Origin of the sequence: Pedobacter sp., from assembly GCF_965279535.1 — a bacterium.
GTDB lineage: Bacteria > Bacteroidota > Bacteroidia > Sphingobacteriales > Sphingobacteriaceae > Pedobacter.
On record NZ_OZ257244.1, the window covers coordinates 2825901 to 2883571 of the forward strand.

The following is a 57671-nucleotide window of genomic DNA, read 5'->3' on the forward strand; positions in this document are numbered from 1 at the left end:
TAAATTGATTTTAAATTACAAATTAATAAATCGATAAACAATCAAATCGTTACTTAACTTTTAGTTTACGGTAAAACCACCTAGCTGTATAACAAAAAAATTGCCTCAGCTGGAGACAATTCTTTCACAATAAAAACTAAAAAAAAATCCAAATGCAAATTTTTTGGTGAAAAAATCCATTTTAAACGCTATTTAACACAATTTTAACACCTCTTCGGGTATTTTTACTCGCTTTGGTTCTTCAAATTGCTTAAAATTCTGGATGAAGGCTTCATGAAGTTCGCTTGCTTTTTTACGATATTCTTCGGCACTTGGCCAGGTCATGGAAGGGTCCAAAATTTCTGAAGGTACTCCCGGACATTCGACCGGCATCATCAGGTTAAAAATTTTATGTTCACTATAATTTACACGATTTAGCGCTCCATTCAGGGCTGCTGTTATCATTGCCCGGGTATAGCTTAACTTCATCCTTTTACCTACGCCATAAGGTCCGCCACTCCAGCCTGTATTCACTAACCAGACATTAACCTGGTGCTGCTTCATTTTCTCGCCGAGCAGTTCTGCGTACCTGGAAGGGTGTAAAGGCAAAAATGCTTTACCAAAACAGGCAGAAAATGTAAGTTGTGGTTCGGTAACCCCTGCTTCTGTTCCGGCTACTTTGGCTGTATAGCCACTCATAAAGTGATACATGGCCTGTTCTACATTCAGTTTAGAGATTGGTGGAAGTACGCCAAATGCATCTGCAGTTAAAAAGAATATATTGCGCGGTACAGCTGCAACTGAGGGTAATATGGCATTATCAATATATTCAATCGGATAAGCCACCCGTGTATTTTCGGTTTTATCGATGTTGCAAAAATCTACATCCTTTGTTCCGGCATAAAAGTTAATGTTCTCCAGCAAGGCACCAAATTTAATTGCATTATAAATCTGAGGCTCGTTCTCCTGGGTAAGATCTATACATTTGGCATAACAGCCTCCTTCGAAGTTAAATACCGAATCCTTTCCCCAGCCATGCTCGTCATCTCCAATTAAACCCCTGTCCGGATCGGCTGAGAGCGTTGTTTTTCCAGTTCCCGATAAACCAAAAAAGATTGCAGTATCTCCATCCTTGCCTACATTGGCCGAGCAATGCATAGAAAGTGTATTTTTATATATCGGTAGAATGAAATTAAGTACAGAGAAAATGCCCTTCTTAATTTCTCCTGTGTAGCCACTTCCGCCTATCAGAATCATTTTTCTGGTAAAGTTGATGATAGAAAAGTTGCCTTGACGGGTGCCATCTACTTCAGGATCGGCCAAAAAGCCTGGGGCAGCAATAATTGTCCATTCAGGATCTGAGCCTAATTGTTCATCATCCGGGCGAATAAAGAGGTTGTTGGCAAAAAGATTTTGATAAGCGGTTTCGGTAACGACCCTGATGGATATGGCATAATCTGGATTTGCACAAGCAGATGAATCCCTTACATAAATAGTCTTATCCTTAAGATAGGTTGTAATTTTATTAAAAAGTCCATCAAATTTAACTGGATCAATCTTAATATTAATGTCGCCCCACCAAACGGTATCAGTCGTTATTTCATCGCATACGATAAATTTGTCTTTAGGGGAGCGTCCTGTAAATTTCCCGGTATCTACAGCCAGCGCCCCAGATGAGGCCAGAGTGCCTTCCTTGTTTAACAGTGCTTCATCAATTAGCTGGGTTGCTGTAAGTTGGTATCTTACGGCAGCGTGATTACCCAAATTTAAATAGCTTAAATCTGGCGCTTGCAGTTTCTTTTTGCTCATAACAATAAGTAAGTTAGTACAGCAAAGGTAAGGGGTTGCAAAGCAAAAAAACTAGTGTTTTACATTAATTTTTTACATATTGTAGCAAATACACTATTATGTAAACATTTTATTTACAACGATTTACAAGCGTTTTTACAAGGATAAAATTCGCGATTTTTTACACTAAGTATAACAGCCAAAATTATGAATCTACACGTTTAACCCAGCGCTAAGGTTAATGGTATGCTAGAATTTTCAACATTATGGACTATAGGAAATTAGCAAACACATGCAGTTTGCACCTAAACATCAGACTTTATAACTTAAAAAGACTGATTTTGCTTCAGGCCATTTATTTAAAAGCTTTATCCTCCGGCCTTTTTTACTTTATAGCCTTCTTTTTGTAAGATAGCCAGCACCTTGTCTCTTACGTCACCCTGTATCAGGATTTCACCATCCTTTACTGAGCCACCAACACCACATTTGTTTTTAAGCATTTTGCCCAGTACTTCCAGGTCATCTGTTTTACCTTTATAACCTGTAATTAAGGTTACTGCTTTTCCACCACGATTCTTTTTATCAAGCATTACCCTGAGGTCTTGTTGCTGGTTAGGCACAGTAACGGTGTCATCCACTTCTTGTTCGTACTCAAAATCAGGATTTGTAGAATACATAATGCCACCTAAATCGCTTAAACTATTTTTTTTTGGCTTCATAATATATAAGGTATGGAAAAGAGGATAAATAAAAATTTGTAAATGTTAAGGTACAATTACCTGTAAAGATCCAGGCTGCACAATTGCCTTAATTTCGGCATCCATTTGTAAAGGCTCTCCATCAATGTGTACAGCTCCGGCCTTTTCACGATGAATATGAATTTCCTTGCCTTTGATGATCTCAATCATGTCAGACGTTTCGGCTTGCCCCCTTAACATCACATAACTGAGTATCGGCAATTTTATTATCGGAAAAGGTTTAATAATGCAAACATCCAGCAAGCCGTCTTTAACAGATGCGCCTGGCGCGATATAAACATCATTGCCATATTGTGAAGAATTGGCTACCGTAATGGCAAAAGCTTTTCGGTTATACGCTGTGCCATCTATGTTCAAAGTATATTGCTGAGGTTTATAATTGAAAATCTCTCTGATTCCCAGCTTGAGGTAACCAGATAAACCTCTTTTTTTATCTTTAGAAAAAACAGCACTTAAATGAGCATCAAAGCCCATTCCTGCTAAATTGAAGAAACTTTTATCGTTAAAGGTGGCGGAATCAATGTGATCGATGTTAAATTGGTTGATGACCTGAATGGCCTGGCGCATATTTTTTGGAATGTGCAGAAATCTAGCCAAACCATTGCCCGAACCCAAAGGCAAAATGCCCAAAATGATTTGATGCTTGAGTACCTGAGTAGCGACCTCATTAATGGTTCCATCGCCACCTGCTGCCACAATTATGTCAAAATTCTTGGTAGCAGCTTCATCGGCTAACTCAGCCGCGTGCCCTACGCGCTCGGAAAAAACAAAATTCGGATTGAACTTATTTTTATCCAAATACTTATCAATAAAGTCAGGGATGCGTACTTTTCCTTTCCCACCAGAAATGGGATTAATGATAAACAGGATATTTTTCTTTGTGTGCAAGTCGTGAAGAATGAAAGCACAAAATAATCTATAATTTTTGAAATAAAGAAAATATGCTAATTTTGCGACACTAGAGTGGACTGATTTGCTACTTCTGTTTTGGCAGAAAGGGATTGCAACCACTTAAAAAAAAGTGCTAATACCTCCTTCAATCAATTTAAAAACCTGTTTCCAGGGGTTTGGCATAGTTAAAGTGTTTATTTATCATTAATTATTTAATAAATGTCATATTTATTTACATCAGAATCTGTATCTGAAGGCCACCCAGATAAAATTGCCGATCAAATATCGGATGCATTAATTGATAACTTTTTAGCTTTCGATCCTGAATCGAAGGTTGCCTGTGAAACCCTGGTTACAACAGGTCAGGTTATTTTAGCTGGCGAAGTAAAGTCTACAACATATTTAGATGTGCAACAGATTGCCCGAGATGTGATCAAAAAAATTGGTTACACTAAAAGCGAATATATGTTCGAAGCAAATTCTTGTGGCATTCTTTCTGCTATCCATGAGCAATCTCAGGATATTAACCAGGGGGTAGACAGAAGCAACAAGGAAGAGCAGGGCGCAGGAGACCAGGGTATGATGTTTGGTTATGCAACAAATGAAACTGCAGATTACATGCCTTTAGCTTTAAACTTGTCGCACAAGTTATTGCAGGAGCTTGCTGTTTTACGTCGTGAAAATAATGAAATTACTTATCTACGTCCTGATGCAAAAAGCCAGGTTACTTTAGAGTATGACGACAACAATAAGCCTGTTCGCATTGATGCCATTGTAATTTCTACTCAGCATGATGATTTTGATGAGGAAGAAAAAATGCTCGCCAAAATCAAGCAAGATCTGATTGAAATTTTAATTCCAAGAATTATTAAAAACAATCCACAATATGCACACTTATTTAATGATGCTATTCAGTACCACATTAACCCTACCGGAAAATTCGTAATTGGTGGTCCTCACGGAGATACGGGCTTAACTGGCAGAAAAATTATTGTAGATACTTATGGTGGTAAAGGCGCTCATGGTGGCGGTGCTTTCTCTGGAAAAGATCCGAGTAAAGTAGATAGAAGTGCAGCATATGCTACACGTCACATCGCTAAAAACCTGGTAGCTGCTGGTGTTGCAGATGAGATTTTAGTTCAGGTATCTTATGCAATTGGTGTTGCAAAGCCAATGGGTATTTATATTAATACTTATGGTACCGGAAAAGTTAATAAAACGGATGGCGAGATTGCTAAAATCGTTGAATCTATTTTCGATATGCGTCCTTATTTTATTGAACAACGTTTAAAATTAAGAAATCCGATTTATAGCGAAACTGCTGCCTATGGCCATATGGGTCGTACGCCTGAAACAGTTAGCAAGACTTTCAGAACTCCTAATGGTGAAGAGAAAACTGTTACGGTTGACTTGTTTACCTGGGAAAAGTTAGACTATGTTGATCAGGTAAAATCAGCATTCAATATTTAGTAAACAGAAAGGCCACCTTACCGGTGGCTTTTCTGTTTGGTTATGGGTTAAAAGTTGTGGGTTGTGGGGCTGGGAGCAGAAACATGGCGCTAAAAATTAATTTCCAGAATAACTTATAAACAGAAAGCCACCTTACCGGTGGCTTTTCTGTTGTTATGGGTTAAAAGTTGTGGGTTGTGGGGCTGGGAGCAGAAATATAGCGCTAAACATTAATATCTAAAATAAATTATAAACATAAAAGCCACTTTACCGGTGGCCTTTCTGTTTAGTTATGGGTTAAAAGTTGTGGGTTGTGGGGCTGAGGGCAGAAACATGGCGCTAAAAATTAATTTCCAGAATAACTTATAAACAGAAAAGCCACCTTACCGGTGGCTTTTCTGTTTGGTTATGGGTTAAAAGTTGTGGGTTGTGGGGCTGGGAGCAGAAACATAGCGCTGAACACCAGGTTGCAACCTTTAACGCTTTTAAAAATCTACGTGATAATCTTTCGGGAATGTTTTAGCTGCCCAGGCTTTTTTTGCCGTCCAATCGGCAGCTGGTGCCGACCAAAACTCATCAGTTGCGGGTAAACCTAAAGGCAGGAATGACAGTGTAGCCATGTACAAACTTCCGGTGGATGTGTAATAATCAGCAATTTCCGGATCATGACCACAGAATCCCAGCTGCAACCAATCCATTTTATCGAAGGTTCCGGGAACATCATACATATTCTGTTTTACTTTGGTAAGTGCAGCGCGCACCTGAGCTGGTTTAATGGAAGCTGGTAGTTTTTTCATTAAAGCTATCTGGCTTAAAGCCTGAAATGCGCCGGTTCTATAGGTAATTGACCTTCCAATTGGAGGATAGGTTCCTTCAGGAGAAATCATGCGCTCCTGACCAAGCGCATAACGTTGCATGCGTTTTAAAGCCAGTTCATACCTTTCGGCTTTAACCAAACCTTTATTTAGCATTACTTCAAGTGTATCAACCATCATAGGATGAATAACAAATGAATTGTAGTAATCAAAAGCTAAATTTGGTCCGTCGCCATACCAGCCATCGCCCTTATACCATTCATTAAGCTTGTCTACCCCCTCATTTAAACGGGCTTCATCGGGTGCTATGCCAACAGAAAGCAGAAATGCTTCTGTAATAGAGCCGAACAATAACCAGTTGCTTTTAAAAGGCTTCCTGTTCCGTAATGACTTAAAAGCCGCAATAATAGCTTCTTTAGTTTCAGGTTTGAGCGGTTTCCATAATGCCTCTGGTGCCCTTAAAAAGGTTTGTGCTAAATAGGCTGCATCTACAATGGGTTGATGATCTTTTGCAAAATTGAGCTTGTCCGGGCTGTTGGCTGCGAAACAACTATCAAGCCCCTTAATCGCATCCATGCGGAGCTTTTTTCTCAATGTTCCCTCTTCTGTATCATCATCAGGAAGTGCGAGCCAGGGGGCAATGCCCGCATAGCAGCGGCCAACAGCTTCCAGGTAAGAAACCGCTGGCGTACGCGAATCGAATGTAGGAGAAGTGATCAACGGCATATTTTTTACCAATGTTCCGTTTGCCAGATTGCTCACTACCGGATTTGCAATTTTGTATAACAGCTTATACCAGTATGTTCTATCGTTAGTTTTTTTCAGGGTACCGGTAACCGTTTCATCTGTATCCAGTGCTAAAACTGTTTTTGGGTTTAAAGTACCTAAAAACCCTGTTAATGAAAGGGCACCAATAAATTTTCTTCTTTCCATTTTGTTCTTTATAGATACCAGTTTTTATAACGTAACAAAGCCTCTAAATAATAATAATCTGCATAACTCAGTGGCACATCAACTTCAGATTTTAATGGCAGTGCGCCAGTACTGTGCATTAGCAAAAATCCTCCGTTATCACCTTCCTTAGCTGTATAGGTACTTGAAGAAAGCGACCTCAACATTTGCTCTGCATGTTTTACGTATAGCGCCCTGTCTTTTCCCTGGGTATATTGGCCCAATTCTAAAAATGCAGAGGCAATAACAGCAGCAGCAGATGCATCCTTATAAGTATTAGGGATTCCTGGAGCATTAAAATCCCAATAAGGAACCTGATCATCGGGCATTGCAGGGTTATTTAAGATAAACTTGGCAATGTTTTTGGCAAAATCCAAATATTGTTTGTTTTTAGTAAACCGGTACATCATGGTATAGCCATAAAGTGCCCAACCCTGACCTCTGCTCCATGCCGAACTATCTGCCGCGCCCTGAGAAGTACCCTTTTTAAGTACTTTTCCAGTATTCATATCATAATCTACTACATGATAGGAACTATAATCTTTTCTGAAATGATTCTTCATCGTAGCATCGGCATGTTCTACTGCGATTTTACGATATTTATCATCGCCACCATTGGCAGCAACCCACAATAGCAACTCCAGGTTCATGAGGTTATCGATAATAACGGGGCCTTTCCATTTCTTGCTCGAATTCCAGGATTGAATAACTTTTGCACCGGGACGGTAGCGGGTTATTAATGATGCCGCAGCGGTATCAATTGTTGGTTTATAATTTGAATTTTTAGTAATCCTGTAAGCATTACCAAAACTACAAAACATCATAAATCCAAGATCGTGATTACCCGTATAATGTTTTTCTTTTTCCAGAATCGCCAAACGCTTCTTTGCCTCATTAAAAGTTGCCGAATCTTTGGTATACTCATATATATATAAAAGTGATCCCGGATAAAATCCGCTGCACCACCATTGGGTATCACTGCTTTCCGTTTTTTTTGAAGCAGGGTAATAGGTTTTTGGCATCCGGTTAACAGGGGTGTTTTTTGCTAATAATTGATACTGTTTCTGCGCCAACTTAAACTGTTTATCGATCAGGCTTTCCATGGATTCCTTTTCTCCATTTGCCATTTGCCCACCAGCTATCACGGCAGTTACCAGAAAGCATACAGTAAACAATAATTTCTTCATACTCTTTTTATAGGTTTTTGTTGTTACTAATTTTAAATGATCGAATAAGTGAATTTTGAATGGATGATTGGAACAGCATACAACACTCTATCATTCCCTTATTCGATCATTCCATCCTTGATTAATTCATTCGAAGCCACAAAACTGTGCTTTTGGGATGCGAAAAAAGAGGATAATCCTAAACGAAAAGTTAGAAAATCTGCTTTTTCCGTCACTTATCCATTACATCTTGGCATCCATAAGCCTGGTTGATTTGACTTTAGGCGCAGCCAATTTCATTTTGATTACGAAAGCACGATCAGAACTGAAAGTTTTTGGCAGTATTACATCATAATAGGTGTTCTTATCGAGGTCAAGGCCAATATCTGCAGGTTTAAGCGCTAATTTCTCTCCACCCACCAGTAAGGCGGCACTGTTGGGTACGAGGGTGGCATTTTTAGGTACTGCAATACGAACTATATTATTTAAAGGTCTGTTAAAGACTGTTAGATACAATTGATCTTCTTTTTGTGTAAAATACCCCAGTTTGGATGGTGTTAATGCAGCGTGGCGAACATTGTAAACTGCTTCTGCATTTTGCCTTACCCATTCTCCAATCTCCTTGGCGAGTGTATCCTCTTCAGGATGCATATTCCCATTTCCATCTGGACCGAAATTGAGCACAAAGTTGCCGTTCATGGATCTGGAATGCATCAACATATCCAATAAATCATCTGTGGTTTTGGTGTAAATGCCCGACCAATCTTTCATATACCCCCATCCATTTGGTGGAATTGTCATTACCGCATCCCAGTCATGTCCTTCTAACCACTCGAATTCGGCAGGCAGTTTACGCTCCCAACCTTGTTCATAATCGCCCAACATATTGCCATTTGAATCAAAATGGCGCGAGCCATGTTCATCATTCCGGAAACGAGAACCAATAATTAATCCCGGATGTTTTTCACGCAGTTCTTTTTCCAGGTTATAAGTGAATTCATAGGCGCTTTTCCAGGAAGCATCCCAGGTACCATCAAACCAGAACCCCTTGATTTGAGGGTAGTTTTTTAATTGTTCCAGCAGCTGGTTACGGGTATATTGCAAGAATTTATCGAATTTCTTTTTTTCCTCATCCGTTTGAGGCGCTTTTCCCATGTAATTGGGATTATTCCACTCCAGGATAGAAAAATACAAATACACATCGATGCCTTCTGCCGTGTAGGCATCTACCACTTGCTTAACAATATCTTTTTTATAAGGGGTTTTAGTAATGTTATAATCCGAATATTTTGTTGGCCACAACGCAAACCCATCATGGTGTTTTGTTGTAAAAATTACATACTTTGCACCCATGTCTTTAGCTTGCTTAGCCCAACGTTTGGCATCAAAATCTTTTGGATTAAATTGCTTATAAAGGTTATCATAAGTATTTTTCCAATCTTTGGGTGCAGTTGGGCCAGACCAGGAGCGAATCCACTCTGAAGCTGCTGCCCCTCCACGTGCGCTAACGCCTTCCCATTCATTACCGGCTATAGAATAAATTCCCCAATGTATAAACTGCCCCAGGCCATAGTTTCTGAAGGCCTCCATTGTTGCATCGGTTCGATTGGCAGGAGTTAAAGGCCCATATTTAACCTCTACCGGTTTTGCGGGTTTTCGTTTTGGTCCAGACCACTGTTGGGCATCTGCCTGGCTTGCAGTAACTACCAGGATGGCCGGCAGTACGTATTTAAGGATATTTTTCATAATGTCAGGTTTCCTTTGGATGTTTAAGATAGATTTAAGAGTCTTTCAAAAAGATTACATTAAACTTTTAACATCCAAAAAAATGTTAATCATATTTATTGGTATTAATTTCTAAACGGAAGTAGCTGGCTGTATAAATGGTACTGTTTATTGTGATTCAGGGCTTTGCCAATTACCCAGCAGAACTGGCAAAGCCTGAAATATTTTTTTAAAGTGCAATTACTTTTATTGAGGATGCTTTATCGTTAAAAGTAGAGGTGTAAGAACTTGAAGATGTGAGTTCGATACTGCTTCCTGTAAAGTTATCTCCATCGTACATAATCACCTTTACGCCTAAACCAATATTTACAGAGGATACATCATTGTTGCTGATCCCCAGGCTAACTAAATCAGCAGTTGTATACTGGCCTACAGGTAAAGATACACCATAACCGCCATAACTTGCGTTCTGGAAAAATTTGGCTGAGCCGTTTGCTCCAATTTGTGGCACACCATTTAAGAACGAGAATGAGTAGGTTTTTGAAATTACATTTCCATTTTTCAACAGCAATTTAGCCTTTAACTCATAAGGTTCATTCGTTTTGTAATAAAGCTCGCTCAATGGAATGGTGCCGGAAATGGTGTTGCCTGCACCAGGGGTAAATCTCCAGGTTACTGCATTATAATCTTTATTTGCTCCTGTACCTTCGTTATTCACATTCGGATCCATATAAATAAGGATGTCGCTAACCTCTTTATTACTGGTAAAGTCGCCCGATAGACTCAAGGCCTGTGTAGTACTGTTATAGGTTGCATTAGCATTAATGGTGGTTGTTGCACTTTCGTAAGGCGTTTCAGCAGGCAAGGGGTTTTGAAAGATTTCATTACGATTCAAAATTGCTGCATCACCTTCTGTTAAAAATGTAGGCTGGCCCTTACTGAAAGTTACATTCCCCGAACCCATTAAAGAAGTTCCCAATGTAGGCTGTTCTGATGCATATTTTGCATGATCATGAGGTAAGTTTAAACCATGCCCAAGTTCGTGGAGCATTCCACCTAAGTAATTGGAATTGGGGTTAGGTATTTTATCTACGGCCATATTGGCATTATCGAGGGCGAAACAGTTTCTGCCCCAACCGTAAAACGGTTGATCGCCACCATCAGTCCGTTGTGGCAATAAGATAAGCATATGAGAAGAGTTAGAAAATTCTGAGGCATGTGTGGCCTTGTAAGCATTAATTTCATTTATAATTTTGGCTGCTGATACGCTGGAAGAGTAAGGATAATCTGCCTGTGGTCCTGCGGCAGGGATTTCGATAAACCTCACTAAGCTTGTAGAATCAACTTTGGCTAAACCCATATATTTATCGTAACCGTATCTCAACATTTCGGTATGCAACCAGGTTTGAAAATGGGTAAATAATGCCGTTAATCGTGTTTTATAATCTGGCAATGCCGGATTATCTGTAGGAACAAACATTACAATATTGAGGTTTTTAGTGTTGGTTACGAAAGCGGGCGTACTGCTTGTACCATTAAGTGCTAAGGTGTTTGGTTTGGTACTTGGGGTTTCCGTTTCGGCAACCGTTGCCTTTTTACAGGCATTAAAGAACAGGGTGCCTGTAATCATAAAGAGCAGGCTGAGGCGAAGTTGGTTTCTTCTGTTTTTCATACTTAATTTTTTATAGTTTAAAGTTGGCTGGGTAAATGTTTAAAATTTGATTTTAATAATAATGGGGAGTTCCGGACTTAACCCCTCATTTACAGATTTGGGAACTATAATTTTTAGTGCCTTAAAATCTTGCTTCCACGACAGCTCCTCAGCATTCTCCAACAAAGTCACCTCCTTTACCTGCATCATCTTCTTTGAAAGCAACTTAATAATCAACTCACCTCTATCCAACTCACCTAAATGAATGTGTAATTCATCACTTTTTCCAGAATAAAAAATTATGGGCTCCAGCGTTCTTATATCAACTGATTTTCTGAGTTCGGTTGATGCAGAATTAGGTTTTTCTGTGGCAGACATAGTAATAGAATCTAATTGGTATTTTGGGTTGTGTTACCAGTATTGCAGTTACCAAACGTCGACTGCCCATCCAGACAGTCAACGTGGTAACATTACAAACTAATCAAACTAAATATTTTTACCATCCGGGATTTTGGATCAATGTTGCAGACTTATTGATCTCATCCTGAGGAATTGGTGCAAGGTATGCCCTTGGTTGCCAGTTTACAGGCAAAGCCGATACTTCTTTATAAGTATAAGTCCCATTGAGCTCTTTGGTAATGTAATTTCCTGTCATTGTAGTGGCTTCTGTTATTTCTGCTGTTTTCCATCTTCGCGTATCATACCAGAAATGCCCTTCATGAAAAAACTCTGCAACATAGTCATCCTGAATAATTTTACGCAAATCTGCTTTTGAAATGCCCAGTACTATCCCATAGCGGGATTCTGTTCCGGCATCAATTCCAGCCCGTTTCCTTATTTTGTTTAGCCAGGTTACTGCTTGTTCTGTTTGTCCTATTTCATTTAAGGCCTCTGCATATCCTAAATAAAGTTCGGCTAGCCTTAATACGGGGTATGCCCTGTTTATGGATGCCGAAGTGGCGGTAGAGTCATTTGCCATTTTTCGCGAATAATACCCTGTTTTGGTATAATAGGTTTGTATTCCATCGGCAGTAAGCGAATTCGTTGCCTTATTAAAGAAAATATCTATAGGAACCAGCGTGGTACCAGAGCCACTTCTCCATATTGGTGCCTGATTGTAGATAATTGAATAATTAAAGCGGGGATCTCTGTTAGCATATGGATTAGACGGATCGTAACCGGAACCTGATGCGGTAATTGCCTTTCCGTTTTTCATCCCAAAAAACTTAACGGCATTCTCAGTCGGATTACTATATCCTCCGGCTGCACCAACTCTTCCCCTAGGGAATCTTGCACTTTCTAATGCAGTGCCATTGGCTACAATGTATGGAATGATGTATTCAGAGTTTCTTCTTCCTTTTACAAACATTTTCCAAAACCCATGACCGGGCCTTGTCGCATTGTCTTCTACTAAGGCGTAATCGGGAAGATTAATCACTGCCAGGCAGGCATCAGCAGCTTTTTGCCACAAGGCGGCGTTGTACGCAGAAGAATAGGTAACGTATGGGAGTATTGCAGGATCTGTTGTAAACGAATTTCCATTAAACAAGGGGCTTGCTGCTGTCAGTAATATCCTGGCTTTTAGCGCTAATGCCGCTCCCTTTGTTGCGTGACCATATTCTGATGCATCTTGTGCAATAGCATTAGGTAATTGTGCCGCCGCAGCATCCAGCTCGTTCACAACATAGTCTACACACTCTTTATAGGTGTTTCTTTTTGAGATTAAAATATCGTCTGTATTCAGCGGCTCATCAGGCATAAGCTGAACAGCTCCATATAGTCGTATCAGGGACATATAGAAAAAAGCCCTTAGATATCTTGCTTCTGCATTTAATCGTGCTTTTCTGGCAGCAGAAATAGGAGAAGCTCCTGATTTTTGCATAAATAAACTGGCTAACCTGATTTTCTTATAGAAAGTAGTCCAGTAGTTATTCAGCGAATAATTAGCGGCGCTGTAAGTACCGGCCATAACTCCTTGCTGTGGAGCACTGTAGTAACTGATGGATAAAGTTGTTTGGTCATCAAAGCAGGCATAATCATTACTTCCGGGGCTCGTAATCATGCTGTAGCGATATGGAACGATGTCTTGTCCGGTGTAGGCGTACATATCATTGATGAAACCTGTAGTGAGTGCACTATCGGCAAAAACTTTATCCTCCGTAAGGGTTTCAGTTTTCCGATCTAAGAAACTATCGTTTTTACAGGAAGAGTAGCCAATTGCAAGTATTGCCAATAAGCTAAGTGTATAAAATTTCTTTTGCATTTTAATAAAGATTAAAAGTTATAAGCCAAACTGAATACCGAAGTTGTAAATCCGCTGTTGCGGATATTCATTTATATCACCAATATTGGTTGTGGATGAAGTGCCAGATACAGATTCAGGGTCGATAAATACCGGAAGTGCCGTGTATATTAGGCCCAAATTGTAACCATTAGCATATAGGCGGATGTTGTTTACGTGCAATTTTTTTGCAAATGAATCTGGAAGGCGATAACCTACCTCTACGTTTTTCCAGCGGATATAATCGCCACGTTTGGTCCAGTATGTAGAATAAACGCTGTTTTGACTTCCGCTGCCTGCCAATACAGGGAAAGTAGCATCATTGCCTGTAATGGGTGTCCACCTGCCTAAATTATAAGGAACCGATTGATTTTCGGGACGACTGTAGCTGATAATCCCTCTGTTTATATTGATAAAATACTTAAAGGAGCTTTGAAACAAGGTACTGAAATCAAAGCCCTTGTATGAAAACCCAAGGCTTAACCCAGCAATAAACTCTGGTTGATTGGTACCCAGATAGCCCATATCATATTGATCGATAACATTATCTCCATTAAGATCTACCAACTTCACACCACCTAAATTTAGGGTATTTAACGGGGTAGCCGTAAGTAATTTAGGGCTGTTATATACATCATATAAAGACTGGTACAAACCTGCATCCTGATAACCGAACAGTGCGCCAACAGGCTTACCAGTTAATCCCAGCCAAGGGTACTTAGCCACCCCCTCATCTCTAAAGACAACCTTATTTTCACTGTGGCTAATCTGTGCATTTATGAAGTAAGAAAGCTTATTTGAAAAAGCATTATCGCGGAAAGTTAGGTCAAATTCATACCCTTTATTTTCTACAATACCCAGGTTTACAAATGGTAATGAAGCGCCAAAAGATGCTGCAACCGATGATCTTTGCGTTAAAATATCTTCTCTGCGTTTTTTATAAAAGTCTGCTGTAAAAGACAGTTTTCCCTTGAACATTTTAAGATCTAAACCAATGTTTGCATCTGTTTGGGTTTCCCAGGTAATTTCAGTATTTGAGAGGGTAGGTTCAATAATACCTGCAGAAGCAGTATTTGATGTTTCACCAAAAATATAGCCTTTACCACTGCCGGAAGAATATGTTTTCTCGTAAGTGTAAACAGAGCTGCCAATCCCATCATTACCCACTATACCATATGAGCCCCTGAATTTTAGGTTATCTACAAAATGAATGTTCTTTTTAAAAAAAGGCTCTTCGCTGATGTTGTATCCAAGACTTACAGCAGGAAACAAAGCATACCGTTTATTAGAGTTTTGAAACTTGTCCGAACCATTGTATGCTCCCTTAATATCAAGCAAATAACGTTGTTTAAAATTATAGCTCAAGGATCCTGTAATCCCCCTTACGTTGTAGGGTTCTGTAGCTGTTGTAGCAGTTTCTTCTGTTTTTGTAGTTTGGTTAAGTAGTACAAAAAAATTAAGGTCATGTTGCCCGAAGGTTTTATCATACTTAATAGAAGCTTGCAAATTGGTTACCCTATTCGAACCTGTATATCCTCCGGTTCGGGTTAAATTACCTAAGCGATAGAGGTTATTCACTACCGGCAGGTAGCTGCGTGTATTAGGATCCCAGTAGTACGTAGGGATCTCACTCGAATTTCGCTTTAGAGATCTGTTAAAACTATAGTCGCTGGCATAAGACAATAAGGCATTTGCAGATAAACCATCTGTTATGAAATTCAGCTTTTGGTTTACCTGGGTTACAAATCCAAGGTTGTTGGTATAATCTCTGCTGTATCCGGAGTACCTTAAGTTGGCAATCGGATTAATTTTGGTGGCACTACTGGTAGAACCACCATAACTACCATTTTCATTGAAGGCAGGGTATCCGAAAGCTGACAATTGTCCATTCCATAAATACTGTAAGGTTGGAGCACCTCCATTTCCAGGGCTGTCATTAGGCGAATTGGTTACACCAAATCTTCCTGACAAGTCGAAGCGGATGTGTAAGTCCTTGGTTGGGTCTATATCTACATTCGATCTGAAATTATACCTGTCAAAGTTGTAGTTTCCATTATACCCTTCATCTTGCGTAAAGTTCTTATACATACCTCCCTGATTAAAATAACCTAAAGAGACAAAGTATTTTGTTTTCTGGGTGCCGCCGCTAATATCGAAGTTAGTACGACTTTGAAGGCTGTTTTTTAATGTTAGCTCATCCCACCAATCCACAAAAGGAAAATTATAAGGATCGTCTTTTAAACGATAATGTTCCAGGTTATTCCCCGAAAAATATTTAGGATACTGGACAGCCGGATCTAAATATTGCTGGGTAGTCCATTCATTTAATAAGGCTAAAGTAGTATAGCCATCGTTGGTATCAAAATTCATGGTCGAGCTGTTTAGCCCCACTTCCTGTCTGAAAGTAAGCTGGGGTTTACCCACTTCGCCCCTCCGTGTTCTGATAACAACTACACCATTTGCACCCCTAACACCATATACAGCGGTGGTTGAAGCATCTTTTAGGATGGTTAAACTTTCAATCTCATTCTGGTCGATCATACTGATCTGATCAGCAGTAACTTCGATATCATCAACAATAATAAGTGGCCTTGTGCTGCCCTGGTAGGTGCTAATTCCACGGATATTAAACTCTGCACCATCTTTCCCGGGCTGGCCTCCACGTTGCTGAGAAAAGAAACCCGGTAAACGACCTGCCAAAGAGTTTTGAATACTTGAGGTAGGACTCTGTCTGATTTCTTTTCCGGAAATAGAACTTACTGCGCCTGTACTGGTTATTTTCTTTGCTTTTTCGCCAAATCCTAGGATAACTACTTCTTCCAGTCCCTTTGCATCTTCCTGGAGTAGTATATTGATGGTATTTTTGCCTGAAGTATTAATTTCGCGGGTTAAATAGCCGATGGATTTTACCACGATTATGCCGGTTGTACCTTTAAATTTCAAACTAAACTTACCGTTTTGATCGGTCACCGCTCCATTTGCCGTAGCTTCTTTTTCGTACACTGTTGCTCCCGGGATTGGTCCGCGATTGTCGGAAACTAAGCCAGTTATGGTTTTACCTGTCTGTGCAATAGCAAGCTGACTAAATAGGGCAGATAAAACAACTATATATATTAAAATTCTTTTCATAACGTTCATTAATAATCTACCAGTTTGGATTTTGAACCATTTTATTGTTAGATGAGATCTCTTTGTACGGAATTGGATAGAGATACATTTTATTAGCACTGAAGCTTGCCGGCGCTACATTTACAATACCATAAGTAATTGTGGTGCCTGTAAGTGTACCCTGAATGCCATGAAGTGTCCCGTTTAAAACTGTTTCGGCAATTTTCCATCTTCGGATATCCCAAAAACGTTGTTCCTCGAAAGCCATTTCCACCCTGCGCTCATGCCTTATTCTGATACGCATTTCTGCCTGGTTCAAGCCAACTGGAAGGGCAGGCATATTTACCCTTGTCCTGATATCATTAATCGCTTTATAAACAGATGCATCCGGGCCTACAGCCTCATTCTGCGCTTCAGCATAGTTAAGAAGTACTTCTGCATATCTAAAGATTGGAAAGTTGTGGTTCGCTGCTGTATAAGCACTTTCACTGGTGGTACCAGTCATAAACTTACGCAGATAATAGCCTGTTCTTGTCTCACCAGAATTGGTTCTTCCGTATCCCTGAGGTCTGTCTTTTCCTCCATCATAAGTTTCAACATTTCTGGTGAGCCAGTATAAACCATTAAACGATACAGTTCCTGCCAACCTTGGGTCTCTGTTATAATAGGGTGCAGTTAATGAATAACCAGAACCTGCTTCTGCAATTTGTTTACCAGCGAATGTTTCAAATTCATTTACAAGCTCCTGTGTCGGATTAGTTCTTCCAAGGCCTGCTCTTGTATAACCAACTGGCTCGTTATTGGCTTCCACATCTGTTGTAGTTGCCCTCAAATAGGGAAGAATAATTTCGGTATTGTATCGTGTGGAGAAAACATTCAGAAATTTATTAACCCCGGCCACGTAATTCGTTAATGTAGCACCTGCCGGCGCCAAGCTCGCCATATTTGTAGTTGTGTAATGTGCAGTAGTGGTAAGCGTTGATAAAGAATAAACAAATTTGTTGGCCGCAACACTATCCATAATGCTTTTAGCAGCCTTTGCTGCCAAATCCCACTTGGCTAAGTCGTTTGCTGTATTGTTCAGCGGACTTGCAGCGTATAATAATAATCGTGCTTTTAATGCCATCGCTGCCCCACGGGTAAATCGCCCAAAATAAATGGTTGTATACCCGCTGGTGCTATTGGGTGATAGTAAAACCGGCATAATGGCATCCAGTTCTGATACAATATAATTTACCGTTTCCTGATAAGTGTTGCGTGGAAAAGCGACGTCATCACCCAGTTCGAATACACGATCGCCAATAATCGGAATGCCTCCCCAGCGTTTCAAAAGCTCGAAATAGAACATGGCACGTAACCCTCTTGCTTCTGCTTTCCAACGCTGCTTAAATCCTGGGGTTTTTACAGGAACCTGATCAATGTTCGCTAAAAATATATTCACTTTTCTAATACCTGCGTAATTCGCATCCCAGGTATTATCTGGAAGGTTAACGGGGTTAAATGCCCCATTAGAAAAAAACTGAACCGTGTGTGAGGTTGAGGATGGAAGCGCATCATCCGATCCCGCATCTAACATGTTGCCATCAACGCGGTTAAATCCGGTTGGTAAACTTGAATAAGTATTATTCAAGTAATCTTCGGCATATTTCCCTAATGAGTCTGTTGGATCGAATACCAGACCAATCTCGGCATTCTCTAAAGGCTCATCTTCAATCATTTTCTTACATCCTAAGGTGGATATAACTAAAATCAGTAATCCTAGAATGGAGAATCTTGTTATATTTTTCATCTTTTATTACTTTTTGTGTTATAATTTCAGCGAAATGCCTCCATTTAAAATTCTATAATTCGCAAAACCAGACAAGCCTGTCTCCGGATCCAAATAATCAAGTTTAGTCCAGGTAAGTGGGTTATAAGCATTCAGGAAGACCCTGATTTTATTAATTTTTGCTCTCCTTAAAAATTTTGCTGGCAGGCTATATCCTACCTCTATGTTTTTTAACCTGATATAGTCAGCTCGCTTTACCCAAAAAGAAGAAGTTTGTTCATTATTGGTATTTGAACCCAGGGTTAACCTGGGCAGTGTTGCCTGGGTTGAATTCTGCGGTGTCCACCTGTTTTCTGTGGTATAATCCAACACATAGCCATAACCATTATTAAAGGCAAGCATTTGGGCTGCGCTGTAATAAATTTCGCGGTTTAATCTTCCTTCCAGCAAGGCGCTAAAATCAAAACCTTTGTAATTGAATCCGGCATTGAAGCCAAAAAAGAACAGGGGTTTAGTTCCTGCAATAGCTTTCTGATCTAAGAAATTAATCAGCCCATCTGCATTAAGATCTGCATATTTGATATCTCCTGGCTGGGGCGTATACCCAGGAATATTTGCAGTTTTAGCAATGTCTTCTCCCATCTGGTAAAAGCCTATGGCCTCATAACCATAAGTTGCCGTTGGCTGGCCTGCACGATATAACCAGGGGTAAGGGAAGTTTCCTTCTGCACGGGTAATCACTTTATTTTTTGCTATTGTGAAATTTCCTTTTATAAAATAACCAAAGTCTTGTTTGCGATTGTTAAAGCTGATATTGCCTTCCAAACCACTATAACGCGATTTACCGGCATTAACTGTTGGATAGGTTTGGCCAATAATGCCCGATGCATACCCACCAGAAGGGGTAATCAATTCATCATAATACTTGTTGGTATACCAGTTTACTTCAACACCAAGCTTATTGTTCAAAAATTGGGCTTCAGCACCCACATCAACCTTAACAGCCTTTTCCCAGGTAATGCCCGGGTTTCTTAAGGTACTTTCTGCAGCTCCTGACACGGCACTGGCAGTGGCTCCAAAATTATAACCTGTAGCGCCGAGGGTATATCGCTGCATGTAGCTATAATAATTAGTGGGGTCTGCCCAGGCCGTTTGTCCAACACTTCCTCTCAGCTTTAAGAAGTTAATGGTTTTGCTGGTATACCAGTCTTCATTTGAGATAATCCATCCTAACCCTAACGAAGGCAAAAAGCCCCACCTGTTACTCGGTACATATCGGTTATAACTGCCGTATACCAAACCCAGTTCTGCCAGGTAAGTTCTATTATAATCATACGTTGCAGTTAAACCAGCGTTCTTATAAATTTGATTCAGTTGAGTATAAGAATCGATGAGATTAGTTAAATTATAAGTTCCGAGAATATTGAAATTACTTTTTCCAAAAGAGCGGTCATAGCCTATAAGCCCGTTAAAGAAAGTTTGCTTATTTTGGGTTAATATACCCGGGTCGCCTTTTCCTGCTTCTATTGTTCCATCACTTCCTACCTTCGTATAGGTTGTTCCGCTGGCAGAAACTGTTGGATAAAATATGGCAAAGGTTTTGGTCCTGGCAATAGATTGAAGGTAATAATTATTAATTGAGAGCAATCCTTTTGCCCAAAGCCCTTTAGTAATATCATCAAGCTTAAACTTTAATCCCACATCGGCACTCAAAGTACGCTCATTGTAATTAATGTACCCGGAATTTAAGGCACTGGCCAAAATATTATTCGTGTATTGAATGCTTCCACTGTAGGTTCCGTCGGGATTTCGCGCGGCATAACCTAAAGGAGAGGTTTCGAAAATTCTGTTCATGATCACAGAACTGGTACTTCCAGGCTCATTACTATTTTCTATAGAACCGAAAATATTCAGGCTCAGCTGGATATTTTCACTAAAATCTATCTGAGCATTTGTTCTTAGGTTATACCTTTTGTAAAAGTTGTTGGTTTCGTAAGGATTATCGGCAGTAGTAAGGAAATTACCATCCTGCGCCAGATGTTCTACTGATGTATAGTACCTGTAGCTTTTTCCATTCCCCGCGGCATTCACAGCATACCGCTTTTGTAATGCATTATTTTTATAAATGGTGTTATACCAGTCGTTATTGGGCTGTAAATATTGGTTGTTAGTTCCATTTCTGTAAGCTGCGATTGTTGCCGCAGTGAATACAGGCGTTGCATTGGGAAAGGTGTTTTTCTGCGCCTCATTGTACAATTCGGCATATTGGGCACCGTTAATAAAGTTTGGCCTTTTAAATTGATTTAAAACACCATATTGAACATTAAAGTCCAGTTCGAAAGGCCTGTCATAAGACTTATCTTTTGTAGTAATGTAAACAACCCCATTTGAGGAACGCAGGCCATACATACTGGTAGATACCGCATCTTTTAAAACCGTGATACTTTTAATATCGTCAACATTAAAACTTGTAAATGAACGGATTACTCCATCTACAACAATCAGTGGCGACTGGCCGCGCAAAGTAAAAGAAGAGGCATCAAACATAGGCCCTGTTCTTCCTGATGAGCGGTTAGAATAAAGACCTGTAATTCTGCCTGCTATTACATTTGTTATGTCTGATACCGGAGTAGTATTAACATCTTCATTGTAAATTGTTGCCGAACCTGTAACATTCCGCTGTTTAGATACCGTTCTATACCAAAGGTTTACATGCCGCTGTTGCGGGTTGGTTCCCGGTAACATAGAGTCGAGCACAAGTGAATCTGAAACATTGCCTGGATTTTGCTGTGCCTTTCCCTGAAAAAATACCAGACAGCATAAACACATTAAAAAGCCTGGCTTAGCCCAAAAGAACTTTTGTTGGAAAGTAAATATTTTTATCATAATATGATTAGTTCCTGAAATGATAGATTGGTTAGTTGAGCTGTCCACGTACCAAACCTGCGGGTTGCTGCGCGGATGAAATTTGTAGGTATACTTTTTCTGTCTGGAGCTTCGAAGCAGTAGCCGCATCTATAGTTACTGAGCCTTTCGTTTCCCGTTGTGTATTAAAGGCTGGGCTTTTTAAATCTATAAATAGACTGCCTGCGGCACCATCAGGACCTAGAAACAGTTTGGCCTCTCCTGGTGTATCATTATTCTCAACAACTTTATCGAAATAGATATCAAAATGCAATTCCCGGTTGTCCATCAGGTAAACCATTGCTACTGCATGATCTGTTCTTCCACTAATAGCGGGTAAAACTTTTGATGCTGAAAGTTCAACTTTCCATTGCTTCTTTACAAAAATATCCGACTCGATAAATTTCTTTTTACAGGATGTAATAAAGATTAACAGGTACATAGCACCAAGCATGCACCACTTTTTAAAGTGATTAAACTTCATTTTAGTTATTTAGGTTAGGGTTGATAAATTTTGAGGCGTTGTTAAGCCGCCAATCAACTGGCGAAATGCAGTGTTTCGGTTAGTTTGTTTTCATCCATTGGTTAAGTTTGGTTGGTTGTTTTGTTTAACCGGTTGCTTTCTTCTAAATTCGAATAACGGGCAACAGGCGGGTTAGTTGGTTGAATCAAAACTGAGACATTATCGCCTAAAAAAAGATGAAAATTTAAAAGGAAAAGGTAGAAAATCGAATAATATGCATGCTAAATGATGCCTTTTAATGCATAAAGGAAACAATATTTCTATATTTATGCAGTAAGCTAACAACTAAACATCCCTAACTTAATATGAAATTTGACAAGCGCTGCAGGCTGTTTCTTTGCGTGTTAATATCTCTTGTTATTTCCTCCGCCAAGGCTCAACTTTCGTTTTCTAACCTTACCGTTGAGAATGGTTTATCTCAAAACTCTGTAATAGCCATTGCTCAGGATAGTACCGGCATGATGTGGTTTGGTACCAGGCAAGGACTAAACCGATATGATGGACACCGGTTTAAGATTTACAAAAGCGATTCCAAAAAGAATCAGCATATAGCAGGTAATGAAATTACATCATTGGCTACCGATGCCAGCGGAAAACTTTGGATTGGTACCACTACAGGACTTAGCCTCTACAACCAACAAACAGATCAATTCTCAACCATACAAAACTTAAGCAGCAGCAATGTTGAGGTGCTTTATCAGGATAAACAAAAAGAGATTTGGGTAGGGACTTTAAATGGCTTAAACTTATTGGTAGACAAAACCAATAACCGTTTCAGGCGCTTTCGTTTCAGTGAAAAAAGTAACGATCAGGTTAACAGCATTTCTGCTATTTTTCAAGACAGACATTTAAATGTATGGGTAGGAACAGGTAATGGGTTATTTGTCCTCAACCTTCAAAAAGGAAGCTATCAGTACAGAAAGGTAAACTTGCCAGGCACTATCCCTTCTAATTACATTACTGCCATTACTGAGGATAAAAATGGAAATATCTGGATGGGTACAGCCAATGGATTATCGGTATATAATCCAACAACCTTAAAACTAAAGACCTACCAGCACGACAACCGAAATCAAAACTCACTTATTCACAATGACATCCGCGAACTCATGTGCGATGACAAAGGATTGCTATGGATAGGCACTCAGGATGGCTTAAGTATCTTCAGTTTAGCGCAGGAAAAGTTTTTAAATTATCAGCATGATCCGGAAATAGGCAATACCATCAGCCATAATTCTATTCACAACATTTTTGCAGACCGGAACCGAAACATATGGATTGGGACATACTTTGGTGGCGTTAACATGATTTATCCTGTAGCTACTAAATTTAAGGTTTATCGCAACAGTAAATTTGTACCCAGCATAAGTGGTAATGTACTGAGTGCCATTATAGAGGATGGCCAGCATAATTTATGGATAGGAACCGAAGGTGCCGGACTTAACTATTACAACCGGAAAAGCAACACATTTAAAACCTACAAAACCAATTCTAACGACTCATCAACCATTAGCTCTAATCTGATTAAGATAATGGTAAAAGAGGGGCCAAACAGCGAGCGGCTTATTATTGGTACGCATCGTGGTGGTTTAAATATATTTGATCCTGCAACGGGGAAATTCCAGAGAATTAAAAATGTTAAAGATTCTACTGGGGCTGTAGGTTCTGCAGAGATTTTGGCTCTTCAGGTTGATCGGAAGGGGACAGTTTGGGTTGGATCGCTAAACGGGCTTTCTATTCTTCAGAAAAAAAATGGCCGGTACCCCTTATCTACCACAAAAAGTATTTTAGACCGTTACCTGCGTAAAAAAAATATCCTTAAAATATTTGAAGATAGTCGCGGAGACCTTTGGATTGCAACCAGCTCAGGGCTTTATCGCTATAACCCCAATACAAAACGGCTTACCCAATTCCGTAAAAATGAAGGCAACCGCAATAAGCTACAATCAGATTATATCAATTGTATTACAGAAAACCGCAATAAGGAAATATTAATAGGTACTTATTTTGGCGGACTAAGCATATACAACCCTAAAACCAACCAGTTTAAAACTTATCAGGAAGGTGACGGGCTGATTAACAACAATGTACTGGGTGTTGTAGAAGATGAGAGTCAAAACCTGTGGATCAGCACAGCCAATGGTTTGTCAGAACTCAATCCCGCATCAGGCAGGTTTAGGAACTATACTAAAAGCGACGGCCTAGCAGGGAACGAATTCAATGCCCGTTCCTATTTTATGGATAGTAAAGGAGAGATATTTTTAGGTGGAATTAACGGCTTAACCGCTTTTTATCCGAAAGATATTGAGTTGAATAAATACCATTCTCCGCTTGTGTTTACCGACTTAAAGCTGTTTAACCAAACGGTAGAAGTTAATGGAGCAGATGATTTACTGAGCTCATCTGTAAATAATGCTAAAAAGCTTGTATTTAAACATGATCAAAACCATTTTACCATTGAGTTTGCCTTATTAAACTTTGTAAAGCCAGATAAAAATAAATATGCCTACCTGTTGTCTGGCTACGACCGCGAGTGGAATTACACCGCTACACCCAGCGCCACGTACACCAATATACCTGCCGGGAAATACAAATTTATGGTAAAAGGTATCAATAACGATGGTATCCCGGGGCAAACCATAGCCTCTACCCAAATCCGTATCCGGCCGGCGCTGTGGGCAAGTTGGTGGGCTTATACTTTCTATATCCTCTTATTTTCTGCTATCCTATTCTTATTGATCCGCTATTTATTTGTGAAAGCACTTTTAAGGCGTACAGAGGATGTACAACAAATGAAGCTGAGGTTCTTTACCAATGTATCGCATGAAATCAGAACCCCACTTACCCTTATCCTTGGCCCTTTAGAAAACCTGCTCAAAAGCAGTAAGCACTTGCCGGAAATAAACCAACAGGTGATACCGATTAAGCAAAATGCTGATCGATTAATGCGCCTGGTTACCGAGCTTATGGATTTCAGAAAAATGGAAACCGGAAACCTCAAGCTTCACCCGGCAAAACAAGACCTCATTTATTTCTTACAGGAGATTTTCCAGTCTTTTGCGCAACTGGCCGAGAGCAGAAACATCCGCTATACCTTTAAATTCGAAAAACAGCCTATCGAAATATGGTTTGATAAGATACAAATGGAGAAGGTCTTTTTCAATTTACTTTCCAATGCCTTTAAATTCACTAAAAATGAGGGTGCCATTAGCATCTTAATCCACGAAGAACAGGATAACATCAGAGTTGAAATACGGGATAACGGGATCGGGATCCCTGAAAGTGAAAAAGACAAGTTGTTTAGCGAATTTTTTCAGGTGGATAGCCCCGGTATTGTACATATCGGTTCGGGAATCGGATTGGCACTTTCAAAAAGCATTGTGGTAGCCCATGGTGGGGAGTTGTTAATGAAAAGCAGGCCTGAAACAGAAGATCAGGCAGGGGACACAAGTTTTACCGTAATTTTAAAGACCGGTAAGAACGAACAGGTTGAAACTGATTTTCCTGATGCTGTAGCATACGAAAATGGCTTGTATGCCGCTACAATGGCTATGCCGGCTCCGGGTTTACAAAATCAGGTGGCCAAAGAAACGGTACTGTTGGTAGAAGATAATCAGGAAATAAGGCAGCTATTGCGAAATACCCTCGGTACACATTACCAGGTGCTCGAAAGCGAAAACGGACAAATGGGCTGGGAAGTTGCTACCGAGCAGGTTCCTGATCTGATTATATGCGATGTAATGATGCCGGTTATGAACGGACTGGATTTATGCAAACAACTTAAAACTGATGAACGTACAGCGCATATCCCCGTTATTTTATTAACCGCAAGAGTTTCTCACCCTCAGCAGGTAGATGGCCTGGAAACCGGCGCTGATAGTTATGTTACCAAACCTTTCAGTTTAGAATTGCTTTTACTCAACGTGAGAAACCTCCTCCAATCAAGAACAAACATGAGGCGGAAGTTCAGCGAGCAGGTTAACCTGCAACCACAAGACATTACCATTAATACAATTGACCATAAATTTATGGTTAAGGCTGTTCAATGCATTGAAGAAAGAATAACAGACCAGGATTTCGGTGTGCTTGAACTGGCAAAAGAGATTGGCATGAGCCAACCTGTACTTTACAAAAAAATAAGGGCCATAACAGACTTGTCGGTCAACGACTTTATTAAATCTATCAGGCTTAAAAAGGCTGCTGTATTATTAGAGGGAAGAATTCACAACGTATCAGAAGTAGCCTATCTTGTTGGATTTAACGATCCGAAATATTTTAGCAGGGAATTTAAAAAGCAATATGGCTATACACCAAAAGCTTATCTGAGCAATAAAGAGGGAAAAGAGGTTAAATAATCATCAATCCGAACATCTTTCATAACCATTCTTTAATCATCGCAGATGAGCATAAATATATCATCCCCCAGTTAAATCGAAATGAATACCTGAAACTGGACACACTTTTCAGTGAAATGAACACTTTTAACCGGCATCATTCATCCAATTTTGTACCATAATCAAAATTAAAGATGAATACTCAAAAAGTATGGTTTATTACAGGTGCATCTAAAGGGATGGGGCTTGAAACTGCCAAACTCGTATTGGCAAGCGGCGACAAATTGGTGGCCACATCGAGAAATGTTAACGAACTCATCAGTAAACTGGGTGAGGCAGGTGAAAACTTTCTGCCTTTGGCCCTGGACATTACCAATGATGCAGCGGTAAGTGATGTACTGTTTAAAAGCATTGCGCATTTTGGGAGATTGGATGTGATACTCAATAACGCAGGTTACTATTTGCTTGGCAGTCTGGAAGAAATTTCTGAAAATGAATTCCGCAAAACACAGGAGGTTAATGTTTTCGGAACCGTAAACGTAATTCGCCAGGTAATGCCTTACCTCAGGCAACAGCAATCGGGGCATATTATCAACATAGCCTCTAATATGGGTTACATCGGCTATGCCAATACCGGAAGCTACAATGCAGCAAAATTTGCCGTAGTAGGCCTTTCTGAGGCATTGGCGCAAGAAGTTAAGCCTTTTGGTATAAAGGTAACCGTGGTGGTTCCCGGCATGTTCCGTACTAACTTTATGTCTGAAACAACATTGGTTGTTGCAGCAAAAGAAATAGAATGTTACGGACAAAAAGCGCATGCAGAAATGTTAAGCCGCTTTAACGGAAACCAGCCGGGCGATCCAAAAAAACTCGCTCAGGCACTAAAATTGATTGTAAATACAGCAGAACCACCAGTTCACCTGATTCTGGGCCCGGATAGCTTTAATTCTATTCTCGAACATCGCAAGAACGAACAGATTGAAATGGAAAAATGGAAGCACCTTTCATTTTCTACTGATATAGATTAATTGGCTAACTTTAATAAATGAAGAAGACAGATCATTCACCTTACCAGATCAGATCAATTTCTGAACTGCACCGGCTATTTGCACTTCCGAAACCAGATCACCCTTTGGTAAGTGTGATTGATTTTGAATTATTAAGCTATCAACATAGTGATATATGGAGCCATTTTACCAATGATTTTTATTGTATTGCCATTAAAACCGGAGCAAATGGTAAATTCCGTTATGGCCAAAAAGATTATGATTTCGAAGAAGGGGTGATGACCTTCACTAAACCTGGACAGGTTTTTTCGGTAACGGAAACAGATGGTAAATCAGTTAACGGATATATGCTGGTATTTAAACCAGAACTCATCCGGCATCATCCCCTTGGCAAGAATATCAAAGATTTTGGCTTTTTTTCTTACACGGTTGGAGAAGCACTACATCTGTCAGCAAAGGAACAGGAAGTTATCTTTTCACTACTGAAACAAATGCAGCAGGAACTTAAAAATAGCATTGATCCGTTTAGCCAGGATGTAATTGTTGCGCATTTGGAGTTATTGCTGAATTATTCCAATCGTTTTTATAACCGGCAATTTATTACCAGAAAAGCTGTGCATAGCGATCTCTTATCCAGATTAGAAGAAATCCTTAAAGCATACTTTGAGAATGGAGATAAGGCTCCTACCGGGCTACCATCTGTTAAGTTTCTGGCCGGAGAACTCAATTTATCTGCCAATTACCTCAGCGATATGCTCCGTACGCTTACCGGCCAGGCCACGTTACAGTATATACACAACCATATTATCGATTCGGCCAAAATCCTTCTTTCCACTACCAACCTGAATATTAGCGAGATCGCTTATCGGTTTGGGTTCGAATATCCGCAGTCATTTAATAAATTATTTAAGAAAAAAACCAATCAAACACCCCTGGAGTACCGCCAGTCTTTTAACTAATTTATCATCTGTTTTGTAAAATAATCTGATTTTACTATTTTTGTATCGATCAATACAAAAATAGTAAAATGAAGGGAAGACCTACATTATTTGAGAATACTGAGCTGGTTACGAAAGCTCAAAGTGTGTTCTGGGAAAAAGGATATACAGCAACCTCGCTCAGTGATTTGTTAACGGCAACCGGAGTAGGATCAGGGAGTTTTTACAACAGTTTTAAAGGTGGCAAAAAAGAGATTTTCAGGGCAGCTATTTTGCAGCGTAGGGAAGCTTTTAACAATTTCAGAAAAGAACTGGAAAGGACTGAGCACCCTTTAGAACTCATTAAGGATTTTTTCAGAAGCATTGCAAAGTCAGATAAAACATCACACCTCAGGGGATGCATCATTGCCAATACCGTTGTTGAAATGACCTTTGTTGATGATGAACTGGAAACAGAAGCAATCCGTATACTCGAAGATGTGGAGCTGATGTTTGCGGAGGCGATAGAAAGGGAAAAAGAAATCGGCAGTTTACGCAATCCTTTGCCTGCACAGGTTTTAGCTAAATACCTCATCACATTTTGGTGTGGTTTAAATACGCTAAGGAGGATGTATCCTGATAAAAAAGTACTGGCCCGGCAAATTGAGATGCAGCTTGAAGTGATAAGCTAATTTTTTTTGAATAATTATGTATTGATCGATACAAAAATAAAAATTAAATGGATTTAAAATTAAAAGGGAAGCGCGCATTTATTAGTGGCTCTACACAGGGAATTGGATTTGCAATTGCACAGGAATTATTAGCTGAAGGGGTTGAGGTGATTATAAATGGTCGTGAAAAAACCAAACTTGACCGTGCGGTTGAAGCATTGAAAAAGCAGTTTCCAGGTGAGGCTGTATCTGGCCTGGCTGCCGATTTTTCAAATAAGGATCAGGTAGAAACACTGTTAGAGCAGTTAAACGATGTGGATATACTGATCAATAATGTAGGCATATTTGAGCTCAAAGATTTTGCTGATATTACTGATCACGATTGGTACAAAATGTTTGAGATCAATGTAATGAGCGGCGTACAACTCTCCCGAAAACTGTTGCCACAAATGCTCGAAAAGAACTGGGGAAGGATTCTCTTTATCAGCAGCGAATCGGGGATAAATATTCCTGATAACATGATTCATTACGGCATGACCAAAGCCGCGATGATGGCGGTTAGTAACGGACTATCAAAAACAACAAAGGGTACTGAAGTGACGGTTAATACCATTCTTGGCGGCCCAACTTATTCTGATGGTGTAGCTGAAACCATAGAACAACTAGCTGACATGCAAAATATACCTGTAGCGCAACTGAAGCAGGGGATTATGCAGCAAACTAACCCGCACTCACTTATAGGGCGTTTTATTGTTCCGGCAGAAATTGCTCACCTGGCTACCTACCTGGCAAGCCCGCTTTCCATCGCCACTAACGGCGCTTGCCTAAGGGCCGATGGCGGGGTTCTAAAAACACTTTAACGGTTTCCACTTGCAGCAGCATGGGCGGGGTTCTATCCTGTCCACTATACTGTTTTAACCTACCAGCCCGCGCAGTAATGGTGGCTGATTATAATTTACGAATGTGAAGGCATATATAATTGATAAGACTAGGCAAACCCTTATCTCTTAAAACGCATCTAGAACGGGGTTCCTTCGGACTTTGTTCGGACTTGTGACAAATATACCCGAAGAAAATGCGTTTTAACCCCATATCAACTTCAGGTTTTTAGCTAAGCTTTTAGGCAGCTGGTTAGCAATCAACTCTATACGCAGCCAAAGCGCGTTGAGTGAAGAATTAGAAGGAATGCAACGAAAAAACTTTTGGTTTGGTCTTGTAACGCCAAACGAACTCCATCCAGCAATCGAACTGTATTGCTATATTTGTGTTAACGATCTCAAATAGCACCACAAACACCAAACTACCAGCACGTTAGCATTACCAATAATTAAATGGAAGAAATAAAAGTTGAAAATTTTAAGCCTTTTGATGGGCAGCATTGCGAAACAACTGCAACTGGAACATTGCTACAACAAATAGGAATTAAACTTTCTGAACCAATGCTTTTTGGACTCGGAGAAGGACTTGGCTTTATTTATTGGAACATGAAAACAATGGACTTCCCATTCATAGGCGGGAGAGTTAAAACCGATTTGCTTACACAAAATATCGCCAAAAATTTAAACCTTGATTTAACCGTTAAAGAAACAACTTCAAAACAAAAAGCCTGGGATCATGTAAAACAGCTTCTGGATAAAGGACAAGTTGTTGGATTGAAGTTAGACTGTTATTATTTAGCGTATTTTTCTAATCCTTTTCATTTTGCAGGACACTATGTAGCAATCTATGGCTACGATAATGAAAATTCATTTTTGGTAGATACAAGACAGCAAGGTGGACTGGTAAAAACAAGTTTGGCTAGTTTGGCATTAGCAAGAGCTGAAAAAGGCCCCATGGCATCAAAAAATTTGTATTACACATTAAATAAAAGCGAGAAACAATTTGATCTTACATCTGCTGTAAAAATTGCCATTCGCAACAATGCTATAGCATACCTCAATCCACCTATCCAAAATATGGGTTATAAAGGAATTTTAAAAACAAGTTCAGAAATCATCAACTGGTATAAAAAGAGCAAAAATATTGAAGGAGAATTCAAATCGGCCGCAATGATTATGGAGAAAGCCGGAACAGGTGGTGCTTTGTTTAGAAATTTGTATAGAGATTTTTTAAAGGAAAGCCATTCTCTGGTTCTACTTGACAAATTAAAATCAGGATATGAAGCATTCGTGGAAATTGCAGAATTTTGGACTTCAGTTTCCTTATTATTTGAAAAAGTGAGCGAAACAAAAGACTTTAAATACATTCAGCAAGCCTCAAACATTTTAAAAATACTAGCTGAAAAAGAAAAAATGGCCATGGAAATATTGGCAACAATATAGCTGGCCTTAAAAGGTTGGTGTACTGTAAGCTTAAAATAAAAAAGCCTTAACTTTTTCAAGTTAAGGCTTTCTGCGGAATGGACGGGGCTACAATCGAACCCCTCGCTCCTCTTTTATTGTTATTAAACGATTTTGAACACGGTCAAATAACTGATAATGAGCAAAATGATAATATATTTCAGCTTTTCGATTCAGACCGGAAGCCAACTGATCCCATCAAAAAAGTAAAAAAGCGAGGACCAAAAATCTAATTTGCGACTCGGAAAAATAGTGAGCGGGTTGTAGTCGAACTCTTTTATTATTTAATTAATCTACGATTTTGCTGAGAGAGTTATTAGCTTCGAACATATTTATATGAAATGGCATTCAATTTTTCCCCTTTCTGTTGATATAATGGAGTAGTTTCTAGTGCCCCGGTTTGATTAATAAAGCAGGGGATTTGTAGCTTACTACGAAAAATCTCCTCTACAGTCCATTAATGTAACGATATAATTGTCCCGATGGCGTTTTAGCGTTTTGCGATAATATTTCTTTACATCCGAATAAGATAAAAGCATCTTTGGCTCTCGACACAGCAACATTTAGCATATTGACTCCACGATCATAAAAATAGCTTTTTCCCATATCATTAGTGCCATAAGTAGCGGAGAATAGAATCACGGGACGTTCCGCTCCCTGCAGGGCATGTACGGTACCAATAGTGAGTCCCGAAAGATTTATACCAACTCGGCGCAAAGCCAGGGTCAGCTCATATTTCTGTCCAGTAAAAGGGGTAATAACACCTATAATATCTGCCATGCGAAGCTTTTTTTCTGGTCTTTTTTCGTTTGCAGCCGATGCCTTTTCTCTACGTTGATAATGATCCAGTAATTGTTGCTGGTTGGCCAGTATCCACTGAGCAATGGCAAATGCTTCGTCCGGATTTGCCCTGCTTGAGCCTCCCCTTACAGTAGATATTCCATCGACTGCCTGAAACTGCATGGCAGCAAATGGAATCCCCTTCGCCGATCCTTTTTTAGGTTCCAAAAAACCATGATACGCAAGGCGGTTACAATATTCAATAATTTCATCAAAACAACGTCTGTGCTCGATGAGCATCATGCCCCGTTCCATCTCCGGGTATAACTGATAAGGAGTTGTTTTCTGAGCCAATTGCATGATACTGTTGGCACTACTGAGAAAACCTTTGGTCTGTAAATCGGCTATCGATGTCTGATCATTAATATCAGCTATTACCTTATAACGATGCAGGTTCGCATGATCTACTTTGGCAGGTACATTCCATACGGGTTCTATCTGCAAGGTATCGCCTACTACCAAGGCTCTTTTTGCTAATGCAAATGTGGCTGTGCCCACTTCGGGGGAAACCTGCCCCGCCTCGTCTACAATAAGCAGATCTATATAATCCAATAATGGCGGTGTGTCCCAGGTACTTTTTGATCCTGTTGTTTTGACATGCTTTGAATAAGTAAAGAACTTGGGAGCCATAAAAAACGTAGAAACAAAGCAAGGACTCAACATGGCAAAGCGTTGCCAGCGTTTCTGTGCATCTGCCTTTCCGTTTTTATGGATACGGTCTTCTAGGATCAGGCCTTTAGTAGCCATAATCCAGCGTCCTTCCCAATAATGGACGGCTAAGTAAAACAGGTCATACTTTAATCCCGTTTCTAGCTCATCGTAAAAGAAAGCTCGTTTCTGCCGTTCAGCCATTTTGAAGCCTTCGTCATCTATCGGCGGATTGGATTGAATCTTATAGCTTTGTTTCCAGCTCTTCCATGCCAGGGCATGTTTTTTTATTTGCTGGATCAATTGCAGTTTTTCATCAAAAAAAAGATGGAAGGAGCCGATCTTGTAAAAATCAACCGCAGCATAATTTACAGGGCAATCTCGGAACAGTTGTTTTAAACGAACGGCTCTTTTTTCTTTCACAAAATGGAGAAAGGCGAAGAGTTTTATCCAGAAAGACTCCTGGTCCAAGTAATCGCTTAGTTGTCCTTCAATAGTCTTGATGCCGGCCTCTATCTGATTAAGCGCTTTTTCGTCCAGTTCTTGATCAGGAAATAAATTGACCGCCGTGTTTAGTCCTAATTTTTGAATGAGCGTGGGGATTGTTTTATATTGTTGCCACAACTTGATGCCGTCTTGGAGCTTTTGTTGTTTATGTTTTATTGTGGCCTGTATTTGTTGGATAATACTCGAAACATCCAGGCTATTTTGTTTCAGGTAATGTTCAGATTTTTCTATGTATTGCCGCTCTGCCGTAGTCAAGTAACTGTTGTTTTCTTTGTCAATAGGTGCTCCGGATAATTTTCCTGCAACGCGTTTTAAATGAGGAATGCCTTCTGATACTACTTTACCTTGTGCTGGCAGGTATAAACCAAAGCCTTTTAGCTCCGGTAACCATCGTTCATACAATAACCCCGGCTTTGGTGTCACACTGGAAAAACTATCGATGATATTGGTCACCGCCTGATTATTGGCAGAACAGGCTATAATTACTGCGGGATCGCCACCTTTCAGGGCACTTTGCACCACTTCGTTAGCTACAATGCTTTGCAGCAAGGTCGTTTTGCCGGTTCCAGGAGGACCGTTTACGGCAAGTATCTCGCCCTTACGCAAAGACTGAAACTGGTACAAGGTCTTCCGTTGGGAGATAGAGAGTGGATAAGCATAAGCCATCTGGCCTAAGTGACTGGTTGATGTCTCTTCGAAATCATCTATCGTCAATAAAGGCCTCAGTGTTGTATAGGTCTTATCAGCCAGGCCTGCGACCAATAACGGTACTTCTTTTTCTCTGATTAAGTAATCGTATAACCTGATGATCCCATCTGCTGCGGCCGTCAATGTTTCGTGGGCCACCAGGGTATTCGTAAAACTAACGGTATAATTTTCCGGCGCGTATGCTGGTAATTGAACGCCAGTAATCCGGGCAAAACAATCGAGGAGATAAACCCAATAATTGGCCCAGCTCCCTTCGCTTACAAAGGGGCTGGCAAATACGCTGTCTACCTTATCTACATCCGAAAAAGTAAAATTTACGGCTTCGTTTACCTGGGGCTCCAGGTGTACACGGGGAATATAGGGAAATGTATCTTCATCTGGTTTTAAAAGACCCTTTCTGTTGAGGCTGGCCCTGACCCAGAAGGGATAGCTGATCCCTGTTTCTCCGGAGTATTTGGTGTATTCTGGGCTGGGGCTCACTCTGAAAGGGGCAATAAATACACTAGTTTCTTTCAGTTGTTCCCAATCAGGATCATCTTTGCTTAACCGGCCCTTTGTTTCGTTCAGTTTCCGCTCAACGGTATCTATTAAAACAACCGCTTGTTCTGTTGCCACATAACCTGTAGCATAATCAATAGCGGCATTATATTGATGTATGGCTTTATCTACAGGGATTTCCACACGGGAACCATCCGCCAAAGTATTGCGCCAATACTCCAATAAATGAATGTGATCTTTATTTGCCATAGCCGTTTGTGAAGATGCTTGATTTAGTCAAACCAAGAATTTGGTATTAACGCCCTATCATTTTCATCAGGTTCATCATCCCTCCATCGTTTGACCTTAATGACATTTTCAAAACCAGTCCAGGCATATTCACCTACATGTTCAAGAATAATAATTTGAAGTTGATTTCTTGTCCTCTTGATAGCTTCATTCAACACATCGAATATTCTTCTTACACGAATCATGTCCTCACTTTTTTCACTTATTTCGACATCCGTTTCGGGAAAATATACTTGAGTCGGTTGATCTAAGAAGATAAAATTAGGCGCTGGGTGCATTTCCTTGCTAAGAAAGAATTCGTGAAATGCTAATATAGTTGAGATATGGTAAGCCATAAAATTTGAACCCGATCCAATTTCGTAAAGGGCATCAGTTCTTCCTGTATCCGAAACAAAAGTCAAAGTCAAATCTTTTTCATTAAACTGAATCAACTCTGCATAGTTTTCAGCTTTAAATTTTTCTGCATAAAACGAAATCCCATCGGTAATTTTTTTCTTTGCTTTTTTTATTTTATTGTCTATAATCTCTTGATTAATAAGTTTATTAATAGCCAGTTTTCTTGCCTCTAATTGAGTTATTTGTTCTTCGGTAGAGGTATCTTTTGTATAAGACTCATAATTGCTCAATTCTGTTTCGATCATACCAGCAAAACGATAAATAGAGTTTATAGTATTTAAACGCCTGTTATCTTCATCTCCATTTTGCCTGAGTACAGCTAACTCTTGCCTAGCTTCATTTAGCTTCGTAAGAAGAGCCCTAATCTCACCGGAGACTTTTTTATGTTCACCCCTAAGAACTGTCACATTATCGTTTAACTGAGTGCCCTTCGAAATTATTTCATTATTTGCATTTATCAATGTTGCCAAGTATTCTTTCCCATTATTCGTTTTAGATAAACAAAATGGGCATTCTTCTTCGTGCTTGGATAACAATTCATTGAACCAGCTACTCGTTTTTAATCTACCATGTTGTTGTAGCAAGTCATCACGATAATTACTATTCCCTTCGATTAATCGATTTAATAATTCTTGTCTATGTTTGAGGTTCTGAAGGTCATAGGCAATGTTCAGCTCAAGAGATGTCAAATCTGAAATTCGGTTGGACGTAACTGCAACTGAGTCCACAGATACCTGAAACAAAGTAGTAGCATTTAACTCTTCAGGGACTTTTTTAAGCTTCGAAATATAATCCGAGGTGGTCCAGTTATCATCTGGATAAGTATCATTTTTCAATAGACCAAATTCCTTGGCCTGATTGAAAAAACCTCTGAGTTGGCCGACCCATCTATTTATACTTCTTCTTTTCTTTTCTACTTCTTTGTTCAGATCATATAAATCTCGGTCGATCTGCTTAAGCTCCTCCTTGAGCTCTAAGTATACATTGTCTACCGCTTGTAATACATAACTAAATATGCTGATTAGTTTTTGACGCTGGGCCATCTGATCGGTACGGTAAAACAAACTGGATTGATTGGCGATGATATATTGAGGTTGAAAAAGAAAAGAGGCAAAATCGCGAAAACTTGGATGAGAATCGAAACCAATTTTCGCACCATCTTCAGCGAAGTTAATGTTACTTAAACCAGCTATATTATTTAGTCGTGTTTTGACTTCATTTACGTTACAATTTCCTAAAATTTTATCAGGCAAGATAAGGTTGGCACCTTCTCGCATAAACATATCTCCAGAAGAAATTTGGTCCCCCGGCTCTTTTCTGGCAATTAGTAATTCATTACCATCTGCCAATGCTATATGCAACCCAAACCATTCCGTATAGTTGCGTATTTTCCTTGTCGGTATACGGCACTTCCCACTACCTAAACAATAGTCTACGATCGCGATCAATGTAGATTTCCCTTTTTCGCTCCCACCTGTTATAACGTTAACCTTGTCTAATGCGAATTCTATCGTACGAATCGCTTTAGCAGAATTTTTAGGGACCAAAAAGATCGATTTTATCCTAAACTCCATCAGAATGTAAGATTAAAGTAAAGCGATATTTCTGATTGATTGAAGAGTCCAAACCAAGCACCAATTCGCCTTGATGTATTTATGATATCTACGTATTCACTATTTTTACTCATGTTTTCTTTAATTTTTAAGGGAAGGGACTTTGCGACAGGGGCAATAACTGAATTTACCCTATCATAAGAAATAAGGCCTACAACCGATCCCAGATAAATAGACTCTAGCGTTAAATTAGCCATTCCTTCCATTCTATCTTGTAGACCTGAGAACAAGTCTTTATTTTCATCAAGTGCACGTAGCAGGCTTCCGCCTTTGAAATTACGTTCTTTGATTCCTGTTACAACACGCTTATTCATACATAGAGGTAAAACTGGCATAGCCAGCAACAATGATGGCAAGCCTTTTTCGCTGTGATTTATTTGAAAATTCTTGGTAAACTCCCAAATCGCATGTGCACCTAAAACCTTGTTTTGAAATATATCAAACTCATTTAGCATCTTTTTTTCGTTTTTCTTTGTCTTTTAATATTTCCCATTCCGGGTGCCATCCGATTTTAACCTGGTCCGCCAGATAATGATAAGAACCTTTGTGGGTATATCCTTGCTCTGGTTCATAATTGTTTAATTTCCCCTTATATAATAGGGAATGGTAATATACCTCATAACCTACTTGAGTAAATTTTTTCGGTTCAGCAAATTTGAATTTTGGGCGAGAAATCGAAGTCCAATGGTTCATTAGATCTTCAAAGTACGAATCAAATTTTTGTTTAGATATTTCACCATCTTGGGCAAATCGGCTTCTTTCTGATGCTGCCCTTACAAAATCGTGTATCGCTTCGATTACCTCGCTTTCTGAACACCCTATTTTTTTCAACTGTTCTACATATATCTTGCCTCTATTCCTTGCGATATCCTTTGAATCTACAGGGAGAGAGTCCACTGCCTTTTCAAAGAAAGATTTCTTTTTAAACTCAGTAAGCAGTTGAGTGTATTGTTGATTGAAAGCTTTGACGCTTACCCATCCTGGTTCACGATTCCTCCAGTTCATAATCAGCGAATCTGATACAAAACCAAAAAGTCCTTGATAGATGTAGTCAAAGGGAATATCTTCTGATATACTTAAATTATTTCTTATTGTTGTTTTTACATCCTTTGTAATGTGGTTATAATTATTATCTAAAACCGTAATCTTATCTATGACTTTAATTAGGATGCTGATTGGACAATCTATCACTACCTGGCCATAAGGCTTTACAGTCTTCGGCAATTTTGCTGCAATTTCTTTAAGCTCATTAGCCAGTTTAATGATACTAGCATTCTTGTTTTTTAGATTTTCAACACCTCCAAGACTTTCATTTTTTAATCTGATAGCCAAGCGATTATTTGGTATTCGTTTATTAGTTAAAAAAGATAAGAGAGAATGCTCTATATTAATTTTATTGGAGGTGACGGCTTCAATCCAGATGCTTAATGTTTTCCATAGATCAATACTTCGATCTGCGTAGGGAATTCTTGAGGTTTGACTGTGCTTAGCCTGTTCGTAAATAGTTTCAATATCATCTCCATTGATTAGTTTAATGGTAATGTCGTCGTCAACTTCCACACCAACGAATGCCGTTAAGTCGGAAGAACTAAGCCACTGTAAGGCCCTTTCTATTTGGTACAAAAATCCCAAGATGCTACCATCAGCACTGTGCAGATTGTTCGTATTATTCATGGTGTAATTGAGAGGGTTATAATTTCACAAACTATTGGTTGTTAAATTTAATAGATATTTAGCAACAAAAAAATATTTCTTGCCCCTCTTTTGTTTGTATCTCGTGGATATTGGTTAAATGTTTGGACTCAAGCCAAATTTGTTGTTGCTTGTGTTAATCAAACGAATAGCTAATACTAATTAGTTAAATCATTGCACAAAGGGTTAAACAAAAACATTCAAATGCTTAATTTACATCGTTCACAATATCCGGAATAGATTATTCAAGTGTAGCGAAAGGATTTGCTCATACGTTTTAAATACTCTTGATCGGTATTGATTCCTAAGACAAGTTTTATAAAGCACAAATGAAAAAATGCAGGGCTAAAAGGAAGAATAAGTCCGAAAATCACGAATCTTCCCTCACTGGCGCAGAAGAGAAACTAATCGAGTTGATCGCCCAGATCATAGTGGACATAACCTTTAGGCAGGTTGAGGAACAAAATAAAAAAGACTTATTAACGTAAAATTAAAATAATGAACGGGACTCGAAACCGGGATACCCTGTAAGTAGTTGATTTTAAGAAAATTACAAAATAATCATTTGAATAGAAATTGAAAAGCAAAGGATTTTAAAAAAAATAACCATCTAAATATAAAGCATTTAGATGGTTATTTTTGTGTTTCTGCGGAATGGACGGGACTCGAACCCGCGACCTCCTGCGTGACAGGCAGGCATTCTAACCAGCTGAACTACCACTCCGTTTCACTAAAAAGGTTCAATTGCTTTCCCCTTAAGAGGCCGCAAATATAGACAAGTTTTTTGAATTTACTAATAAATTAATATTCTTTTTCAATTAAGGAATAACCTAAAATTTCTAATGGGTTTAAAACAAAAAAACCTCCAGAAATTAATCTGAAGGCTTATCTTTTGCGGAATGGACGGGACTCGAACCCGCGACCTCCTGCGTGACAGGCAGGCATTCTAACCAGCTGAACTACCACTCCTTTTCTCTAAAGTTTCAATCGCTTGTCCCTTTCGAGGTTGCAAATATAGACAGGATATCTGAATTTGCAAACTTTTTTTTCAAAAAAACCTAAGTCCTTAGCACTCAGGCTGTATTTTTATTCTACTGCACCTTCTTTCATCTTCTCTGCATTCTCTGCAAACTGAAGGGCATCAATAATCTCCTGAATATCTCCATCCATAATGTTTGGAAGGTTATACATGGTTAAACCAATGCGGTGCTCAGTAACCCTTCCCTGTGGATAGTTATAAGTTCTGATCTTCGCAGAACGGTCACCGGTTGATACCATTGTTTTACGTTTTGCGGCTATATCACCATGTTTCTTTTGAACTTCCAGATCGTAAAGCTTAGAACGGAGCATCTCCATGGCCAGCTCGCGGTTGGCTAACTGTGAGCGTTCTACCTGGCAAACCACTACAATACCCGATGGTTTGTGTGTTAACTGCACTTTCGTTTCTACCTTGTTAACGTTCTGTCCTCCGGCACCACCTGAGCGTGAAGTTTGTAATTCAATATCTCCCGGGTTGATGTAAACATCTATATCTTCAGCCTCCGGAAGCACCGCAACCGATGCAGCAGAGGTATGTACACGACCCTGGGTCTCTGTATCTGGCACGCGCTGAACACGGTGCACACCACTTTCATACTTTAAAGTACCGTAAACATCTTCTCCGCTTACTTTCAGTACAACCTCTTTGTATCCGCCAGCTGTGCCTTCGGTAACATCCATTACTTCTACACGCCAGCCTTTGGTTTCAAAATAACGGGTGTACATGCGGTATAAATCGCCGGCAAAAAGCGCAGCCTCATCACCACCGGTACCACCACGGATTTCAAACACAGCATTTTTAGCATCCTCAGGTTCTTTAGGGATCAGCATCAACCTAATGCGTTCTTCCATTTCCTGTTGCTGCGTCAACATCAGATCTAACTCTTCTTTAGCCATTTCACGCATTTCCTGGTCCTTTTCATTAGCCAGGATATCGCGGTTGGCATCAATATTACTCATTACATTTTTGTAAACTTTATACTCGTCTACAATCTTGGTGAGGTCTTTATATTCCTTATTCAGAGCCGCAAAACGCTTCATATCCTGGATTACATCCGGATTGCTTAACTGTTCTTCAACATCTTCCCAGCGCAGTTTAATGGCTTCTAATTTATCTAACATAGTGATTTTGTGTTGTAAAGCTTCATTGCAGGACAGAGTTGCCCTACCTTAAAGAATTGCAAAAGTACAATTTTATCAAGAAAGCTGAAAGAGTTGTTTGAATCCAAGGTTTTGGCAGGCAAAAGTTCTGGGCTCAGGGTAAACTTGCCTAATGTTATCGGTCCCAGGCCATGAAAAATAAGAAAATCATTGTCCGGCATTTCATCGCTTCCGAAAGTCCTGCCATCCACTTTACTCCCCCCGATTGAAAATCGGGTGTCGTGCCCGTTCTTGTCAGGTTTAGGTAGCCAGGCAACTGCTGTTAACTAGCCCCGACAAAATGGAAAACCCGCAGGCTGAGGTACGAAGCCGAGGATTTGAAATGGTGGCGGGACTGCAGTAACCGATCAGCAGGAGTTTTGCGCTTCATTAAAAAGCCGGAAGTGGAAAGAAAGCAGTGAATGTTGCCATGAACTATTTTACGACTGGATCAAAATACGCCAACTTCAAGTCCTTTCCGTCAAACACCCCATAAGAATCATAGTTTAACCATTCGCCAATGTTAACATAGCGGCTTCCATTACCTAAATCGATATCGAGAGGCAGGTGGCGATGACCAAAAATAAAGTAATCGAAATGTTCTTGCTGTAACTTTTCTTTAGCGTAAATGGCTAACCATTCGTTTTCTTCACCCAGAAATACTTCCTTCTCTGTTTGCGCAGCCCTACTGCCTTTACTCCAGGCATCGGCAATGCCGATTCCTAAATTGGGGTGCAAACGCGCAAACAACCATTGACAGAGTTTGCTTCTAAAAATCTTGCGGAGGAATTTATACTTGCGGTCACCAGGGCCCAAACCATCGCCATGATGAAGGAAAAACTTCTTTCCGCCACGTTCCATGATGTATTCGTCGCTAATGATTTCCATGCCGATTTCTTTGGTAAAATAATCGCGCACCCACATGTCATGGTTCCCCTTAAAAAAGTAAATTTTGATGCCCGCATCAGCCATTGCTGCCAATTTACCCTGCAAGCGGATAAAGCCTTTGGGAATTACCCTGGCGTACTCAAACCAGAAGTCAAAAATATCACCCATCAGGAAAAGCTCGGCACAGGTAGGTTCAATGAAGTTTAACCAATTTACAATGCGCGTTTCACGGGCACGACTTTCTGCGTAGCTGGGTGTACCTAAATGGAAATCGGAAGCGAAGTAAATATTTTTGGTCATTGCCTCAAAGGTAAACGAAAAAGCGCAAAGGCAAAAGTGCCATTATGAGAAGAAAAATATGTTTATTAATTTTTTAATCGTGTTAAACTGAAGTAAAAAATCACCAAAGCATTTCCCATAAAATGAAAAATTCGAAATAAAATTCCGATTATCGCCTTGATTATTAACATTAAATTAAAAAACTACTAAGCTTATAGATTTTATTTAAAATAATTTGGAATATGTCTAAATAGTGTGTAGGTTTTTGTAACTTTGCGACAAATTTTTTTGAATGATCTCTACTGATATAGCCGTAATAGGCGCTGGTCCGGTTGGTTTATTTGCCATTTTCGAAGCCGGTTTGTTAAAAATGCGTTGCCATTTAATTGACTATCTTCCTCAGGTTGGTGGTCAGCTTTCTGAAATTTACCCTAAAAAACCGATATATGATATCCCAGGTTATCCATCTGTTTTGGCCCAGGAGCTTATCGATAATTTGATGGAACAGGCTAAGCCTTTTCATCCAACTTTTACTTTGGGCGAACGTATTGAAGGTTTAGAAAAGCGTGGCGAAGCAGATTTCGTTCTAACTACCAATATGGGTACTGTTATCGAAGCTAAAGTGGTTGTTATTGCAGGAGGTTTGGGTTGTTTCGAGCCCCGTAAGCCTGCGGTAGAAAACCTGGAGAACTTTGAGAATGGTAAAGGTGTAAATTATATGATCCTTGATCCGGAGAAATACCGCGACCAAAGAATGGTAATTGCAGGTGGCGGCGACTCGGCCTTAGACTGGACGATCTATTTGGCTGAAGTTTGCTCTGAGTTAACTTTGGTACACAGAAGCGAAAGCTTCCGTGGTGCACCGGATTCGGTAAACAAAGTAATGAAATTAGCCGAAAGCGGTAAGATTAACCTGATCCTGAACAGCAATTTGAATGCGGTTCATGGTACAGATAAATTAGAGCAGGTAGAAATTATCCAAAACCGCAGCATGGAAAAAACCATTGTGGAGGCCGATCATTTAATTCCACTGTTTGGTTTAAGCCCTAAGCTTGGTCCAATTGAGGAGTGGAACCTGAATATCAGCAAAAGTGCTATCGAGGTTAATACCGATGATTATTCAACAAACATCCCTGGTATTTACGCCATTGGCGATATTAACACTTACACCAACAAGTTAAAACTGATTCTTTGTGGTTTCCACGAGGCAGCATTGATGAGCCACAGTGCTTACCAATACATGAATCCTGGTGTTAAATATACCATGAAGTACACAACTGTAAACGGAGTTTCAGAATTTTAAGCGCTTTCTCTTATATTTGCCCCGTAAAAAAGGTAATCAATGGAAAATAACATCACAATATACATGCAGGAACCGGATGGTTCGGTTACATCTCACGAAGCACCAACGGATATGGGCTTAAGTTTGATGGAGTTTTTAAAGGCTTCTGAATATGATATTTTAGCCACTTGTGGCGGAATGGCTTTATGTGCAACCTGTTGTGTTGATGTTTTAGAGGGAGAAGAAAAACTAAATGAAATGACGGATGATGAGTACGCCATGCTGGATACTTTGCCTGATTTGTTACCCAACTCCCGTTTGGCCTGCCAGTTGCAGTTAAACAACAACATGGATGGTTTAAAAGTAAAGTTACACGGCGTAAGCTAAATAGATAACATTAATTTTTTAAAGGCGATACTGAAAAGTGTCGCCTTTTTTTATTCCGTTCGGTGTGATAGCAACCGGCAGGCAGTTAATAAAACCTGTCATTCAGAGCGAAGCGAAGAATCCAATTCGGAGATTACATGAATAGATTCCTCCGAAGTCGGAATGACAATAAGCAGGAATGACAATAAGCCGAAAAACTTGTCATTCAGAGCGAAGCGAAGAATCCAATTCGGAAATTACATGAATAGATTCCTCCAGAGTCGGAATGACAATAAGTCGGAAGGACAATAAGCAGGAATGGACAGTAAACCGGAAGGACAACGTACCAAAAAACTTGTCATTCAGAGCAAAGCGAAGAATCTGCTTCGGGAATTATACGAGCAGATTCCTCCGAAGTCGGAATGACAGTTAATTCGGAATGACAGTAATTCGGAAGGACAATAAGTAGGAATGAAAATAAGTAGGAAGGACAATAAGCCGGAAGGACAAAATGCCAAAAAACTTGTCATTCAGAGCAAAGCGAAGAATCTGCTTCGGGAATTATACGAGCAGATTCCTCCGAAGTCGGAATGACAATAAGCAGGAATGACAATAAGTAGGAGAAGCTAAAATTACCGGACCTCTACACGCTGTTTGGCTACATTCCAGCCATAAACCTCAACAGCCAGGTTATCTTCATCTCCTGGGTATTCCACGGTAATGGTTCTGCTTTCGCCTGGCAAAATGCTCACATAATTATCATCATAAAAAGCGGGCAAAATACGTGCAGCAGTCTGTTTATTAATGAGTGCTATCCGGTTAAAGAAAGCAAGCGGATTTCCGTTTGCATTATTTAATGTAACTGCTACTTTATGCTTGTCTTTTTTAAGGGCTGTAATTGTAGGTTGAGTTTGCTTTATGTTTTGCAATCCCTTGTAAGTGCCATCTTTATCGGCCATCCAATAAATATTCTCACTTAAAACCTGCTGTTGTTCATTCATCAATTTCAGCGAAACAAATACCCCCTCTTTCTTATCCAGTTTGGTTAAGAAATCATTTAATGGGAAGAACTTTCTAACCGAAGAGGGGCCAATTGAATTAAAAACCTGCGAGTAGAAGTATTCTTTCCCATCCATATCATAGGCTTTAGCCTGGATCATCAGACTATTGTGCGTACTGAAGCCATTATTTACTACTGACACCATGCTATCTATCGGATTAAGCATGATATGAAGCGGCTCACTGCCTTTTCTTAATCCGTAAAGACAGGCGTTAGGATCCAGGTAATAATCGTACATCTGGCCTCTTAATGAGGTCCAGGGGTTTTGGGTTTTCCAGATGATAGATCCGGTATACCAATCCCACATGTGTGAAGAAAAGCCTTCCATTAATGCCCTGTACTGATCGTAATTAACCAGCTGTGCCTTCATGGCAAAATCTTCGGCATTCTTAGCCTTACCATATGGATCAATGTGGCCATCGTAACCAATGTATTTATGATATTCCCAAACCGAATCGGCTTTACCTTTATTTTGTGGCACAATCAGGTTTTCTTTAGGGATAAAGCGTTGTAGCGAAACGTAATCGCCCACACCAACCGATCCTACTTCCGAATTGTAGGGAAAGGTTCTGGTTCCCCAGAAACTTTTTGGATCCTGAATACCGTAAGGTCCGTCTCCATTACCGCCTAAACTGTTAAACGACATTTCGTCACTGTTAGAGAAATCAAAAAACTGACGGGTGCCATCTAAGCGCGGGAGCAAATCATTTTTAAGGGGTTGAAGAATATCTTCGGGAGGTGTAATTTCATTACCACCACACCAGAACGCCAGTGAAGCATGGTTTCTAATCAGTTTAATTCCGTCTTCCATCGCCGCTAAAACCAGTGGATGATTATCAGGATACTTTCTTCTCGTCCATTGATCTTCTTTTTTCAAAGGATCTACCCAACGGCCATTACAATCGCCACTGAACCAGAAATCCTGAAAAACCAATAAACCATACTTATCGCAGGCATTGTAAAATTCTGGCCTTTCTAGAAGTGCTCCGCCCCAAATCCTGATGAGGTTCAGGTTCATATCTTTGTGGTAACGCACTTCCGCATCGTAACGGGCATCACTAAAACGGAGCATCGCATCAGAAATGATCCAGTTACCACCTTTAATAAAGATCTTTTGGCCGTTTACATAAGCGCCCATACTTTGGGTGTGGCTATTCCAGATGTTATCTATCTGGCGAACGCCTACATTTAACCGCTCCTGATCTAAAGTTTGTTGATTGCTGATGAATTTAACCTCAACAGGATACAAATTTTGCGCACCGTAGCCACTAGGCCACCAAAGCTTAGGGTTATCGAGGATAAAATCAGGTAGCTTAACCTCAGTATTGCTATTAGCGGCAATGGTAACTGCTTTCTGAATGGTTTTGCCTGCAATTTGGTACTGTAAAGTTCCGGAAACGGGTTTTGTAGTCGGATTTTCTACTTCTATACTAAATTTAATCGTGGCAGGAGCTTGCTTTCCTTCCGGATTACGTTTTCCAGGCACTAAAGTAACTACATGAGGATTTTGGATATTGATAGATTTAGTTTTCTCTATGGTTACTTTATCCCAGATCCCCGTGTTACGGTCTCTGATGGGCTGAATCCAATCCCAACCCGCCGTATATTGTGTGGTTAAACCTTTAGCTATAGTACCATCGCCACCCTGACCTCCATTGGGGTTACCCACCACATCTGGCGGATAAACGATCACTGCCAAACGGTTCTTACCAGTAGGAGATAAAAGTCTGGTGATGTTGTATTGCGCCCTCAGGTGCATGCCTTCATGCGGCGTAGCGTTTACCTTTTTACCATTGAGAAAAATAGATGCCTTGTAATTGATCCCTCTAAACTGAAGCCATACCTGCTCATTGCCAACTGCTTTTTCGTTAAAATCTTTAACAAACCAATAGGTGTAGTAATCGTTCCCCGTTTTATAAACGTCTGCAATTTTCTCGTTGTTCATCCCATAAAATGGATCGGGAACTTTTTGATTGTTCAAAAGGGTAGTGAGTACTGTTCCGGGAACAGTGGCGGGCATCCAGCCATTTAGCGAAAAACCAGGATTTGAAAGCGCTGAACCATCGGCCTTAACCTGTTTCACATTTTCGCAAACCCAACCCGCGTTAAGTTCATACTTGTTTTGCGCTTGTGCCTGATAGCCTAAGCTCAACAGTAAAAGGAAGTATAGTTTTCTCATTTAATAAAGGGTTAAAGTGGGGGCTTTAAATTCAAGTAGCAGGTATCGGGTATCAGGATGGAAATCTTTCTGTGATTCCAATCCTGATTATTACCAAATACTTGCTACTTGATACTTTCTACTTGATACTAAATACTTGATACTCGGTACTAATTCAAAGGTCTGTCTGCTTTCGCTACACCGAAGGTTGCTGAAGGCTTGCTGCCCATATAAATCTGCATCGTACCACCGTTCATAATCGTTTGGTGTAAAAGGTATGATTTGGTGTAAGGCTTACCGTTAATGACCACTTTTTGAATGTATTTATTGCTTGCATTGTTATCAATTACTTTGATGCTGAACTTCTTGTTCCCCTTAAGTGAGATGGTTGCATCGTTTACCAATGGTGTACCAAATACATAAGTTCCGTTTGCCGGATTTACCGGGTAAAAGCCCATTGCAGTATAAACATACCAGGCACTCATTTGGCCCACATCTTCATTTCCACATAAACCATCTGGTTTTGCAGTATAAAATTCATTATCTATCCTGCGGATCAAATCTGCTGTTTTCCATGGCTGACCTGCATAAGCATATAAGTAAGGAATGTGGTGACCAGGTTCATTTCCTTGTGCGTAATTACCGATTAAGCCCGATATATCAGGAGAACTGGCTTCAGTTAAAGCAGAAGGTGTGGTAAATAATGAATCCAGTTTATTGGTAAAAGCCGCATCGCTGCCAAACAAGTTAATTAATCCTTCAACGTCCTGGGGTACTAACCAGGTATATTGCCAGGCATTCCCCTCTGTATAATCATCGCCACGGTGTAATGACCTAAGTGGATCGAAAGGCAAATGCCATGAACCATCGGTTAAACGACCGCGCATGAAATGCGATTGTGGATCGAAGTACTTTTTATAGAGTTGTGCACGTTTGCTGAAATACTCATAATCCTGGGTATTGCCCATTGCTTTTGCCATCTGTGCAATACAATAATCATCAATAGCATACTCTAATGCTTTGGCAACCGATTCTCCTACTTTCTCTGCTGGGATATATTCCAGTTTCTGAATATATTCTATTCCATTGGTTTTCTGCATAGCAGATTGTTTAACCGCTTCAAATGCCAGTTTTGTATCAAATCCTCTATAGCCTTTTAAGTAGGCGTCTACTATAACCGGAACAGCGTGATAACCCACCATAGTATTGGTTTCATTGCCCATTAAATGCCAAACAGGCAGTTTACCTTGTTGTTGATAGATGGCCAACATGGTGTTAACGATATCGTTTACACGATCCTGGTGTAAAATGGTATAAAGCGGGTTAGCTGCACGATAAGTATCCCATAATGAGAAAGTTGTGTAATTGGTAAAGTTTCCTTTTTTATAAACTTTTTGATCAGAACCTCTGTAATCCTTGTTTACATCGTTATAAAGAGATGGTGCCACCATGGTGTGATAAAGGGCAGTGTAAAATATTTTCTTCGTGGTGTTAGAAGCACCGATTTTCACTTTAGCCAGTTCATTTTCCCACTGGGTATCTGCTTTCTTCACTGTAGATTTAAAATCCCAGCCCGGCAACTCCGTATTGAGGTTTAAGATTGCATTTTCAATACTTACCGGAGAAATCGCAACTTTAATTTGAAGCACATTATTATTGATGTTTTTGAAGCCTACCACAGCGGTCAGTTTCTTCGCTTTTACATCTTTGCTTGTTTGGGCTTTACCATCATCATAAATCGTAAAACTATTAACTGGTTGAGATAGCTTGATCACGAAAGAGAAACGCTGATCATCGGCCCATCCTTTTGAATTTCTATGTCCTACAATGGTTGTTGCATCTACTTGTTTAAAGGAAACTGAGGTTGGTGCATCCCAGCCAATTCCTTCGATCAGATCTAACATTAAATGTGGGTTTACTGCATTTGGCTTAAAGGTATATTGATGAAAACCTACGCGCGGGGTGGCTGTCAACTCTGCTTTAATGCCATATTTTTCGAGCAAAACACTGTAATATCCTGCTTTTGCTACTTCATTTTCATGTGTAAACTTAGAAAGGTAACCTTTATCTTCTTCGCCTTTTTTTCCTTTTTCAAGAATTAATTGTCCGGTAGCCGGCATAATCGAAAGATCGCCCAAATCGCCAATTCCCGTTCCGCTTAAATGGGTATGAGAGAAACCTGTAATGGTATTACTGATATAGTTATAGCCACTACACCAATCCCAACCTTCCATGATATTATTGGGTCCTAACTGCACTGCACCAAAAGGTACATTTGCGCCTACAAAAACGTGACCATGCTTTGCAGAACCAATTAGTGGGTCTACATATTGCGTGAGGCTACTTTTTTGCTGTGCCTGGGCACTGGTAAAGAGAAAGGCGCTAATGATGAAGCTGAACTTCGATGCTCTGATTTTCATTGTGTTGGTTTAATATTTATGAGTTACGTCCCATAGGGATTTGATTTTAATATCTTTTATTGCTCCTGTACCATCCACTGTAATGGTTTTTTCCTGATTAGGTTCCAGATCAAAATAATTGTCGCTTAACTTGCCGTTATAGCCTGTAATATCAAGGTATACATACTTGGCAAATGCCGAAGCTTTAAGTTTGATGGTGTTTCCTTTTACCTGGTAAGTAATTTTAGGGTCGCTGAGTTTTAAATCTTTAGGCTTTACGGTATCTCTTTTAATGCGGGGTTCATCGCGATAAGCTTCTTTAACGGCATACCAGGCCGCTTTCGGTGCCCGGTTATAATAATCGGTAATGCTCCAGCTGGCTACCGGCCAGCAATCATTTAGCTGCCAAAGAAGGGTCCCCATGTTATAAGGTGCCTTACTGCGGTGAATGAGGATCATATTTTTGAATCCATAGTACTGTACGCATTGAGTAAGATAAGTATAATCTTCGAGAGATAGTTTCTTTAACTGCTCAGCATCAACCATGTAAGACTTTAAATAAACGGCCAGCTTATCATAACCATTACCTGCCCGTTGGTGGTTCTGCAAAACATCCGAAAAAAGATAGCGATCCTGGGCCTCGGTTATCTTCAGAATACTTTCATAATTGGGCATTGCCTGCATACCGTATTCGCTTACAAAACGGCCTGTTTTCTTTTCAAAGACTTCAAAATCTTCTCCGCCCCACCAAACGCCCCAATAATGACTATCGCCTTCGGTAAAGCTATTTTTCACACCCCAGCCATATTTAGGCGAAGTGCTGATATAAGGCCTGCTTCCATCAACGTCTTTTACCCATTTTGGAATACTATCCCTGAACAGGCGGGTGTAATCGTTCCAGAGCTTAGCCGAATCGGCAGGAGGGATGCGGAATGACTTTTGCCAGCCCCAACGGTTAAAAGCCTCATCCACTTCATTGTTACCACACCAAAGCACGATACTTTTGTGATGCCTCAGTCTCTTAACCTGATATTTAACCTCTTCCTTCACATTATCAAAAAAAGCTTTATCGCCAGGAACCATGGCCCCTGCAAACATAAAATCCTGCCAGACATAAATGCCCAACGAATCGCAAAGGTCATAAAAATCATCGCTCTCATATATTCCACCGCCCCATACCCTAAGCATATTCATGTTGGCCTCTTTAGCCATAGTGAGTACTTTACGATAATCATTTTTGGTCATTCTGGTTACAAAAGCATCAGAAGGAATATAGTTTGCGCCCTTTACATAAATCGTTTTACCTTGGATCTTAAAATAAAAGCTTTTCCCATCCTTATCAGGCTGCTGCACCAGTTCGACCTTTACCGGTGGAACAAAGGCCTTTTCTGCTGGCCTGGCATCACAAGCTTCTAAGCGTACCTCTTTCCAAATACCGGCAGTGGTAAGTTTAGGTCCCCAATCCCAGCCAAAATGGAATTGTGCTTTCCGCACATAAGCGCGGGGATTATCCGGAATTACATAAGGCAGATCGGCTTTAGCCATAGAATCGACAGTATTTTGCGCCGATTTAAAGCGTATAAATAGCTGATTAGATGTTTTTAAAAGTGCTTTTACATCCACTTTCCATTGGCGGAACATGTTGTTGGCCTGAAGGATACGCTTACCATTCAAATAAACATCCGCATAGGTATCCAATCCGTCAAAAACAAGTTCAACGTTTTGCTTATTCAGCGTATTGGAAGGCACCTCAAACTTTACCTTGTAATCCCAGTCTTCCTTTTCAATCCATTGTAGTTTTTTCTCGTTGTCGCGATAGAAGGGATCAGGAATCTGTTTGTTGGCCAAGAGATCAAGATGCACTTCGCCCGGCACTTTTGCAGGAAGCCATTGTGCAGCATCTTGTTCCTGAAAAACCCAGCCCTCATTAATCTTTTGAACCTGCGCCCGGGCACCCAGCGATCCGAGCAGGAGTAAACAACCTATCAGCTTAACTTTCATTTTCATTGAACTTCTAATACAATCACCTGATCAGGGTTTTGGCTACCTATCTCCGCTTTAACATTCAGTACAGCCTTATTTAAGCTATACTTTAAAGCTTTTTTATCCTGAAGATAATAGGCAGATTTTATCTTTTTATATGGAAATGCGTTCAGATTAATTTCAGGCGTATTTTTAAAAACATGCAAATAAACTTTACCCGCTTTCTGGGTTACGCATCCCCAATCCTGTGGCTTAACAAAGCCTGCTTGGGTACCGTAGATACTTTCGCCATTTACTTTTAGCCAATCGCCTACTGCAGCCAAACGCTCCTGAAATTCGGGTTGAATTTTTCCACTCGGCATTGGGCCAATGTTTAACAATAAATTGGTACCTAAACCTGCTGCTTTGGCCAACATCTGAACCAGTTCGGCGGTAGATTTATAGTGATTATCGGAAAGATTGTAACCCCATGAGCTCGAAATGGTTTCGCAGGTTTCTACCGGTAATTTATTTGATGCAGTTTGAAAGCTGAGTCCGGATTTATTTTCACCCGGCAAATCGCGTTCAAACATCTGGAAATCTTCCCCGTCAAAAGGGCTCATGTGATGGTTGTTTCCAATCATGCATTGTGGTTGCAGTTTGTGAATCAGGCCATAAATTTCATCGTATTTCCAGTCAATTCGCGAGCTTCTGTCTTTTTCTCCTTCAGGCGCTGTTTGATCCCAATGGCCGTCAAACCAGATGCCACCGATTTCACCATAATTGGTTAATAATTCGGTAAGCTGATTTTTCATAAACTGAAGGTAACTGGCATAATCACCTTTTCCTTTTCTACCAGAATTCTGGCCTGTACGACCTGTTTCATGGGGATAGTCTTCACGACGCCAATCTAACAAAGAATAGTAGAGATAGAGTTTAATGCCTTGTTTGTGGCACTCATCTGCCATCATTTTTACAATATCCTTTTTATAAGGGGTATTCATGATATTGAAATCAGAATATCTGGTATCCCACATGCTAAAACCATCATGGTGACGGGTGATGAGGGTGATGTATTTCATGCCCGCATTTTTGGCCATCGAAACCCATTGTGCGGCATTAAAATCAATAGGATTGAAGAAATCTTTTAGATTGGTATAATTATGAACGTTTAGTTTTCTTTCATTCATTACCCATTCGCCACTGCCGGGGATACTAAATGGACCCCAATGGATAAAAAGCCCGTAACGGGCATCTGAAAACCATTTTCTGTTTTCGATATTCGTTGCAGAAGGGCTGTAGTTTTGTGCAATCAGCTTAGTACTGAGCAAAACCAGTGCAATAAGTAGAACTTTTTTCATGTGCCTTAGGTTGAAAAATAAAGCCAATCAGGGTGGTTAGCCCATGTATTCTGACTGCTTTTATTGTAATTTCAACGCAACTTAATAAAAAATTTAAAAAGTTTTGCGAATTAAGCCAAATGAAAGATTATTGTTACGGCTTTAATCAATGGATGCGACTGCTTTTCCTGGCTTTCCGATTACCTTATAATTGCCATCCCCTTTGAGTATAGCCAATATTTGAGGTTGATTATTGAATAGTGTTTTGGCTGCAGCCAGTTCTTTATCATATTGAAAACTTTGCTCAATGCGTCCCTTTTCATAGAAATACCGGCTTACAATCTGTGTTTCGAGTACGCGCTTAATTTCCAGTTTATGATGTTCCAAATCTGTTTTCTTTGCAGAGGTGAGTTTATATTTAAGATTTTCGAGGTCTGTTTTAACTTCTGCTGATTTATTTTCTTTTTCTGCCTCTGCCCTTAGATCTGAAAGTAATCTTTCGGTTCTGCTTTGATAGGTAAGGTCTTTATCTGCGAGGCTGCTGGTAAAAGCGGTATACTCGGCATCACTGATCTGAAATGTTTTAGCAGAGGTTAAAGCAGGTTTATTCTTTTTGAACTGATTGGCATAATTAAAGAATAAGCTTTTGTTAATCATATTGATCGTAATCGGACTCAGGCGCATCGCATCTACTACCACATCAGGGTAAACACCGTTGCCGCTATAAACATTTCTGCCGGCCTTGGTTTGATACATGGTGATGGTTGAATCTGCAAACTGTGTTGCTCTTCCATCGGCGTTTTTATGTGCGTAATCCAGCTTTTGAATGCATCTGCCCGATGGGGTATAGTATTTAGCTACTGTTACTTTAACCAAACTATTGTATGGGAGGTTGAAAGTTTGCTGTACCAATCCTTTTCCATAGCTTCTTTGACCAATAACTACTGCCCGGTCTAAATCCTGCAGTGATCCTGCCACAATTTCTGAAGCAGAGGCAGAGTTTCCGTTTACCAGTACAACCAACGGCAAACTGGCAGCATTGGGTGATTGCAGGGTTTTATAGGCAATGGTCTTCTCTGCGTTTTTACCTTTCTGGGTAACCACTAACTGATCCTTATCTACAAATAGATTAACAATTTTTACAGCCTCCTGTAGAATACCGCCACCATTATTTCTCAAATCGAGGACTAATCCTTTAGGGTTTTCTTTTTGAATAGCCAACAGTGCGTCTTTAACTTCCTGGCCAGAGTTTTCTAAAAACTTATCCAGTTTAATATAGCCAACACCATCGCCAACCATTCCTGAGTAAGATACATTGGGTTGTTTAATTTCTTCCCTGATCAGCTTTTTGGCGATTTCCTTTCCTTCTCTGTTCAGTACCAGATCAACAGCAGTACCTTTTGGCCCTCTGAGTAACTGGCTCACCTCAGATCTATCCTTTCCTTTAACTTCTATGCCATTGATTTTGAGCAGCTGATCGCCCGGTTTTACTTCTGATTTAAATGCCGGATAGCCTTCACTCACCTCATTTACATATAGTTTTCCATCAATAAAAACAGTACTGGCACCAATGCCACCATATTGTGTACTTACATATTTAAGTTTATAATCTTCTATTTCAGATTCGGGGACATATTCTGTGTAAGGATCCAAGCTTTCGAGCATGGCATCAATGCCGGTTTTCATCAATGCTGGCGCATTGGTTTCATCAACATAATTGATGTTAATTTCTTTGTAAAGCGTAGCGAAAATATCTAAGTTTTTAGATACTAAAAACAGATCTTCCTTGAAAGAGAAAGATAAAACGGCTATACCAGATGCGACAGCCAGCAATCCAAACTTAAGCTTTTTCATGCGCTTTATTTTTTATAACCGAACATAAGCATTAATGAGCTATTCTTGCGGGTAGATGGATGAATAGAATTGTACAAAGGTAAATGTACGAAAACACGCAAAGATTAAAAATAGTCTGACAGGCTACAAAAGGTAATTTAAGCGTTACCTCGGGCAATAAAGGCTATAATCTGTTTCCTTTTGTATCCGCCAGGGCTTTCTGAATGGTAAATTCGATATAGGTACGGTCGCGTTTTACCAAACGCATTAAATCTTCCACCAACTTATCTTCATTGCCCGGGGTAAAATCAAGCGGTTCGTTCGCAAGGTCGCGATACTTTCTTAAAAACTTGGTTTTTACCTTAAATGCAGTCTCAGAAGTCAATTGAAAATTAGCCATAGCAAAATTATTTAAGGCAAAAGTAAAAAATATTTGTGGCAGGTTAATGGCTTTATTCAAGCAAAAGTAAAAAAGGTGTAATCTCTGGCTCATTTTAGCATGATAATTGTGTTAAAATGCCGTTATAAAATCCAACAGGTAATAAAAGCCATAAGATTTAAACTTAAACAGGCATTTAATAATGAAAAAGGACGTGCATTATTACAGCCACAACATTTCAAAACAAAATTAAATTATGAAAAAGATCATCTTCTCTGTTGTTTTCCTAACTTTAGGTTGGGCAACATCCCAGGCACAAAGTTTTAATCTCGGTGTTAAAGCCGGTGTAAACTTGGCGAAAATCAATGCTGATTTTGCCAGTGAAGAAAATCGCCTTGGCTACCAGATTGGTGCATGGGCACGTATTGGTAACAGTATTTACTTACAACCAGAAGCTTACATTGGCAGTAAGGGCAACAAATTCATTAGCATTACTCAGGATAATGGCAATGAAGTTTCTGCTGAGGGTAAAGTTAAATTTACAACATTAGACATTCCTTTATTATTGGGAACGAAATTCGGAAGTAAAAACCTTAATTTCCGCGTAATGGCCGGACCTGTACTTTCATTGGTTTTAGATGAGAATACTTCTTTTAGTTCTGCTTTTAACCAGGCTACGGATTTCGACAATTACAAAAATCAGGCATTTGGTATTCAGGCTGGTGCCGGAGTTGATGTGGGCAGCATTTCTGTTGATTTGCGCTACGAGGCCGGTGTTTCTAACATCAGTAAGAGTGAAAAATACAAACAAACACCGAACTTATTCCAATTGAGTTTAGGATTCAAAATTCTTTAATTTGATTCAAATTCAGCAAAAAAAAGGTGGCTCAATCAAATGAGCCACCTTTATTGTTTTACATAGTCAAGCCTACCATCCGGTGGTTTGTGTTAGTTTATATCCTTTATCCTGATATTGAATAATCTGTGCCTGACCAACCGGAGCTAAATAAGCCCTGTCGGTAAAGGCATTTCTGTTGGTAGCATTGGTAATCATCCAGTAACCTACCATAGCTGATGCATTAGTGCCATCGTAAGTTACAATTGTGCCATCTGCTTTCTTCACCTTTACATTTTTAGCGGTTGCATTTGCTGGAGTAAGATATACCGCAGCCTCTGTCTGAACGTTTACCCAGGGGCCTAAGAAATAATCTGGATTGGTACTGAAATTCATGTAATTGAGTTTTTTCCAGCGCTTTAAATCTAATAGCCTGCTGTATTCAAATACAAATTCCATACGTCTTTCTCTGCGGATTTCCCAGATCAATTCCGGAACATCACTATCCCGCGCAGGATCTACAGGTAGTGCTCCTAAGCTTAATGGAGCCGTTTTAACCACTCCTTTAGCTATTGCAGCTGCATCCAGGGGGCGATTGCGAATGGCATTGATTGATTTATCGATATCTGCCTGCGTTACGGCAGGGCCAGAGAAATACTGTGCCAGCACAGCCTTAGCTTCAATCCAGTTGAGTACAACTTCAGCTAAGCGAATAATGGGTGCATCACTGGTATTGGTATTGCTACCCCAGGCTGCCGGATAGGTTTTGCCGATATAGGTTAAAGCCTCTCTTGAAGCATATTTGAATCCATAAAGTAAAGTTGCCGATGCAGGTAGCGCCTTATCATAAAATGAAGCTTCGAACCGTGAATCTCTGGTTTTTACCAAATCGGCAATGGAAAATGAATTTGCTGCAGGAACAGTTGAATTTTGCCAAACTTTACCATCGCTAACGATAAAGGATTTCATTAATACCAGGTTCGCGTCAACGCCAACTACTTCAGTTCCGTTCTGGTAAGAACCAATACTATGTGTAACACCTAAAGCTGCATCGTAAGTTCTGTATAGTAAAACTTCGGGGTGACCAGCAAGGTTATCACTGGAGAAGATAGATTTGAAATCACGACTGAAGTTATATTTATTACTTGCAATTACGTAGTTTGCTGCTTCTACCGCAAATTCCAGGTATTTTTTTGCCCTGGCTGCATCTATGCCATGATAATGTTCATATGTTCCTTCAAACAGCATTAACCGGGAGATAAATGCCGCTGCGATATATTTATTCAGTACCTGAACACCATCATTTTCACGCATATTAGCCATAACGAATTTAAAATCGTCATAAACCTTATCCATCACCACACCTCTATTGTCTCTATCTTTGTACAAATAAGGTAAATCCGTATCTGAAGGTACTTTATCGAAATAAGGCACATCGCCAAAAACGCTTACTAAACGGCTGTATTCAAAGCCTCTGTAAAAACGGGCAACCGCCGACCAGTGATTGTAAGCTTCGGTGGTTAATTTAGGCTTCACCACGTTATCCAAACGTTCGATCATCACATTCGACTTACGGATCCAGGCGAAATCCCATGTTGGACCCGCGTAAGTACCCATCCAGTCTGCTGCTTCTGATACAGAGCCTCTTGAAGTTGGCACGCTACTTTCAAAATTAATCTGAACGTTTTTACCGGTTAAATCATCGGAAAAAGTATAGCCCCTTACCGGTGTGTAATCTACGCCAAACCCTGAATTGTAACCCGTAAAAAAATTGGTGTAATAGGAATTGGCATACATGCGTACATCATCTTCACCCCTCCAAAACTCACCATCTATTATCTGTGTTAGCGGTGGGCGATCTAAGACCTCTTTATTACAAGACACCATCAATACACAGGCCAGCGCTAAACCATTTATATATTTAAAATATTTCCTTTTCATAATCTTAAAAATTCAACTGAACACCAAATGAAACACTTTTGAAAGCTGGTATACCGGTTCCGGTACGGCCACTGTTGTAGTTGGTTTGATCCCAAACAGAATAACCACTCACACTTTCCGGATCTATAGGTAAATCACCTAAATGATCCCAGGTAAAGAAATTCTCTAAAGCGGTATAAACCCTTAATGAACTGATACCTGCTTTTTTAACCAAAGCTGAAGGGAAGGTATAACCCACAGTTAAGTTTTTTAATCGCAAATAGGCCATATTTAGCAGATAGCGGTCCTGAACCTGCATATTGTTAGTGGTACCACTTGCAGCGTTGTTATAAGCTGCAGGATAAAATGCATCCGGGGTTTGCGGCGTCCAGTAATTACCGGCTATGGCTTCAGGCATGGCACCATCTGCAGAATTAAATCCCGGAATGGCTAAAAATCCTGCTCCCCAGATTTTGCGGCTACCCACTCCCTGGAAGAAAGCACTAATATCAACGCCTTTGAAATCTGCACCTAAGCGGAAACCGTATTCGTAACGTGGATTAGAGTTTCCAATAAT

The 57671-nt window shown here is 39.9% G+C and carries 37 protein-coding genes and 2 tRNA genes (1 of these 39 only partly in view); 10 read left to right on the plus strand and 29 right to left on the minus strand.

Translation table 11 applies throughout. The annotated features are described in order from the left end of the window. Positions 1 to 192 precede the first annotated feature (192 nt). The 3 genes from pckA to ACQY77_RS11420 form a co-directional block, all read right to left on the minus strand. Positions 193 to 1788, minus strand: coding sequence for a phosphoenolpyruvate carboxykinase (ATP) (pckA, locus tag ACQY77_RS11410; RefSeq protein WP_421942016.1), 1596 nt, complete (start codon positions 1786 to 1788; stop codon positions 193 to 195). A gap of 347 nt (positions 1789 to 2135) precedes the next feature. Further along, positions 2136 to 2486: a translation initiation factor gene (locus ACQY77_RS11415; protein WP_421942015.1), complete on the minus strand. Its 351-nt coding sequence runs from the start codon at positions 2484 to 2486 to the stop codon at positions 2136 to 2138. 45 nt (positions 2487 to 2531) lie between these two features. Beyond that, positions 2532 to 3413: a diacylglycerol/lipid kinase family protein gene (locus tag ACQY77_RS11420; RefSeq protein ID WP_421942014.1), complete on the minus strand. Its 882-nt coding sequence runs from the start codon at positions 3411 to 3413 to the stop codon at positions 2532 to 2534. 222 nt (positions 3414 to 3635) lie between these two features. Here ACQY77_RS11420 and metK point away from each other — a divergent pair, with 222 nt between their 5' ends. Then, positions 3636 to 4886, plus strand: a complete 1251-nt coding sequence (gene metK / locus ACQY77_RS11425; protein ID WP_421942013.1) for a methionine adenosyltransferase — start codon at positions 3636 to 3638, stop codon at positions 4884 to 4886. A 464-nt stretch (positions 4887 to 5350) separates the two neighbouring features. On the opposite strand, the gene ACQY77_RS11430 is transcribed toward metK, so the two are convergent. The 10 genes from ACQY77_RS11430 to ACQY77_RS11475 all read right to left on the minus strand — a co-directional run bounded on the left by ACQY77_RS11430 (position 5351) and on the right by ACQY77_RS11475 (position 21718). Further along, positions 5351 to 6613 (minus strand): DUF2264 domain-containing protein, encoded by a 1263-nt coding sequence (locus tag ACQY77_RS11430; RefSeq protein WP_421942012.1) that lies wholly within the window; start codon positions 6611 to 6613, stop codon positions 5351 to 5353. Between the two features lie 8 nt (positions 6614 to 6621). Continuing rightward, positions 6622 to 7818: a glycoside hydrolase family 88 protein gene (locus ACQY77_RS11435; RefSeq protein WP_421942011.1), complete on the minus strand. Its 1197-nt coding sequence runs from the start codon at positions 7816 to 7818 to the stop codon at positions 6622 to 6624. Between the two features lie 222 nt (positions 7819 to 8040). Beyond that, a complete protein-coding gene (locus ACQY77_RS11440) occupies positions 8041 to 9543 on the minus strand; it encodes an alpha-L-fucosidase (protein WP_421942010.1) in 1503 nt (500 codons plus the stop codon). 208 nt (positions 9544 to 9751) lie between these two features. Continuing rightward, positions 9752 to 11194: a hypothetical protein gene (locus ACQY77_RS11445; RefSeq protein ID WP_421942009.1), complete on the minus strand. Its 1443-nt coding sequence runs from the start codon at positions 11192 to 11194 to the stop codon at positions 9752 to 9754. Positions 11195 to 11233: 39 nt separating this feature from the next. Then, positions 11234 to 11551, minus strand: coding sequence for a hypothetical protein (locus ACQY77_RS11450; RefSeq protein WP_421942008.1), 318 nt, complete (start codon positions 11549 to 11551; stop codon positions 11234 to 11236). A gap of 118 nt (positions 11552 to 11669) precedes the next feature. Further along, positions 11670 to 13436 (minus strand): RagB/SusD family nutrient uptake outer membrane protein, encoded by a 1767-nt coding sequence (locus ACQY77_RS11455; RefSeq protein ID WP_421942007.1) that lies wholly within the window; start codon positions 13434 to 13436, stop codon positions 11670 to 11672. Positions 13437 to 13454: 18 nt separating this feature from the next. After that, entirely contained in the window at positions 13455 to 16583 is a 3129-nt protein-coding gene (locus tag ACQY77_RS11460) for a SusC/RagA family TonB-linked outer membrane protein (RefSeq protein ID WP_421942006.1), read from the minus strand. 16 nt (positions 16584 to 16599) lie between these two features. After that, the gene (locus ACQY77_RS11465; protein WP_421942005.1) at positions 16600 to 18351 is read right to left on the minus strand and encodes a RagB/SusD family nutrient uptake outer membrane protein; all 1752 of its coding nucleotides are present in this window, start codon (positions 18349 to 18351) and stop codon (positions 16600 to 16602) included. An 18-nt stretch (positions 18352 to 18369) separates the two neighbouring features. Then, on the minus strand, positions 18370 to 21216 hold the full coding sequence (locus tag ACQY77_RS11470) for a SusC/RagA family TonB-linked outer membrane protein (RefSeq protein WP_421942004.1): 2847 nt from the start codon (positions 21214 to 21216) through the stop codon (positions 18370 to 18372). A gap of 31 nt (positions 21217 to 21247) precedes the next feature. Continuing rightward, the gene (locus tag ACQY77_RS11475) at positions 21248 to 21718 is read right to left on the minus strand and encodes a CHRD domain-containing protein (RefSeq protein ID WP_421942003.1); all 471 of its coding nucleotides are present in this window, start codon (positions 21716 to 21718) and stop codon (positions 21248 to 21250) included. A 344-nt stretch (positions 21719 to 22062) separates the two neighbouring features. Between ACQY77_RS11475 and ACQY77_RS11480 the strand changes: the two genes are divergently transcribed. The 6 genes from ACQY77_RS11480 (at position 22063) to ACQY77_RS11505 (ending at position 31007) form a co-directional block, all read left to right on the plus strand. Beyond that, positions 22063 to 26112, plus strand: coding sequence for a hybrid sensor histidine kinase/response regulator transcription factor (locus ACQY77_RS11480; RefSeq protein ID WP_421942002.1), 4050 nt, complete (start codon positions 22063 to 22065; stop codon positions 26110 to 26112). Between the two features lie 173 nt (positions 26113 to 26285). After that, positions 26286 to 27119, plus strand: a complete 834-nt coding sequence (locus ACQY77_RS11485) for an SDR family NAD(P)-dependent oxidoreductase (RefSeq protein ID WP_421942001.1) — start codon at positions 26286 to 26288, stop codon at positions 27117 to 27119. Positions 27120 to 27136: 17 nt separating this feature from the next. Then, the gene (locus ACQY77_RS11490; protein ID WP_421942000.1) at positions 27137 to 28057 is read left to right on the plus strand and encodes a helix-turn-helix domain-containing protein; all 921 of its coding nucleotides are present in this window, start codon (positions 27137 to 27139) and stop codon (positions 28055 to 28057) included. A 68-nt stretch (positions 28058 to 28125) separates the two neighbouring features. Further along, complete coding sequence (locus ACQY77_RS11495; protein WP_421941999.1) at positions 28126 to 28707, plus strand: TetR/AcrR family transcriptional regulator; 582 nt, start codon at positions 28126 to 28128, stop codon at positions 28705 to 28707. A gap of 47 nt (positions 28708 to 28754) precedes the next feature. Next, positions 28755 to 29546 carry an SDR family NAD(P)-dependent oxidoreductase gene (locus tag ACQY77_RS11500; protein ID WP_421941998.1) on the plus strand — a complete coding sequence of 264 codons (792 nt, stop codon included), beginning with the start codon at positions 28755 to 28757 and terminating at the stop codon, positions 29544 to 29546. A 471-nt stretch (positions 29547 to 30017) separates the two neighbouring features. Next, the gene (locus ACQY77_RS11505; protein WP_421941997.1) at positions 30018 to 31007 is read left to right on the plus strand and encodes a BtrH N-terminal domain-containing protein; all 990 of its coding nucleotides are present in this window, start codon (positions 30018 to 30020) and stop codon (positions 31005 to 31007) included. A gap of 465 nt (positions 31008 to 31472) precedes the next feature. On the opposite strand, the gene ACQY77_RS11510 is transcribed toward ACQY77_RS11505, so the two are convergent. The 8 genes from ACQY77_RS11510 to ACQY77_RS11545 all read right to left on the minus strand — a co-directional run bounded on the left by ACQY77_RS11510 (position 31473) and on the right by ACQY77_RS11545 (position 41581). Next, the gene (locus tag ACQY77_RS11510) at positions 31473 to 34475 is read right to left on the minus strand and encodes an AAA domain-containing protein (RefSeq protein ID WP_421941996.1); all 3003 of its coding nucleotides are present in this window, start codon (positions 34473 to 34475) and stop codon (positions 31473 to 31475) included. Positions 34476 to 34498: 23 nt separating this feature from the next. Continuing rightward, the gene (locus ACQY77_RS11515) at positions 34499 to 36484 is read right to left on the minus strand and encodes a DUF3732 domain-containing protein (RefSeq protein WP_421941995.1); all 1986 of its coding nucleotides are present in this window, start codon (positions 36482 to 36484) and stop codon (positions 34499 to 34501) included. Beyond that, positions 36484 to 36978, minus strand: coding sequence for a three component ABC system middle component (locus ACQY77_RS11520; RefSeq protein ID WP_421941994.1), 495 nt, complete (start codon positions 36976 to 36978; stop codon positions 36484 to 36486). Before ACQY77_RS11520 ends, ACQY77_RS11515 begins: the two co-directional genes overlap by 1 nt. After that, positions 36968 to 38197 carry an ABC-three component system protein gene (locus ACQY77_RS11525; RefSeq protein WP_421941993.1) on the minus strand — a complete coding sequence of 410 codons (1230 nt, stop codon included), beginning with the start codon at positions 38195 to 38197 and terminating at the stop codon, positions 36968 to 36970. Before ACQY77_RS11525 ends, ACQY77_RS11520 begins: the two co-directional genes overlap by 11 nt. 668 nt (positions 38198 to 38865) lie before the next feature. Next, positions 38866 to 38939, minus strand: a tRNA-Asp gene (locus ACQY77_RS11530). A 171-nt stretch (positions 38940 to 39110) separates the two neighbouring features. Next, positions 39111 to 39184, minus strand: a tRNA-Asp gene (locus ACQY77_RS11535). A gap of 117 nt (positions 39185 to 39301) precedes the next feature. Then, a complete protein-coding gene (gene prfA / locus ACQY77_RS11540) occupies positions 39302 to 40375 on the minus strand; it encodes a peptide chain release factor 1 (protein WP_421941992.1) in 1074 nt (357 codons plus the stop codon). Positions 40376 to 40828: 453 nt separating this feature from the next. Continuing rightward, on the minus strand, positions 40829 to 41581 hold the full coding sequence (locus ACQY77_RS11545) for a UDP-2,3-diacylglucosamine diphosphatase (protein ID WP_421941991.1): 753 nt from the start codon (positions 41579 to 41581) through the stop codon (positions 40829 to 40831). A gap of 271 nt (positions 41582 to 41852) precedes the next feature. Here ACQY77_RS11545 and ACQY77_RS11550 point away from each other — a divergent pair, with 271 nt between their 5' ends. Both ACQY77_RS11550 and ACQY77_RS11555 read left to right on the plus strand, forming a co-directional pair. After that, the gene (locus ACQY77_RS11550) at positions 41853 to 42863 is read left to right on the plus strand and encodes an NAD(P)/FAD-dependent oxidoreductase (protein ID WP_421941990.1); all 1011 of its coding nucleotides are present in this window, start codon (positions 41853 to 41855) and stop codon (positions 42861 to 42863) included. 39 nt (positions 42864 to 42902) lie between these two features. Continuing rightward, positions 42903 to 43229 carry a 2Fe-2S iron-sulfur cluster-binding protein gene (locus tag ACQY77_RS11555; RefSeq protein WP_090885516.1) on the plus strand — a complete coding sequence of 109 codons (327 nt, stop codon included), beginning with the start codon at positions 42903 to 42905 and terminating at the stop codon, positions 43227 to 43229. Between the two features lie 611 nt (positions 43230 to 43840). Here the strand turns inward: ACQY77_RS11555 and ACQY77_RS11560 are convergent. From ACQY77_RS11560 to ACQY77_RS11585, 6 genes are all read right to left on the minus strand, one after another. Beyond that, on the minus strand, positions 43841 to 46447 hold the full coding sequence (locus ACQY77_RS11560; protein WP_421941989.1) for a glycoside hydrolase family 2 protein: 2607 nt from the start codon (positions 46445 to 46447) through the stop codon (positions 43841 to 43843). Positions 46448 to 46596: 149 nt separating this feature from the next. Beyond that, the gene (locus ACQY77_RS11565; RefSeq protein ID WP_421941988.1) at positions 46597 to 48846 is read right to left on the minus strand and encodes a GH92 family glycosyl hydrolase; all 2250 of its coding nucleotides are present in this window, start codon (positions 48844 to 48846) and stop codon (positions 46597 to 46599) included. 9 nt (positions 48847 to 48855) lie between these two features. After that, positions 48856 to 50832: a glycoside hydrolase family 2 protein gene (locus ACQY77_RS11570; RefSeq protein ID WP_428429910.1), complete on the minus strand. Its 1977-nt coding sequence runs from the start codon at positions 50830 to 50832 to the stop codon at positions 48856 to 48858. After that, the gene (locus tag ACQY77_RS11575; RefSeq protein ID WP_421941986.1) at positions 50829 to 52148 is read right to left on the minus strand and encodes an alpha-L-fucosidase; all 1320 of its coding nucleotides are present in this window, start codon (positions 52146 to 52148) and stop codon (positions 50829 to 50831) included. Before ACQY77_RS11575 ends, ACQY77_RS11570 begins: the two co-directional genes overlap by 4 nt. Positions 52149 to 52289: 141 nt before the next feature. Then, entirely contained in the window at positions 52290 to 53981 is a 1692-nt protein-coding gene (locus tag ACQY77_RS11580) for a S41 family peptidase (RefSeq protein WP_421941985.1), read from the minus strand. Between the two features lie 163 nt (positions 53982 to 54144). Then, positions 54145 to 54360 (minus strand): hypothetical protein, encoded by a 216-nt coding sequence (locus ACQY77_RS11585; RefSeq protein WP_421941984.1) that lies wholly within the window; start codon positions 54358 to 54360, stop codon positions 54145 to 54147. A 235-nt stretch (positions 54361 to 54595) separates the two neighbouring features. Here ACQY77_RS11585 and ACQY77_RS11590 point away from each other — a divergent pair, with 235 nt between their 5' ends. Next, a complete protein-coding gene (locus ACQY77_RS11590; protein WP_421941983.1) occupies positions 54596 to 55195 on the plus strand; it encodes a porin family protein in 600 nt (199 codons plus the stop codon). A 72-nt stretch (positions 55196 to 55267) separates the two neighbouring features. On the opposite strand, the gene ACQY77_RS11595 is transcribed toward ACQY77_RS11590, so the two are convergent. Together ACQY77_RS11595 and ACQY77_RS11600 are read right to left on the minus strand one after the other, a co-directional pair. After that, positions 55268 to 57115, minus strand: coding sequence for a RagB/SusD family nutrient uptake outer membrane protein (locus ACQY77_RS11595; RefSeq protein ID WP_421941982.1), 1848 nt, complete (start codon positions 57113 to 57115; stop codon positions 55268 to 55270). 4 nt (positions 57116 to 57119) lie between these two features. Next, a protein-coding gene (locus ACQY77_RS11600; protein ID WP_421941981.1) for a SusC/RagA family TonB-linked outer membrane protein crosses the window boundary here: on the minus strand, positions 57120 to 57671 show its final stretch. It continues 2913 nt past the right edge of the window; 552 of the gene's 3465 nt are visible here — the last part of the coding sequence; its start codon lies off the right edge, out of view; it ends in the stop codon at positions 57120 to 57122.

Coding starts and splice junctions, on each gene's coding strand:
- pckA (WP_421942016.1), bottom strand. CDS start 1,788: ATGAGCAAAAAGAAACTGCAAGCGCCAGATTTAAGCTATTTAAATTTG.
- ACQY77_RS11415 (WP_421942015.1), bottom strand. CDS start 2,486: ATGAAGCCAAAAAAAAATAGTTTAAGCGATTTAGGTGGCATTATGTAT.
- metK (WP_421942013.1), top strand. CDS start 3,636: ATGTCATATTTATTTACATCAGAATCTGTATCTGAAGGCCACCCAGAT.
- ACQY77_RS11430 (WP_421942012.1), bottom strand. CDS start 6,613: ATGGAAAGAAGAAAATTTATTGGTGCCCTTTCATTAACAGGGTTTTTA.
- ACQY77_RS11435 (WP_421942011.1), bottom strand. CDS start 7,818: ATGAAGAAATTATTGTTTACTGTATGCTTTCTGGTAACTGCCGTGATA.
- ACQY77_RS11440 (WP_421942010.1), bottom strand. CDS start 9,543: ATGAAAAATATCCTTAAATACGTACTGCCGGCCATCCTGGTAGTTACT.
- ACQY77_RS11445 (WP_421942009.1), bottom strand. CDS start 11,194: ATGAAAAACAGAAGAAACCAACTTCGCCTCAGCCTGCTCTTTATGATT.
- ACQY77_RS11450 (WP_421942008.1), bottom strand. CDS start 11,551: ATGTCTGCCACAGAAAAACCTAATTCTGCATCAACCGAACTCAGAAAA.
- ACQY77_RS11455 (WP_421942007.1), bottom strand. CDS start 13,436: ATGCAAAAGAAATTTTATACACTTAGCTTATTGGCAATACTTGCAATT.
- ACQY77_RS11460 (WP_421942006.1), bottom strand. CDS start 16,583: ATGAAAAGAATTTTAATATATATAGTTGTTTTATCTGCCCTATTTAGT.
- ACQY77_RS11465 (WP_421942005.1), bottom strand. CDS start 18,351: ATGAAAAATATAACAAGATTCTCCATTCTAGGATTACTGATTTTAGTT.
- ACQY77_RS11470 (WP_421942004.1), bottom strand. CDS start 21,216: ATGATAAAAATATTTACTTTCCAACAAAAGTTCTTTTGGGCTAAGCCA.
- ACQY77_RS11475 (WP_421942003.1), bottom strand. CDS start 21,718: ATGAAGTTTAATCACTTTAAAAAGTGGTGCATGCTTGGTGCTATGTAC.
- ACQY77_RS11480 (WP_421942002.1), top strand. CDS start 22,063: ATGAAATTTGACAAGCGCTGCAGGCTGTTTCTTTGCGTGTTAATATCT.
- ACQY77_RS11485 (WP_421942001.1), top strand. CDS start 26,286: ATGAATACTCAAAAAGTATGGTTTATTACAGGTGCATCTAAAGGGATG.
- ACQY77_RS11490 (WP_421942000.1), top strand. CDS start 27,137: ATGAAGAAGACAGATCATTCACCTTACCAGATCAGATCAATTTCTGAA.
- ACQY77_RS11495 (WP_421941999.1), top strand. CDS start 28,126: ATGAAGGGAAGACCTACATTATTTGAGAATACTGAGCTGGTTACGAAA.
- ACQY77_RS11500 (WP_421941998.1), top strand. CDS start 28,755: ATGGATTTAAAATTAAAAGGGAAGCGCGCATTTATTAGTGGCTCTACA.
- ACQY77_RS11505 (WP_421941997.1), top strand. CDS start 30,018: ATGGAAGAAATAAAAGTTGAAAATTTTAAGCCTTTTGATGGGCAGCAT.
- ACQY77_RS11510 (WP_421941996.1), bottom strand. CDS start 34,475: ATGGCAAATAAAGATCACATTCATTTATTGGAGTATTGGCGCAATACT.
- ACQY77_RS11515 (WP_421941995.1), bottom strand. CDS start 36,484: ATGGAGTTTAGGATAAAATCGATCTTTTTGGTCCCTAAAAATTCTGCT.
- ACQY77_RS11520 (WP_421941994.1), bottom strand. CDS start 36,978: ATGCTAAATGAGTTTGATATATTTCAAAACAAGGTTTTAGGTGCACAT.
- ACQY77_RS11525 (WP_421941993.1), bottom strand. CDS start 38,197: ATGAATAATACGAACAATCTGCACAGTGCTGATGGTAGCATCTTGGGA.
- prfA (WP_421941992.1), bottom strand. CDS start 40,375: ATGTTAGATAAATTAGAAGCCATTAAACTGCGCTGGGAAGATGTTGAA.
- ACQY77_RS11545 (WP_421941991.1), bottom strand. CDS start 41,581: ATGACCAAAAATATTTACTTCGCTTCCGATTTCCATTTAGGTACACCC.
- ACQY77_RS11550 (WP_421941990.1), top strand. CDS start 41,853: ATGATCTCTACTGATATAGCCGTAATAGGCGCTGGTCCGGTTGGTTTA.
- ACQY77_RS11555 (WP_090885516.1), top strand. CDS start 42,903: ATGGAAAATAACATCACAATATACATGCAGGAACCGGATGGTTCGGTT.
- ACQY77_RS11560 (WP_421941989.1), bottom strand. CDS start 46,447: ATGAGAAAACTATACTTCCTTTTACTGTTGAGCTTAGGCTATCAGGCA.
- ACQY77_RS11565 (WP_421941988.1), bottom strand. CDS start 48,846: ATGAAAATCAGAGCATCGAAGTTCAGCTTCATCATTAGCGCCTTTCTC.
- ACQY77_RS11570 (WP_428429910.1), bottom strand. CDS start 50,832: ATGAAAATGAAAGTTAAGCTGATAGGTTGTTTACTCCTGCTCGGATCG.
- ACQY77_RS11575 (WP_421941986.1), bottom strand. CDS start 52,148: ATGAAAAAAGTTCTACTTATTGCACTGGTTTTGCTCAGTACTAAGCTG.
- ACQY77_RS11580 (WP_421941985.1), bottom strand. CDS start 53,981: ATGAAAAAGCTTAAGTTTGGATTGCTGGCTGTCGCATCTGGTATAGCC.
- ACQY77_RS11585 (WP_421941984.1), bottom strand. CDS start 54,360: ATGGCTAATTTTCAATTGACTTCTGAGACTGCATTTAAGGTAAAAACC.
- ACQY77_RS11590 (WP_421941983.1), top strand. CDS start 54,596: ATGAAAAAGATCATCTTCTCTGTTGTTTTCCTAACTTTAGGTTGGGCA.
- ACQY77_RS11595 (WP_421941982.1), bottom strand. CDS start 57,115: ATGAAAAGGAAATATTTTAAATATATAAATGGTTTAGCGCTGGCCTGT.